Source organism: Natrinema limicola JCM 13563, assembly GCF_000337475.1.
GTDB lineage: Archaea > Halobacteriota > Halobacteria > Halobacteriales > Natrialbaceae > Natrinema > Natrinema limicola.
On the sequence record NZ_AOIT01000031.1, the window covers coordinates 1 to 47,430 of the forward strand.

Annotated in this window: 46 protein-coding genes and 1 tRNA gene; 30 read left to right on the plus strand and 17 right to left on the minus strand. The window is 63.3% G+C overall.

Features of this window, described 5'->3' with window-relative positions; all coding sequences use genetic code 11:
• On the plus strand, positions 1–768 hold a 768-nt coding region (locus tag C476_RS07640; protein WP_008011559.1), incomplete at its 5' end, for an IS200/IS605 family accessory protein TnpB-related protein.
• A gap of 205 nt (positions 769–973) precedes the next feature.
• Here C476_RS07640 and C476_RS07645 read toward each other — a convergent pair.
• Positions 974–1,240: a HalOD1 output domain-containing protein gene (locus C476_RS07645; RefSeq protein WP_008011561.1), complete on the minus strand. Its 267-nt coding sequence runs from the start codon at positions 1,238–1,240 to the stop codon at positions 974–976.
• 336 nt (positions 1,241–1,576) lie between these two features.
• On the opposite strand from C476_RS07645, the gene C476_RS07650 reads away from it, so the two are divergent.
• Positions 1,577–4,411, plus strand: a complete 2,835-nt coding sequence (locus C476_RS07650; protein ID WP_008011563.1) for an ATP-dependent helicase — start codon at positions 1,577–1,579, stop codon at positions 4,409–4,411.
• A gap of 83 nt (positions 4,412–4,494) precedes the next feature.
• Complete coding sequence (locus C476_RS07655) at positions 4,495–5,019, plus strand: Lrp/AsnC family transcriptional regulator (RefSeq protein WP_008011565.1); 525 nt, start codon at positions 4,495–4,497, stop codon at positions 5,017–5,019.
• A gap of 89 nt (positions 5,020–5,108) precedes the next feature.
• On the opposite strand, the gene C476_RS07660 is transcribed toward C476_RS07655, so the two are convergent.
• Entirely contained in the window at positions 5,109–5,771 is a 663-nt protein-coding gene (locus C476_RS07660) for an AIM24 family protein (RefSeq protein WP_008011567.1), read from the minus strand.
• Positions 5,772–6,095: 324 nt separating this feature from the next.
• Between C476_RS07660 and C476_RS07665 the strand changes: the two genes are divergently transcribed.
• The gene (locus C476_RS07665) at positions 6,096–7,097 is read left to right on the plus strand and encodes a TIGR04024 family LLM class F420-dependent oxidoreductase (RefSeq protein WP_049911655.1); all 1,002 of its coding nucleotides are present in this window, start codon (positions 6,096–6,098) and stop codon (positions 7,095–7,097) included.
• A gap of 142 nt (positions 7,098–7,239) precedes the next feature.
• Entirely contained in the window at positions 7,240–8,241 is a 1,002-nt protein-coding gene (locus C476_RS07670; RefSeq protein WP_008011571.1) for an AIR synthase family protein, read from the plus strand.
• Positions 8,242–8,304: 63 nt separating this feature from the next.
• Here C476_RS07670 and C476_RS07675 read toward each other — a convergent pair whose 3' ends face one another.
• The 3 genes from C476_RS07675 to C476_RS07685 all read right to left on the minus strand — a co-directional run bounded on the left by C476_RS07675 (position 8,305) and on the right by C476_RS07685 (position 12,369).
• Positions 8,305–8,619 (minus strand): YbjQ family protein, encoded by a 315-nt coding sequence (locus tag C476_RS07675; RefSeq protein WP_008011573.1) that lies wholly within the window; start codon positions 8,617–8,619, stop codon positions 8,305–8,307.
• Between the two features lie 111 nt (positions 8,620–8,730).
• A complete protein-coding gene (locus C476_RS07680; RefSeq protein WP_008011575.1) occupies positions 8,731–9,570 on the minus strand; it encodes a phosphatase PAP2 family protein in 840 nt (279 codons plus the stop codon).
• Between the two features lie 60 nt (positions 9,571–9,630).
• Positions 9,631–12,369, minus strand: a complete 2,739-nt coding sequence (locus C476_RS07685; RefSeq protein ID WP_008011578.1) for an AAA domain-containing protein — start codon at positions 12,367–12,369, stop codon at positions 9,631–9,633.
• Between the two features lie 216 nt (positions 12,370–12,585).
• On the opposite strand from C476_RS07685, the gene C476_RS07690 reads away from it, so the two are divergent.
• On the plus strand, positions 12,586–13,143 hold the full coding sequence (locus tag C476_RS07690; protein WP_008011580.1) for an SPW repeat domain-containing protein: 558 nt from the start codon (positions 12,586–12,588) through the stop codon (positions 13,141–13,143).
• Here the strand turns inward: C476_RS07690 and C476_RS07695 are convergent.
• Positions 13,140–13,394, minus strand: coding sequence for a hypothetical protein (locus C476_RS07695; RefSeq protein WP_008011582.1), 255 nt, complete (start codon positions 13,392–13,394; stop codon positions 13,140–13,142). The two genes, C476_RS07690 and C476_RS07695, sit on opposite strands and share 4 nt — an antisense overlap.
• Before the next feature lie 174 nt (positions 13,395–13,568).
• Here C476_RS07695 and C476_RS07700 point away from each other — a divergent pair, with 174 nt between their 5' ends.
• The 3 genes from C476_RS07700 (at position 13,569) to C476_RS07710 (ending at position 14,812) form a co-directional block, all read left to right on the plus strand.
• Positions 13,569–14,120: a hypothetical protein gene (locus C476_RS07700; RefSeq protein WP_008011584.1), complete on the plus strand. Its 552-nt coding sequence runs from the start codon at positions 13,569–13,571 to the stop codon at positions 14,118–14,120.
• A 72-nt stretch (positions 14,121–14,192) separates the two neighbouring features.
• Positions 14,193–14,591 (plus strand): nuclear transport factor 2 family protein, encoded by a 399-nt coding sequence (locus tag C476_RS07705; RefSeq protein WP_008011585.1) that lies wholly within the window; start codon positions 14,193–14,195, stop codon positions 14,589–14,591.
• Entirely contained in the window at positions 14,588–14,812 is a 225-nt protein-coding gene (locus C476_RS07710; protein ID WP_008011587.1) for a hypothetical protein, read from the plus strand. Before C476_RS07705 ends, C476_RS07710 begins: the two co-directional genes overlap by 4 nt.
• A gap of 27 nt (positions 14,813–14,839) precedes the next feature.
• Here C476_RS07710 and C476_RS07715 read toward each other — a convergent pair whose 3' ends face one another.
• Positions 14,840–15,796, minus strand: coding sequence for a zinc-dependent metalloprotease (locus tag C476_RS07715; protein WP_008011589.1), 957 nt, complete (start codon positions 15,794–15,796; stop codon positions 14,840–14,842).
• A gap of 97 nt (positions 15,797–15,893) precedes the next feature.
• The gene (locus C476_RS07720) at positions 15,894–16,211 is read right to left on the minus strand and encodes a hypothetical protein (RefSeq protein WP_008011590.1); all 318 of its coding nucleotides are present in this window, start codon (positions 16,209–16,211) and stop codon (positions 15,894–15,896) included.
• A gap of 128 nt (positions 16,212–16,339) precedes the next feature.
• Here C476_RS07720 and C476_RS07725 point away from each other — a divergent pair, with 128 nt between their 5' ends.
• The 6 genes from C476_RS07725 to C476_RS07745 all read left to right on the plus strand — a co-directional run bounded on the left by C476_RS07725 (position 16,340) and on the right by C476_RS07745 (position 20,277).
• Positions 16,340–16,567: an LSM domain-containing protein gene (locus C476_RS07725; protein ID WP_008011591.1), complete on the plus strand. Its 228-nt coding sequence runs from the start codon at positions 16,340–16,342 to the stop codon at positions 16,565–16,567.
• Positions 16,564–16,740: a 50S ribosomal protein L37e gene (locus tag C476_RS07730; protein WP_008011592.1), complete on the plus strand. Its 177-nt coding sequence runs from the start codon at positions 16,564–16,566 to the stop codon at positions 16,738–16,740. The genes C476_RS07725 and C476_RS07730 overlap by 4 nt, the downstream gene beginning before the upstream one ends.
• Before the next feature lie 131 nt (positions 16,741–16,871).
• The gene (locus C476_RS07735; protein WP_008011593.1) at positions 16,872–18,065 is read left to right on the plus strand and encodes a threonine synthase; all 1,194 of its coding nucleotides are present in this window, start codon (positions 16,872–16,874) and stop codon (positions 18,063–18,065) included.
• A gap of 149 nt (positions 18,066–18,214) precedes the next feature.
• Positions 18,215–18,388, plus strand: a complete 174-nt coding sequence (locus tag C476_RS18915; RefSeq protein WP_008011596.1) for a hypothetical protein — start codon at positions 18,215–18,217, stop codon at positions 18,386–18,388.
• A gap of 157 nt (positions 18,389–18,545) precedes the next feature.
• Positions 18,546–19,247 carry a phosphoglycerol geranylgeranyltransferase gene (locus C476_RS07740; protein WP_008011598.1) on the plus strand — a complete coding sequence of 234 codons (702 nt, stop codon included), beginning with the start codon at positions 18,546–18,548 and terminating at the stop codon, positions 19,245–19,247.
• Positions 19,248–19,620: 373 nt separating this feature from the next.
• Positions 19,621–20,277 carry a trimeric intracellular cation channel family protein gene (locus tag C476_RS07745; RefSeq protein ID WP_008011599.1) on the plus strand — a complete coding sequence of 219 codons (657 nt, stop codon included), beginning with the start codon at positions 19,621–19,623 and terminating at the stop codon, positions 20,275–20,277.
• A 62-nt stretch (positions 20,278–20,339) separates the two neighbouring features.
• Here C476_RS07745 and C476_RS07750 read toward each other — a convergent pair whose 3' ends face one another.
• Both C476_RS07750 and C476_RS07755 read right to left on the minus strand, forming a co-directional pair.
• On the minus strand, positions 20,340–21,125 hold the full coding sequence (locus C476_RS07750) for an SIR2 family NAD-dependent protein deacylase (protein ID WP_008011602.1): 786 nt from the start codon (positions 21,123–21,125) through the stop codon (positions 20,340–20,342).
• A gap of 51 nt (positions 21,126–21,176) precedes the next feature.
• Complete coding sequence (locus tag C476_RS07755) at positions 21,177–21,845, minus strand: helix-turn-helix domain-containing protein (protein WP_049911652.1); 669 nt, start codon at positions 21,843–21,845, stop codon at positions 21,177–21,179.
• 152 nt (positions 21,846–21,997) lie between these two features.
• Between C476_RS07755 and C476_RS07760 the strand changes: the two genes are divergently transcribed.
• Complete coding sequence (locus tag C476_RS07760; RefSeq protein ID WP_008011606.1) at positions 21,998–23,344, plus strand: cytochrome P450; 1,347 nt, start codon at positions 21,998–22,000, stop codon at positions 23,342–23,344.
• 94 nt (positions 23,345–23,438) lie between these two features.
• Complete coding sequence (aspS, locus tag C476_RS07765; RefSeq protein WP_008011608.1) at positions 23,439–24,743, plus strand: aspartate--tRNA(Asn) ligase; 1,305 nt, start codon at positions 23,439–23,441, stop codon at positions 24,741–24,743.
• A 346-nt stretch (positions 24,744–25,089) separates the two neighbouring features.
• Here aspS and C476_RS07770 read toward each other — a convergent pair whose 3' ends face one another.
• Complete coding sequence (locus C476_RS07770; protein WP_049911657.1) at positions 25,090–25,893, minus strand: ZIP family metal transporter; 804 nt, start codon at positions 25,891–25,893, stop codon at positions 25,090–25,092.
• A 319-nt stretch (positions 25,894–26,212) separates the two neighbouring features.
• On the opposite strand from C476_RS07770, the gene C476_RS07775 reads away from it, so the two are divergent.
• The 5 genes from C476_RS07775 to C476_RS07795 all read left to right on the plus strand — a co-directional run bounded on the left by C476_RS07775 (position 26,213) and on the right by C476_RS07795 (position 32,047).
• The gene (locus C476_RS07775) at positions 26,213–27,040 is read left to right on the plus strand and encodes a pantoate kinase (RefSeq protein ID WP_008011612.1); all 828 of its coding nucleotides are present in this window, start codon (positions 26,213–26,215) and stop codon (positions 27,038–27,040) included.
• Positions 27,041–27,178: 138 nt separating this feature from the next.
• Positions 27,179–28,657, plus strand: a complete 1,479-nt coding sequence (locus C476_RS07780; protein ID WP_008011614.1) for an HTTM domain-containing protein — start codon at positions 27,179–27,181, stop codon at positions 28,655–28,657.
• Between the two features lie 46 nt (positions 28,658–28,703).
• Positions 28,704–29,483 (plus strand): 4-phosphopantoate--beta-alanine ligase, encoded by a 780-nt coding sequence (locus C476_RS07785; RefSeq protein WP_049911658.1) that lies wholly within the window; start codon positions 28,704–28,706, stop codon positions 29,481–29,483.
• Between the two features lie 540 nt (positions 29,484–30,023).
• Positions 30,024–31,004 (plus strand): tyrosine--tRNA ligase, encoded by a 981-nt coding sequence (locus C476_RS07790; protein ID WP_008011617.1) that lies wholly within the window; start codon positions 30,024–30,026, stop codon positions 31,002–31,004.
• A 104-nt stretch (positions 31,005–31,108) separates the two neighbouring features.
• Positions 31,109–32,047: a biotin--[acetyl-CoA-carboxylase] ligase gene (locus tag C476_RS07795; protein WP_008011619.1), complete on the plus strand. Its 939-nt coding sequence runs from the start codon at positions 31,109–31,111 to the stop codon at positions 32,045–32,047.
• Positions 32,048–32,170: 123 nt separating this feature from the next.
• On the opposite strand, the gene C476_RS07800 is transcribed toward C476_RS07795, so the two are convergent.
• Positions 32,171–32,653 carry a universal stress protein gene (locus tag C476_RS07800; RefSeq protein ID WP_008011620.1) on the minus strand — a complete coding sequence of 161 codons (483 nt, stop codon included), beginning with the start codon at positions 32,651–32,653 and terminating at the stop codon, positions 32,171–32,173.
• 138 nt (positions 32,654–32,791) lie between these two features.
• Here C476_RS07800 and C476_RS07805 point away from each other — a divergent pair, with 138 nt between their 5' ends.
• A complete protein-coding gene (locus C476_RS07805) occupies positions 32,792–33,259 on the plus strand; it encodes a DUF5799 family protein (RefSeq protein ID WP_008011623.1) in 468 nt (155 codons plus the stop codon).
• A 12-nt stretch (positions 33,260–33,271) separates the two neighbouring features.
• Here C476_RS07805 and C476_RS18920 read toward each other — a convergent pair whose 3' ends face one another.
• A complete protein-coding gene (locus tag C476_RS18920; protein ID WP_008011626.1) occupies positions 33,272–33,415 on the minus strand; it encodes a DUF7557 family protein in 144 nt (47 codons plus the stop codon).
• Between the two features lie 121 nt (positions 33,416–33,536).
• Between C476_RS18920 and C476_RS07810 the strand changes: the two genes are divergently transcribed.
• Positions 33,537–33,827 (plus strand): DUF7545 family protein, encoded by a 291-nt coding sequence (locus tag C476_RS07810; RefSeq protein WP_008011628.1) that lies wholly within the window; start codon positions 33,537–33,539, stop codon positions 33,825–33,827.
• A 35-nt stretch (positions 33,828–33,862) separates the two neighbouring features.
• On the opposite strand, the gene C476_RS07815 is transcribed toward C476_RS07810, so the two are convergent.
• The gene (locus C476_RS07815; protein ID WP_008011630.1) at positions 33,863–38,638 is read right to left on the minus strand and encodes a DUF7282 domain-containing protein; all 4,776 of its coding nucleotides are present in this window, start codon (positions 38,636–38,638) and stop codon (positions 33,863–33,865) included.
• Between the two features lie 411 nt (positions 38,639–39,049).
• On the opposite strand from C476_RS07815, the gene C476_RS07820 reads away from it, so the two are divergent.
• The 6 genes from C476_RS07820 (at position 39,050) to C476_RS07840 (ending at position 43,563) form a co-directional block, all read left to right on the plus strand.
• Positions 39,050–39,631, plus strand: a complete 582-nt coding sequence (locus C476_RS07820; protein WP_008011632.1) for a biotin transporter BioY — start codon at positions 39,050–39,052, stop codon at positions 39,629–39,631.
• Positions 39,632–39,656: 25 nt separating this feature from the next.
• Positions 39,657–40,370 (plus strand): energy-coupling factor ABC transporter ATP-binding protein, encoded by a 714-nt coding sequence (locus C476_RS07825; protein ID WP_008011634.1) that lies wholly within the window; start codon positions 39,657–39,659, stop codon positions 40,368–40,370.
• Positions 40,364–41,068: an energy-coupling factor transporter transmembrane component T family protein gene (locus C476_RS07830; protein WP_008011636.1), complete on the plus strand. Its 705-nt coding sequence runs from the start codon at positions 40,364–40,366 to the stop codon at positions 41,066–41,068. The genes C476_RS07825 and C476_RS07830 overlap by 7 nt, the downstream gene beginning before the upstream one ends.
• Before the next feature lie 157 nt (positions 41,069–41,225).
• A complete protein-coding gene (locus C476_RS18925) occupies positions 41,226–41,372 on the plus strand; it encodes a hypothetical protein (RefSeq protein ID WP_008011637.1) in 147 nt (48 codons plus the stop codon).
• The gene (locus tag C476_RS07835) at positions 41,362–43,050 is read left to right on the plus strand and encodes a sodium/proline symporter (protein ID WP_008011639.1); all 1,689 of its coding nucleotides are present in this window, start codon (positions 41,362–41,364) and stop codon (positions 43,048–43,050) included. Before C476_RS18925 ends, C476_RS07835 begins: the two co-directional genes overlap by 11 nt.
• Positions 43,051–43,563: a hypothetical protein gene (locus C476_RS07840; RefSeq protein ID WP_008011641.1), complete on the plus strand. Its 513-nt coding sequence runs from the start codon at positions 43,051–43,053 to the stop codon at positions 43,561–43,563. It begins immediately after the preceding gene.
• A 668-nt stretch (positions 43,564–44,231) separates the two neighbouring features.
• Here C476_RS07840 and C476_RS07845 read toward each other — a convergent pair.
• The 3 genes from C476_RS07845 to C476_RS07855 form a co-directional block, all read right to left on the minus strand.
• A tRNA-Thr gene (locus C476_RS07845) sits at positions 44,232–44,305 on the minus strand.
• A 92-nt stretch (positions 44,306–44,397) separates the two neighbouring features.
• A complete protein-coding gene (locus C476_RS07850; protein ID WP_008011644.1) occupies positions 44,398–45,387 on the minus strand; it encodes a class I SAM-dependent methyltransferase in 990 nt (329 codons plus the stop codon).
• A gap of 385 nt (positions 45,388–45,772) precedes the next feature.
• Positions 45,773–47,383, minus strand: a complete 1,611-nt coding sequence (locus tag C476_RS07855) for a transposase (RefSeq protein ID WP_083857037.1) — start codon at positions 47,381–47,383, stop codon at positions 45,773–45,775.
• Between the last annotated feature and the right edge of the window lie 47 nt (positions 47,384–47,430).

Consider the following 47,430-nt stretch of genomic DNA (forward strand, 5'->3'; position numbering starts at 1 on the left):
GGCAACGCCTTCTGGATTCCACTTCGAATCAACCCCGAACAGGAATCGCTCTGGTTCGACCTGCTCGACGAGGATGTGACGGTTGGGGAGTTTCGACTCCAACAGCACCGCACGAATTGGGTGCTGCACGTCACCGTCGAGTACGAGGTCGCCGACCCAGAGATCCCGGACGACCCGACTCGAATTGGTTTCGATATCGGTGAGTCCAAGCTTCTGACGGGCTGTGCCTGTCAGAACGATACTCCGATCCAACCGTACATCTACAATGGTGGTCGTGCTCGAGCACTCCGCAAGGAGATGTACACAACGTTGAAACGCCTCCAAGAGCGTGACACCGAGCAGTGGCGCGTGGACGAACGCTTCGACCACTATCAGAACGCCCTGACGGACATCGTCGAGAAGGCGTCTCGGGAAGCCGTCGAGTACGCCGAGTCCTTTGACGATCCAGTGATCGTGCTCGAGGACCTGTCGTACATCCGCGAGAATCTGGATTACGGGAAGTACATGAACCGACGTTTGCACTCGTGGGCGTNATACGTGAACCCGCGTTACACGAGTCAGACGTGTCACGCTTGCGGTCACATCGGTCGTCGTGGGTCACAAGCTGAGTTCTCGTGTACGAACCCGGAGTGTTGGGTGACGGAGTATCAGGCAGATATCAACGCAGCAGCGAACATCGCTGGTCGCGTTGACCCGTGGGGAGAGAGCGTTCCTTGGAAACCGGAACGCGATGACTCGCCACGGGANCTTGCGCTCTTTGAGTCCTGAAATCTCCCTCGACGCGAGGCTTCCCTTGTAGGAAGCCCCGTCCTTTAGGACGGGCGAGGATGTCACACTGATTTCCGCATCATGCAGCACTAAGCGGCTGCAACTTCTTGTTGACGCAAGCGGCGACGCTCGAAGTGGACACTAAGAGTATTGCTTACGACCGACGAATAAGAGATCAATCGAGTGTTGGGAACTCCGAATCGGTTCACACTACCGTTTTGTCCGCCTCTGTGACTGACGTGTGATCTACCACGTTCACGTCTCCCGTCTCGTCGATCGAGACCATGTAATCGTTGTACGTGAATTTGACTGTGGACGGAACCCGCTCGCCATCGACCGACTGGAAGAGTGAGTCGAGCGCGTCCGTGTCAATGACGTAGTGAAGCGGTGGCCGAAGTTCTTCCGGTGAAACTCCTTCTTGTTTGGCGATTTCTTCGACAACCGTGAGGCTGATTGAGTGAGTGCTTTGCACAATCACCGCTGCCAGATACCGATATATAAAATCGACCGTTCCTCTAATGACGTGCGTCAGACAACCTACTGTGAATAATTTTTCAGAGGTTGTTTCCTAATTTGGGATCGTATGACTGTTAGTAATCACTTTACGGTAATCAGAGATTGAAAGTGAGGATTCAGTGATAAATACGCATCGATCCCCCGTTCTTGAGCTGACTCGAGGACTGCGAGTCCGACGAGTCGGCGACCAACGATTGAAGGCCCTGACCGACAGTTGAGACCGTCGAACCGAGGGTTCACTTTCACTTTGGTGCCCAAACGCTCTTACACGCCGCCCCCGGAGACGACGGTAATGGACGGGGACGAGCGCCTCGAGCTGCCGGTTGCCGACGATTCGCTGCCGTTCGATCCGGCCGCTGTCACGATCAAGGATGGCGATGTCTTCGACTCCCTCGAGCCGGTAGTCCAGGAGTGGTGGCTCGAGGCGTTCGGCGAGTTCGTTCCCGAGAACGAGGGCTTTTTTACACCGCCACAGCGGGGTGCGATCCCGAAGATCGACGCAGGGACGAACACGTTGGTCTGTGCGCCGACGGGGAGCGGCAAGACGATGTCGTCGTTTCTCTCGATCATCAACTCGCTGTACCGGCGGGAACGAGATGCCGACGACGTCGACGGGCAGCGCCCGTCTGCTCGGGAGACGGAGTCTCCCGCTGGCCTCGAGAACTCGGTGTACTGTCTCTACATTTCGCCGCTGAAATCCCTCGCGAACGATATTCACCGCAATCTCGAGGTGCCACTCGAAGGTATCGAGGAGATCGCGTCCGAGCGCGAGGACGCGTCGATCGGTGAGATTCGCCACGCGATCCGTCACGGCGACACCGACTCCAGCGACCGCCAGCGGATGCTCGAGGAGACACCCCACATCCTCAATACGACGCCGGAAACGCTCGCGATCTTGCTCAACTCGCCGAAGTTCCGCGAGAAACTCCGTACCGTCGAGTACGTCATCGTCGACGAGATCCACTCGCTGGCGGCGAGCAAGCGGGGGACACACCTCGCGGTGAGCCTCGAGCGACTCGAGGCGATTGCCAACGGCGAGATTACGCGAATCGGCTGCTCAGCGACGATCGAACCCCTTTCTCGGGTCGCGGAGTTTCTGGTGGGCCGTGATGAACCGCGTGGAGCGCCGCGGGACTACGAGATCGTCGACGCCCGGTTTGCCCGTGAGTTCGACCTGCAACTCGAGTGTCCGACCGCCGATCTGATCAATACGTCCCGTGAGGTAGTTCAGGAGCGGTTCTACCAGCAACTCCACGACCACGTCCAAGCGCACACGAACACGCTCGTATTCACCAACACGCGCTCGGGGGCCGAACGCGTTCTCCACAACCTTCGGGAGCGCTTCGGCGCCTACGACGAGGCCAACTCGGCCTGTCACCACGGCAGCCTCTCGAAAGAGGTTCGCCAGGACGTCGAGGGACGATTGAAGGCTGGCGACCTCGAGGTGGTTACGTCTTCGACGAGCCTCGAGCTTGGCATTGACATGCCCCATATCGACCTCGTGGTGCAGGTCGGCTCGCCCAAAAGCGTCGCTGCCCTCCTCCAGCGGGTCGGGCGGGCGGGCCACCGCGTCGGCCAAACTGTGACAGGACGGGTGATCGCGCTCGACCGGGACGAACTCCTCGAGTGTGCGGTCATGCTCAAGACGGCCACGGAGGGGTTCGTCGATTCGGTGTCGATCCCCGAGAACGCTCAGGACGTGGCCGCCCAGCACGTCTACGGGATGGCGATCGCCGAGATCCGACCCGAATCCGAACTGAAAGGGATCCTCCGGCGGGCGTATCCCTACCGGAACTATACGAACGATGAATACGAGTCGCTCATGCGATATCTCACCGCCGAGTACGCCGGTCTCGAGGACAAGAACGTCTATGCGAAGGTCTGGCGGGACGAAAACGATCCGCCGGACGGCGAGCACCACCACGAAGCGTACCCGGTCGGCGAGTCGCTGATCGGCAAACGCGGCCGACTCGCGCGGGTCATCTACATGACCAACATCGGGACGATTCCCGACTCGTTTACCTGCGATGTCCACACGCGGGCGAGCGACGAGTGGGTCGGCCAGCTGGACGAACAGTATCTCGATACCTTGGAGAAAGGGGATGTCTTCGTCCTCGGTGGCGATCACTTCGAGTATCGCTATCGGCGCGGCTCGAAGGTCTACGTCGACCGCACGAGCGCCCGCCCGACCGTTCCCTCGTGGTACTCCGAGCGGCTGCCGTTGTCGTACGATCTGGGCCGTGAGATCCTCGCGTTTCAGCGTGACCTCCTCGAGCGCTACGACGCTGGCGGGCCGCCGCGGGTTCGCGCGTGGCTCCGGGAGTTTCCACTTGACGACGACAGCGTCCGCGCGATCGCTCGGCTGTTCGATCATCACGTGCAGTACGCTGGCATAGAGAGCGTGAGCACGCCTGACCGGCTCGCGATCGAGGTCGTCCGCGACCGCGAGGAGTACGAACGCCATTACTACGTTCGCTCGAACTACGGCCGAAAGGTCAACGATGGCCTTTCCCGCCTGCTCGCCTATCGCTGTGCCCAGGAAGCGACGGCGAACGTCCGCGTCGCAGTCGCGGATAACGGGTTTGTCCTCTCGATGCCGCTCAACCGGAAAGTCGATCTCGAGGGCATTGTCGCCGACCTCGAGGCCGACGATGTCCGTACGGATCTCCGGGCGGCGCTGTCCGGAACCGACCTGCTCCAGCGCTATTTCCGGATCAACGCGACCCGCTCGCTCATGATCCTCAAACGCTACAAGGGCTACGAGAAGTCCGCCAGCGAACAGCAGGTCTCGAGCGAGATGCTGCTGGGCTTTGCCGAAGATCTCGAGGACTTCGCCGTGATCGAGGAAACGTATCGCGAAATCTTGGAGGACAAACTCAACGTCGCCGAGATCGAGGCCATCGTCGACGCGATCGACGCGGGCGAGCTTGATCTCTCGCGGCAACTCCTCGATTCGCCGACGCCGCGGGCGTTCGGGCTCGCGACGCTGTCGGCCAGCGACGTCGTTCTCGCAGAGGATGAAAGCGCCGCCCTCCAGTCGTTTCACGAGCACGTCCTCGAGGAGATCGGCGAGGAGTCGCTGGCGGGCCTCTCGACGACTCGAGACACCGATTCGCAAAACCGGTAACGTCACTGCATGCGAACGCACGACGGCCGTCCGATCGATCTAATATCAATCTATATCAAGGCCGCCACGACAGTTGCACTAGCATGAGCAGCGATCCACCGAACTGGGATTTTAAAGATCGGGATATCGCGATTCTCACCGAACTCGCCGACGATCCACAGCTCTCCTCGAGAGAGCTCACCACGGTCCTCGAGGACAAGTACGACATCGATGTCTCCCACGTCACCGTCAGCGAGTCGATTCGACGGATGCGCGACGAGGGGGTTTTCCGCGAGGCGATCATCCCCAACGAGGAATATTATATCTTTGCGCTGTTCGAGTTCAAGTTCAATACTGAACACTTCGCCGATCACTGGCGTGCCGCGATGGAGGACATCCGAGCGGACAAACACACGCTGTTTTTCTTCCTCGCCGATGGGGAGTACCAGTGGAAGACGATCATGATGTTTCGCGACCGGCAGGAAGTTCCCAAGTGGATCCACGACTGCTACTCGAAACACGGCAAAGTCATCGAGAACGTTCGGAACTCCGCGGTCCACAACGTCCTCAAGTTCCAGACCGATCCCCAGATCTACGAGGACCTTGGCAAGGACCGCAGCGAGCGATGACGCCTCCCGGCGCGGCTTCGACAGTCAGTGTTCTCTTCGCTCTCCGCTCATCATAGCAGTAGATCCGGTTGCCACACTGCGCGTTCGGCCTAGGGCTGGGCTCCTCCTTCTTCGTACGGCTGGATGACGACGAATCCCTCCGAACCCGTAAATTCCATCTGGATGTTCTCCCCAGAGGTTTGCCCGATCTCGATCGTTTTGTTTGTCGCAAACGACGGCGAGAGGTTGGTACTCCAGGCGACAGTCGCATCCGGATCGGTGGTGACTGGCGGTGTCACCACCAGCGGATCCCCATGGGTGGTGATCGCAACTTCGCCCGGGCCAGTGAGGTACACGTTCGTCAGGCCTCCCGCGGCGACTTCCGAGAGGCTGCCGATGGTATTGATTTCGTAGTCGACTGTCGACTCGAAGGCGAGGACGTCGTTCCCGTTGACCGAGATCGACTGTCCCTCATCGAGCTCGAGTATCTGGACTTTCTTTCCCTGATCGGCGACATAGAGGTGGCCACTCCCTTCGGCTTCCATCACTGGTGTTCCCTCGCTCGACACTGCCTCCTTGACGAACCCTGTGAGTCCACCCTCGGCAGACGACTTTCCGGTGAACGTCAGCTCCCCAGTGTATCCGATCATTGAGCCGGCTTTGACCATCACCATTCCGTCGACGGGAATGTCGAGAAGCCGCTTGTTTTCCCTTTGAAATCCGCTGTTTCCGTCTTTCGGCGCGTTCGATTGTGTAAATTCTTCTACATCCATGGTGACACTCGAATTACTTGTTGGAGAACCATAAACACTTTTACGCAAAAATATCGATGTCGAACGGATCGACAGCAAACGACTGACTGCCGGTCACAACCCGCCACCCGACGGTCGCTCGAGCGTGTCGACAGTGTCGAGTCAGGCTGACTCGAGCCACTGTTCGTGAGCGTGCTTGGGTCGCCGATGTGAGCGGAGGCTGTCTCCGAGTCAGAGCTGACGGTGCGACCTGTTCCAGGCAGACGCTGACCCCGAAATAAACGGTCCACCACCCGTTTTCGGTTCCCATACACCCAAAAGGCCGGGTTCCATGTGTGTATGACGATGGTTGACAGAGATATCCACCTTCCCGTCGCCGCACAGCCGACGATCGACTCGATCGTCGACTACACACGGGCGGCCGAGACGGCCGGCTACGACTGTGTGTGGCTCCCCGAGACGTGGGGTCGCGACGCCGTCACCGTCCTCTCGGCGATGGCCGAGCGAACGGAGTCGATCGACATCGGCTCGAGCATCCTCAACACCTACTCGCGGTCGCCGGCGCTGCTGGGCCAGACGGCGGCAACGCTTCAGGAACTCGCCGCGGGCCGCTTTCGGCTGGGACTCGGACCGAGCGGCCCGGCCGTGATCGAAAACTGGCACGGGATGACGTACGGCAACCCGCTCAAACGGACCCGTGAGACGGTCGAAATCGTTCGGCAAGTCCTCTCCGGCGAGCCCGTCGACTACGACGGCGACGAGTTCGAACTGTCGGGCTTTCGGCTGCGCTGTGCCCCGCCGGAAACGACCCCGCCGATCGAAGTCACTGGCATGGGTCCCAAGGCGGTCGAACTAGCGGGCCGATTCGCCGACGGCTGGCACGGTATCATGCTCACGCCCGAGGGGATCGATACGCGACTCGAGGATATCGAGCGTGGTGCCGACCTCGGCGATCGCGATCCCGACGACGTTCACGTCACTGCCGGCGTTACCTGCTGCGTACTGGACGATCCCCAGGAAGCCCGGGCGCTCGCCCGCCAGCACGTCGCCTTCTATATCGGCGGGATGGGGACGTTCTACCGGGACTCCCTCGAGCGCCAGGGTTACGACGAGGCCGCCGATATCTACGATGCTTGGCAGGCTGGCGAGCGCGAGCGCGCGCTCGAACTCGTCGACGAAGACATCCTCGACGACCTCTGTGCGGTCGGCGATCCGGAGACGGCTCGTGAGCAACTCGCACGCTACGAGGCGATCGACGGGCTCGACGCCATCGCGGTCAGTTTCCCGCGCGGTGCCGACGAGGAGGGGATTCGCCGGACGATGGACGCGGTCGCGCCTGACGCCTGATACGGTCTGCTGTACCGATTTGCCGGTGCAACCGCAGTGCGGGTTGCGGTTGCACCGGAAATGACTTACAGTAGTCCGTCTGAGGGAATCGAGAAGCGAGTTCTTCGACAGCTACAAGCCGCGCATCGACCCAGTTCGTGGTATGCCCGGCAAGGTGAGTCCGGACGATCTGCTCACGCACGTCTTCCAGCGAACGGGGGCGGCCGAGACCGACGAGACGGTATTACAGGGCCCGGCAGAGGGCGAAGACGCCGCCGCGATCGACTGGCCCGACGGCGAGGGAACGCTCGTGGTCAGCTCTGATCCGATTTCGCTGGCCGCCTCGCAGGTCGGCCAGCTCGGTATCGCCGTTGCCACCAACGACATCGCCGTCTCGGGGGCCGACCCGCGATGGCTGACCGCCGTCGTGTTGCTTCCAACTGGCGTCGACACGGACGTCCTCGAGGAAATCTCTCGTGACCTCGACGCCGCAGCGCGCGACCTCGGCGCGTCGATCGTCGGCGGCCACTCGGAGTACGTCGACCAGCTCGAGCGGCCGCTGCTCTCGCTGACGGCGATGGGAGCGACCGAGCGGTACGTTCCGACCGGCGGAGCTGAGCCAGGAGACATCGTCATCCTCACCAAGGCGGCAGGTATCGAGGGGTCGGCTATCCTCGCGGCGGATTTTGGCGATGACCTCGATGTCGCTCCCGAAATCCGTGAGCGCGCTGCGGGCTATCTCGAGGAGATCAGCGTCGTTCCCGAAGCTCAAATCGTCCGCAAGTACGCGACGGCGATGCACGACCCCACAGAAGGCGGCGTCACGTCGGGCTTGCTCGAGGTGGCCCGCGCCTCGGACGTCCGGCTCGAAATAGACCGTGACGCCGTCCCGGTTCGCGAGGCCACAGCGACGCTGTGTGCTGCCGCTGGCGTCGATCCGCTGCGAATCTTTGGCTCCGGCGCATTGCTTGCGACCGTCCCCGAGGACGCGCTCGAGGCGTGTCTCGCCGATCTCGAGGGTGCAGGACTCGAAGCCGCGGCGATCGGCTCCGTCGGCGCGCTCGAGGGTGACAAACCGGAACTCATCCTCGACGGTGTGTCGATTACCGAGCCGATCGAGGACGATCTCTATCCGCTCTGGGAGCAGGCCGATCGCGAGGAGTGATCGGCTCGAGCAAGCGAGTTCCGAGCGTGTTGACGACAATCAGACGTATGAGAGGGGTCCGTCTCAGTCGAGTCGGACGGCTGTGCCGTACGCGATGACTTCCGAGCCGCCGTTTGCGATCTCGGAACTCTCGAGTCGGACGTTGACGACGGCGTCGGCACCCATCGACTCGGCGTCCGCGACCATGCGTGACATCGCCTCGTCGCGCGCGTCGGTCAACAGTTCCGAGTAGGCTTTGAGCTCACCGCCGGTGATATTACGGATCGACTGTGTGATATCGCGGCCGACGTTTCGCGCTTTGACCGTATTGCCGCGTGCGATGCCAAGCGATTCTTGAACCTCGCGGCCGGGGACCGTTTCAGTGGTGACGAGTTCCATACACCATCATATAGGGCTGCTAACAATAAGTATTGTTTCGATAGCGTGAGAGTCTGCGTGATATTGGATACCAGCGAATCGACGGCGCTACCACTGACCGTCGGACGACGCTCACCGTGACTCGAGTACGTCGACCTCGAGGCGACCGACGGCGGCCGGCGCGAGGAGGATGCTGGCAACGAGGATCGCATAGAGCACGACTAGTAGTGGTTCGACCGCTTCGACGGCCGATTCAGCGGCTTGGACGACGGCCACGAATCCCCCACCGACGACGAAAAGGACGAGTCCCTCGAGCCGGGAGCGCAGTTCTGGCAGGGCCGAAAGCCGTCGCGAGCCCAGCAGGCCGCCGATCGAGCCGCCAAGGCCAAGCAACGAGTCGGTCGTCCCGCTGGCGATGACGACCGCGGGAACCGAGAAGACGAACGCGACCGCGAAGCCGATCGTCGGATCGCCACCCGTGAGCCGGTCCATGGCGACGACGAACGCGACCCCGAGGACCGAACCAACGATCACGTCGCCGAGGTAGTGGACACCGAGAACGACCCGCGAAAGCGAGACGAGGACGACGAGCGTCCCGGCAGCAAGCAGCGCCCGTCGGTCCCGTGTTCGGTCGTACGCAGAGACGAGACCGCCGTAGACGACGGCTGCGGCGAAAGCATGTCCGCTCGGGAAGCCATAGCCGGTGCGTTCGTCCTCGAGTGCGACGAGCATGGCATCTGCTGGCGGCCGCGGCAGCGCAAACAGCGTCTTGAGCGAGAGCATGAGCGCCAGTCCGGCGACCGCGTAACTGATCACGAGCGCGCTCCGGCGACGACTCGACCACCAGAATAGCACCGAAAGGAGGAGCATAAGCGCTGTCGTTCCACCAAGTTCGGTCACGAAGACGATGAGATCCGCGTACTCTGCGGAGACGGCATTTCGAACGAGCGCACTCTGCTCCTCGAGTCGCATGTCATCGGTCGTTACGCTCAGCGGAAGATAAATGTCGGAGTTTCATGCCGTCCAGACACGTTACCGTCGTGCCCATGCGAGCATGCGCTCGTAGACCGGATCGGACGCAAGTGCCTGCGCGTCGCCGACCAGCACGAGCGCGCGTTTGGGCCGGGTCAACGCGACGTTGATCCGGCGATAATCCTCGAAGATCGGCCCCTCGAGCGTGCCGGTCGCGGTAAAGGAGACGATGATGACCTCTTGACTCGAGCCCTGGAAGCGGTCGACGGTGTCGACGGCGACGTCGTCGGGGACGTGGTTCGAGATTTCCGAGACCTGCGCACGGAAGGGGGCGATGACGCCGATTTCGGAGCGCTCGAGGCCGGCAGCCTCGTACGACTCGATCAGGTCGGCGATCCGGGCGGCTTCCTCGCTGTCGGTGTACTGGCTTCGATCACCCTCGATGTTGACGAACGAGACCGGATCCTGCAGGCGTTCGGGCAAGGCGTCCCGAGAGACACCCTCGAGATCGTCGAGCGTCCGACTCGCGACCGGCGATGTCGCGGGCCGAAGCTGGCCGTCGTAGAATTCGGTGGAGGCAAATGCCTGAATGCGCTGGTTCATCCGGTATTGGCGGTCGAGCATGACGCCGGCGTCGGGATACAGGTCGACGAGTCGTTCAAATAGCGACTCGGAGAGTTCGTTCTCGGCTCGCACGACGGGTGGCAACTGCTCGTGGTCGCCGACGAGGACGAACCGCTCGGCCAGGTTGATCGCTGCACAGGTCCCCGGTTCAGTGAGCTGGGCAGCCTCGTCGACCAGCGCCACGTCGAAGGTCTGTTCTTTCATCACCCGCGAGCCACAGGTTGCGGTCGTCGCCGCCACGACCTGTGCGTTTTGCAGTTTCGCGACGCGATCGTCGGGATCGCCCGCGCGCTCGAGCCGATAGGGCGCCATATCCTCACGAACGCCACTTTCGGAGCCGATGCGGACGACCTGGTCGTCGTCAATCACGGCGGTCAATTGCTCGAGGGTGGCCTCGAGTGCGTTGTCGACGGCCCGATTCGTAAAGGCCGACAGCAGGACGCGCTCGCCGCGCTCGACCATCGCACGGATGGCCTGGGCGATGGTGTAGGTCTTCCCGGTGCCCGGCGGGCCGTGGATCAGCGCGCAATCTTTCGCGCCGACGGCCTTCGTTACGGCCTCGTTTTGGTTCCTGTTATTGCCGATAAACTCCTCGTCGATCGCTTCGAACTCGGGCTCTGTGCGCCCGAACAGGATATCCTTGCGTCGCGCGTCGCCTTTCAGCAGTGCGTCGTGCATCGCGACGAGCAGCCGGTCGGTCGTCAGTTCGGAGGGATAGACGTCGAGGCGTGTGACTTCGACCGGCTCGTCTGCTGTGAGGACGATCTCGTCGTCTAACCGCTCGATCCGCGCCAACTCGGAGTCGCCCCGAACCGGGTGGCCGTCACTCGCAAGGACGAGGTCGCCCTCGCGGAGCTTCGACGTTGCACCACCTTCGCGGCGCGCTCTGAGTTCCCAGCGGCCGCCCTCGAGCGACCGTTTTTCGACGAACTCGAGGTCGATCAGCGCGCGGTCGTCGTCGGCCCGTTCCTCGGCGCTCTGTTCCCAGAGTTTGGCGTACTCGCGGTGGACCTCGCGGCGTTCCTCCTCGATCGCCCGGTAAAAGCGCTCGAAGTACTCGCGTTCCGCCTCGGGCAATGGCTGACCGATCTGGCCAGCCTTGGAGTCCTGATCGAGGCGGCCGGAGACGACCATGCAGGTGTCCTGCTCGAAACAGTATTCACACTTCGCGTCGGCCTCGTAGCCGGTCGGCACCCCATTGCTGACTTCCATCGCCGCGATCTCGTTGCGCAGGCGGACGACGTATTTCAGGAGCCCATCACCCATCGAGAAGTCCTTTGCAGGGGTGAGATCGCCGGTCTCCTCGTTGCGATCAAGCGCCGAGTTCTTCGTATAGAGTAAGGTTCCGGTGTCGACGTCGCCGCCGTGTTCCTCGAGCAACAGCGCGTAACAGGCGGCCTGGACCTTGTCCTTGAATCGGGGTTCTTTTTTCAGGTTCTTCCCCGTCTTGAGTTCGACCGGCGCGCCCCGCCTGATGGCGTCGGCTCGCCCGCGGATGCCGAAGGTTTCGCTGATGAGCAACTGCTCGGAACGCCAGTTGTCGTCCTCGGTGAGCCGGCCCTGCTCGAGCCATCCCTCAATTGCTTTGGCGTTCTCGCGAACGTCTTCGACGACGGCTTCAGGCGTCTCGCCCAGCAGGCCGAGTTGGAGACCGCGTTCCTCGATGCGGGCGTCGATCGACTCCTCGAGGTCCCGGCCCCGCAAGAGGTCGCCGAAGACCTCGTGGACGAGGGTCCCCTTGACGACGGGATAGTTCAGCGGGACGCCCGAGAGCTTGTTCAGGTAGTACAGCCGGGGACACTCGACCCAGTTGCGGATCGACGTGACGCTGACCAGAAAGGAGGGTTCGACGACGACGTAGGAGTCGCCCGTCGTCGCATACTGCGTCTCACCTCGGAACTCCTCTTCTTTCGCGTTCGTCACGAGCAGTTCCATCCCCGGCTCGAGCAACGCCGCAGACTCGGTCCACTTGTTCCAGAGCGTCACCGTCGTCGTCTCGTCGCCGTCCGTGACGGCCGCCGTTCCGCCGTCGCTGAGCGCCGGCGTGGCGTTGCCGGGCGGTTCGATCCCGTCGTCAGCCAGTCGAAGCGGCACCTCGGCGAGTTCGCTTTCGCCGTAGCTCGTCGACACCGACCGCACGTCGACCTCGTCAGCGACGGTTCCGCGTACGTACACAGCCTACTGTCACGGTCGAGTGATCAAAAACGCTATCGGTCGCTTGGCCATGGCCAGCGAGCGAGACGCGCTGAGGGACAGTCGCGTTCACCCGCCGATAAGACGCGTTTACTGTCCGTTTCAGTGAGATGCGGAACCGTCTCTATTATCAATCGAACCGTGATGAGAAGAACGGACGCGGACGCTTTTGCGGGCGAGCGCCAACCGCTGTCTGCTATGAGCGACCCTAACAGCGACGACCGTCGGTCGGGTGGCCCGCCCGAGGACGGCACTGACGACGGGCCACCCAGCCGCACCGAACCGGCAGCGGCCGACATCGATTCGGGCACCGGCGTCGGCGATCGAACGGATACGGGCCGTGACCCACGTGACGAGTCTACCCAAGTCGCAACCGGGGAACGCCGGCGAGACACGTCGGTCCTCAGCCTGCTCGTCGCCGTCATCGGGGTGTGGGTCGCGCTGTCGACAGTCGTCTTCGGGACGACTGCGGCTCCGCTCTGGAACAACGTCCTCGCCGGCCTCGTCATCGGCGTCGCCGCAGGCTACAACTACTACCGACTGACGAACGACATCCCGCTTAGTACCGCCATCGCGTCACTGGTCGCCATTCTTGGTATCTGGCTCATCGTCTCGGCTGCGCTGCTCGAGATGACTGGCGGCCCGTTCTGGAACACGATCGCGTCCGGGCTGTTGGTCGCCGGACTTGCGGGATACAACGCCTACGAGGCCCGCGACGCACGGACGGTCGCGACCGAACCCGAGACGGGAACTTAGATCCGGTCCGGCCCGTAGTCGGCCTCGAGGCGACGGATACGGTGTTCGGCAGCGTGGTGGCTCATTGCGACGGCGGCAAATACCAGCATTACGGCGGCAAAGCCGATCGAGACAGCCGGCGAGACGCCGTTGACGTAGCTATTACCGAGTTGTCCAAGCGCCAGTGCAAGCGGAGCAAGCGTCAGCAGCGAACTTTTCACCGGCGTGGCACGAAACAGTTCGACAAACGAGAGTGAGTGACGGCCGGACATAGGGAAAGCGTCGGTTACGTTCCCTGTGATGGGAGCCATCGTATCCCTTTTGATTCCGTCTCACATCCCCGCGCCGCGTGGCTCGAATCGGTCATTGTCTCGCGTAACAGTCGTTTCGGGGCGTCTGTCGAGGTAATCGATACGTTCTTTCTGCCGGCAATCTAACCGGCGCGTATGCGGATACGCGAGTGGCAGGACATACTCGAGGACGTCACGGAGCGAGATGTCGATCCGGAGGACTGGCGTGCCGTCGCCGGTGACCGCGCCGGTGGCGTCGGCGAAGACATGTACCTCGCGCATCCCCGGGCCGGCGTCTTCTTCCTGAAAACGTACGCGAAAAACCCATTTGAGGTGCGTGGCGTCGGGACGCGGGTCGCCCGCAATCTCGATGACGAGATCGGCTCGTTCATGCCCGAACGCGACGCAGGTGGCCGCTTTGCGGTCCAATCACCGCCCGAAGACGAAGCTCAGGCCGAGACTGTCGGGAAGCGCCTCGAGACCATCCTCGAGACGCACGCGGACGCGCCGACCCGCCCGCAGGACCTGTTCGACGACGTGATGGAGGCCATCGAGAGCCCCGCGTTCGGGCCGATGGCGTACGATCAGTACGACCGCCCCGACGAACTCAAGGGCCTCGCCGAGCGCTTCGAGGAGGCCGACGAGCTACTGAACAGCGAACTCGACGACCTGATCGAGACGGATGAAGTCGATCGGGGCTTCATGTGAGACTCGGTCGAGGCGCAGTAACCTGCGTTCGCGTCCGGTGGCTCTTTGGGAGCGCACTTCGAGCATAGTGTTATGTCACCGAGTGCCGAGTCGATCGTCCGCGACTACTACGACGCACTCCGCAACGGCGAGCCCCTCGTGCCCTACTTCCGTGACGACGCGTCGACCGTCAAATTCGGCATCAGCGAGTCCCTGTTCGGGAGCGACGAAATCGCGCGGGCGCTCGCAGAACAGACCGAAACGACCGACAACTGGACGGTTAGCAGTCGGCATCTCGTCGTCGACGAGCACGACGAGTTCGCGACGATGGCCGACGACGTCACGATGGCCTGGACGGACACGACAAGCGGCGATCGACATCGCTTCGACAGTCGCTGGAGCGCCACGCTCGTAAAACGGGCATCGGCCAGCGACGGTGCGCGCGACTGGCGATTTGCAATGATGCACGTCAGCGCGCCACACGATCTATGAGCCGGGGTCGCGGCCCACAACGCGGCCCGTCGCGCTCGAGGACACAGCCGAACGCGGCAGATCAGCTCAAAATCGTGTTCGTGTTGCTGGTCGGGCTTTCAGGCGGCCTGATTGCCTTCCAGAGTGACGCGTCACTGGTGGTAATCGGCGGCGCGATGCTTGGCGGTATCGTCGCCGGTGGCGCGTTGCTGTGGTACCTCCTCTGGATTCTGACCGACTAGGGGTCGCAGAATCGACCTCGAGCGCGGTTAGCGATCGATGCGTCGAATCCACAGGTCCGGCGCGTCGAGTTCGTCGTGGGTCGGCAGGTTCTCCGGGTGGTCCCAGACGAGTCCCGCCGTCTCGAGGTCGCGGACGGCGACGACGTGTTCGAAGAAGTTCTTGCCGCGCTCGTACTGGCGCTGCTTGAGTCCGAGGCCGAGTAGGCGACGGAGCAGCCGTTGGAGGGGACCGCGGCCCTGTCGGCGCTCGTCGAGTTTCCGCCGCAGGTCCTCGTACTCGTCGTCGAAGGCGTGATCCATCAGAAGTTCGGCATAACCTTCGACGACGGTCATCGCGGCATCGAGGTCGCGGAACGCCTCGCGGTTGAACGACCCTTCCGAGAGGGTGGCGATTCCGTCTTCCATGCGGGTTTCGAGGTGGTCTGAGAGCCACGGTGCGGCCCCGAACTCTGCGGCGTGGGTCACTTCGTGGAAGGCGATCCAGCGACGGAACCGGTCGGCGTCCACGTCGAGCGTGTCGGCTGCGTTGCGGATGTTCGGCCGAACGAAATACAGCGCGTGGTCGTCATCGGGCATATCGGCCAGCAAGAGTGGGTCATACTGCCCCAGGACGTTCCGTCCGAGGAAGGAAAGGAGAACGGTCATCGTCCCCGTGTTGATCGTCCGGGCGACGCCGGGGAACGCGCCGGTGTGGGTCTCGAGGGCGCTCATGACCCGCTCGAAGGTGGCGACGTTGGCGTCGATCCAGTGGTGGCGGTTCTGGATCTCGATGGTTTCGGGTACGTCGAACTCGACGCCGGAGACCGCTCGTACGGCTGCCCGCGCGTCCCGAACGTCGCGGGCGTAACCATCGCGCTCGCCGGGCTCGAGCTCGAGCGTACCGGGATCGGTCGCCGCCTTGGCGGCGTCGGCGGCCGATCGCCAGTCGATCGCATCGGAACCGGACGCCCCGGCGACGGCCCGGGCGCTACGATAGAGATTCACGACGGAGACTAGGTGAAGGAAGCGCAAAAGCGTTCGGCTCAGTCGTGTGCCACGACCTGATACTATCGCTCAGGCACTGCCGATCGCCGGCCGACGATTACGTAACGATGACGTCGGGTTCCTCTTCGGACTCGAGTTCGTCTTCCTCGTCGTCGCCACCACGGAACTTCTTGGCGGCGACGGCGATGCCGACGAGGACGGCGAGTGCGACCAGCGCGCCGACGGCGCTTTTGCCTTTGCCACCGGAGTCGTCGGCTGCAGCCATCCCCTCCTCAGATTCGGTCTCAGTTTCTGAGTCCGTCTCCGCTGTCGATTCCGTGCTGCCGATCGGGAGCGCCTCGCCGATCGTTCCCAGTCCGAACTGTGTGTCGCCGTCGAAGTGCAATTCGATGAGAGTGAACTTCTTGTCGCCCATGCGTAGCCGGTCCACGAGCGGACACTTAGCCGTTTGGTTAGGTCCAACTGGTTGACTCGTGGCTGAAATATGACTGTACTGGACTCCGGACCGGTACGATTAAGTGCTCATCTCCTGCGGTGTTGCGTATGAGTGGACGACCGCTGGACGTCCTCGAGGCGTCGCTCGGTGACCGCGTCACGGTACGACTCAAGAGTGGCGACGAACACGTCGGCGAACTCGCCGGCTACGATCAACACATGAATCTGGTGCTCGAGGACGTAACGATTCCCGTCGAGGGTAGCGTCGAAGAGGATGCCCCGGTCGAAGACACAACCATTATACGCGGCGACAACGTCGTCTCGATCACTCCATGACTGGTGCAGGAACCCCGAGCCAAGGAAAGAAGAACAAGACGACCCACACCAAGTGTCGTCGCTGCGGAGAGAAGTCCTACCACACGAAGAAGAAGGTCTGCTCGTCGTGCGGCTTCGGCAAATCGGCCAAACGCCGCGGCTACGAGTGGCAGTCGAAAGCCGGCGACAACTGATCTTTCGGGTTTCTCTTTCCATTCCATCGGCTCCGTGACACAGCGGTGCCGCCGTCGCGTCCGCTGTTGCACACTGTCGGAACTGAACCGCCGATGGACAACCCTTAGTTCGGAGCCACGAAGGCTTCCGTATGGAACCCACAGACGCCTTTACCGGTCTCGAGTGTGTCGACTGCGGGGCCACCATCGACGCCGCCGCCGAGTCGCATCGCTGCCCGGACTGTGGCGGCACGCTCGACCCGACCTATGCGTACGACGCGATCGACCTCGATCGCGAGACGCTCGCCGCTCGACCGTTCGACTCCCAGTGGCGCTACGCGGAGTTGCTCCCGTTTTCGCATGAGTCTGCAGTAACAACAGGGGAGGGCGCAACTGCACTGGTCGACTGCCCCGATCTGGCCGACGAACTCGGCGTCGAGCGTGTGCTTATCAAAGACGAGGGCCGGAATCCGACGGGCTCGAGGACGGACCGTGGCGCGTCGGTCGCCGTCACGGCGGCTACCCAGCACGGTGCGACCGACGTCGCCCTGCCCTCGACGGGGAACAGCGGGCAGGCTGTCGCGGCCTATGCGGCCCGTGCGGGACTCGAGGCACACGCGTATCTCCCCTCGCGGTCGGGCTTTACGAACAAGGCAATGGTCAACGTCCATGGCGGCGACATGAACGTCGTCGGCGGCCGCTTTGGCGACGCCGTCGGAGCCTTCGAGGAGGGACTGGGCGAACACGACGACTGGTACTCCCTCCGATCGTTCGAGACTCCCTATCGCCACGAGGGCGCGAAGACGCTGTTCTACGAACTCGTCGAACAGCTCGAGTGGGCGGTCCCCGACGTGATCTGTTACCCCACCGGGGACGGCGTCGGCCTCGTCGGCGCGGCCAAGGCCGCAGCCGAGTACCGCGAACTCGGTCTGACAGACGAGACGCCCGCGCTGTATGCGACACAGGCAGCGGGCTGTGCGCCGATCGTCGAGGCGTTCGACGACGACCGCGACGAGCACGAGCCGGTCGAGCACCCGGACACGATCTGTGGCGAACTCGAGATTCCCGATCCGGTGGGGAGTTCGCGGGTGCTCGAGGCCATCCGCGAGACCGATGGCGGCGCGATCGCGACCGACGATCCGGACATCCTCGAGGCCGCCGTGCGAGTCGCGCAGGCGACCGGGCTCGAGCCGATCCCGAGCGCTGCGGCAGCCGCAAGCGGGGCGTGGGAACTCGCCGAGCGTGGTGCGTTCGACGGCGACGAGACGGTTGTCATCGTCAACACCGGTGCGGGGAACAAGGAAGCCGACGTGTTGCGCAGCCACCTGATGAGTCAGGGAATCTGAACGGCACCCGTTCCGCCACTCAGTACTCGGTGATATCGTCGCGGAAACCCGTTCAAAACCGATAGCAGCCGTGTTGATCGGTGTCTGAAGGGAGAACCCGTTCACCGACAATGTCTTGACTCCGAGACGAGTAGACGAAACGAGTACCAATGTGTGAACATTCACCAGAGTGTTCGAACGGGGACACGTGCCAGCTCGTCCTCAAGAACGGACAGACTGGCCTCGAGACCGCTGAATACTACTGCAAGGCTCACCTCGTGCTGCGGATCTGGGAGGTCGAAAACGACAGCACGCTACAGGCTGTCAGTGCCGAGCAATTGTAATTCAAGGTGCACACGAGCACTCGCGCGCCGGAATGGGGTTGGGGTCGTCAGGACTCGAGCGCGGGACTGACAACGGCAGTCTCGCCGGGTGACACGCGGACGCTCGAGACGGGGGCGTTCCGTAGCGCTTTTGCTGGTTGTCTGGCAACGGGGCGGTATGACTACCCCCTGGGACGACTGGAATCACGTTCTCAAGATCGATCCGGACAAGGAGTTACCCGAGGGTGTGACCTACGGCGATCTCTGTGCGACTGGTACTGACGCGATCGAAGTCGGCGGGACGATGGGCATCACCGAGGAAAACATGAGTGCCGTCATCGAGGCCTGTGCCGAACACGACGTCCCGCTCTATCAGGAACCCTCGAACCCACAGGTCGTCCTCGAAGACGACGCGCTCGACGGCTATCTCATCCCGACAGTGTTCAACGCCGGCTCACCGTTCTGGATCACCGAGGCCCACAAGGAATGGGTCCGACTCGACGACGACCTCGACTGGGAGCGGACGACGACGGAGGCCTACATCGTCATGAACCCTGAGGCCGACGTGGCGACGCTGACGGAGGCCAACTGCGACCTCGAGGCCGACGACGTCGCCGCCTACGCGACGGTCGCCGAGCGGATGTTCGGCCAGGAGATCGTCTACGTCGAATATTCGGGCATGCTCGGTAACGAAGGTGTCGTCGATGCGGCAGCAAACGCAGTCGACGACGCGACGCTGTTCTACGGTGGGGGGATCCACGATTACGACTCCGCGTACTCGATGGCCCAGTACGCCGACGTCATCGTCGTCGGCGACCTCGCACACGACGAGGGTATCGAAGCGGTCCAGGAAACGGTCGAAGCAGCAAACGACGTTTAGACGCACCTGTCGTCCGGCTGATCAGGTGGCGACACTGTTCTGGGGCTCTGTGTGCTGTTTTGACTGATACGGTCTGCTGTACCGATGTACCGGTGCAACCCCAGGACGGGTCGCGGGCCCACCGGCACTGACTGACAGCAGACCGTATGAGGGCATCGTAGCAGCTTCTCACACCACTGATGTGGACACCCTGATCTGGTACGTTCAGCATCTTTCGAGGCGGAGCCGCCGGCCTCAACAAGTGAGGGCATCACCCCGAGCGAAGGAGGGCGGGGTCGGTTACGTCGTACAGTTACCGCACATGCGGACTCACTCGATCTGGAGAAACGTCGTCTCGGAGCACTCAAGGGACTCGTTCTCGTAGGAGCGCCTAATGGGTCAGGAGCTCCTTGACGTATTGTTTGGCGATCCATTTGCGGTGATGAACACGGTCGGGTTGATCGCGTTCGCCCTCGTCGGATCGTCGAAAGCGATCCGTGAGGAATTCGACTTACTCGGCATTACGATCGTTGGGTTGGCAATGGCATTCGGCGGTGGGGCAACACGCGATATTCTCGTGAGGCGGGTTCCATTAGCACTGCAGTCCCCGATCGAAATCAGTCTAGGACTGCTTGGAGTCGGGTTAGCGATCGCACTGACCGTCGTCCTCTCCTCTCCAGAGACGCATCCAATAACGCTTGTCTCGGATGCGATCGGGCTCGCTGCCTTTACAACAGCTGGTGCAATCGTCGCAACCGAGGCGGGTGTGTCAGTATTTGGTGTCGTTACGATCGCAACGATCAACGCCGTCGGTGGTGGTGCGTTCGCAGATATCCTTCTCGACCGCTCCCCGTTCATCCTCTTCGAAGATTTCTATGCCAGTTGTGCAGTCCTCGGCGGGAGTGCATACTGGCTCGTGGGAACGGTCGGCGCAACTGGGAGTACGGCCGCTGTGATGTGTGCGGTCGTGACCGTCGTGACTCGGCTAGCTGCAGTTACGTACAACTGGGATCTCCCAACAGTGCAGAATTTAGACCTCCTCCGGAATTGATCGACACAACAGTCGGGCAACGTGGCCCACAGCGCTGTTGCCGAACTTGCTACTGCCGCCCGTTACTCGGCGACGAGCTCTCGCAGCCGCGGCAGGACAGTCGTCACGTCCTCGCGATAGACGACATCGGCGAGACTGTCATACGGCGTCGAGTCGAGGTTGACGATCCCGACCGTCGCGTCGGTTTCCGCGGCAAGCTGCGGGAGCGAGGCGGCGGGCTGGACGCGCAGCGAGGAGCCGATCGCGAGGAAGACGTCGCTCTCGCGAGCGAGCGATCGCGCGCGTTGGATCGCCGCACCCGGCAACTGTTCGCCGAAGAGGACGACGTCGGGCTTGAAGACGCCGCCACAGTCACAGGTCGGCGGCAGGTCGCCAGCGGCTGCACGCTCGAGGATCGGCTCGCTGTCACGGCGGCTTCCACAGTCCTGACAGCGAACCCGCTGGGCGTTTCCGTGGAGTTCGAGGATCGTCGTGGTGGCTGTGGCCGATTCGGCGGCTTCAGCTGTGACCGTGTCGGCCGCCACACCGTGTAAGCCGTCCGTATTCTGGGTGCAGATCGCCTCGAGGGCACCCGCATGTCCCATCGCGGCCAGCGCCTCGTGGGCCGCGTTCGGGTCGGGGTCGTCACCGAACAGCTCCTGCTGGAGGTCGACGCGGTCAGCCCAGAACCCCGCGGGATCGCGTTGGAACCGCCCATAGGCAAACTGTCCCTCGTCGAACCGATCCCAGACGCCATCGTCGCCGCGGAACGTCGGGACGCCCGATGGGGCTGAGATACCCGCACCAGTCAGGGCAACGACTGTCTCTGCACGCCGGATGTCGTCGGCGAGTCGCTCGAGGTCATCCATATCGAGAGAGCGACGGTCGATCGATAAAAGCGAGGTGGATCGGTCGCTCGATTATCGCATTGCCGACGTGTACCTGGCGGCCAGCGTCGCTTCGATCCGCTGGAGGTGTTCGCTGACAGTCCCCGTCGCGAGATCGAGTTTCGCGGCCAGCTCCCGGTGGGTCGTCTCGCGTGGCACCTCGTAGTACCCCTCGCTGACGGCGAGTTCGAACAGTTCCCGCTGGCGGGCGGTCAGCGTCGGCGAGGACTGGCCACCGCCGGGATCGTACTCGCCCAGCCGCTGGAGATCGAGGTCGATCCCGTCTGGAAGCGCCGCGGCGGCGTGCTGGATCGCCCGGCTCGTCCCGAGCGCCGTCACCTCGAGTCCGCGAGCCGCCTCGGTGTCGACGTAGGTCATCGGCCAGTCGAGGACGATTTCGTGCTCGCGGAGGATCGACAGCAACTCGTCGACGGGTTCGACGACCTGACACTGTACGTAGGCGACGCCACGGTCGTCCGCCCCAGCGACGTCGTACTCGAGTGCCTCCTGACTGTCGGCAAGCAACGCGCGGGCCTGCTCGAGATCGCCACGAAGCTCGAGGAGTTCGACGTATCGCTGTTCGTGGACCGGGTTCAAGTAGCGGATCGCCTCGATCGAGACTGCGTCGCTGCGGCCGAAGCGGTCGTCGATCGCGTTGAGCCGACCGTCGGCCCACGTCAGCACCATCGTGGCGTATCTCATCGCTGATCACCGTCAGCGGCGTCGTCAGTCGGCGCGTTTGTGATCGGAGCGACGGACGAACTCATAGTGGTCCGTATCGCTCCACGAATTAAAAGCACCTAGCATGCTCGGCTATACAGCAAGGTGGCCGCAGGTTCTTTATCCGGCTACGAATGCGCTCCGATACGGCTGCGACCGCTGACCGCTATCCGCCAGGCCCGGACGGGCTCCCACTGCTCGGCAACCAGGTTGCGTTCCTTCGCGACCCCTACGGCTTCATGACGCGAACAGCCCGCGAGTACGGTGATATCGCCTCTTGGAAGGATCCCGAGGGCCGGGTCTATCAGTTGAACCATCCCGATTATATCGAACACGTCCTCGTCCAGCACAACGAGAACTACGTCAAAGGCGAACGGTTTCAGAGCGTCCTCGGGCCGCTTACCGGTAACGGGATTCTCAACAGCGAAGGCGCGGTCTGGCGGCGCAATCGCCACCTGATCCAGCCCGCGTTCCATCCCGACCGGATTCAGGAGTACGCGACGATGATGACCGAGTTCACTGAAGCGGCCCTCGAGTCGTGGGACGACGGTCAAACGCGGCTCGTCCACGAGGATATGATGGAAGTGACGCTGAAGATCGTCGCCCGGGCGCTGTTCGGGGTCGACGTCGACGAGCACGTCGACACTATCGGCTCGGCGCTCGAGCAGTTCATGGAAGCCTCCGAGAGCCTCTCGAACTACGTCCTGCCACCGAACGTCCCGACGCCAGCCAGACGGCAGATCCAGCGCGCTCGTGCGGACCTCGACGAGGTCGTCTACCGGCTGATCGAGCAACGGCGAACCAACCCGACGGATCACGATGTCATCTCGAAACTGCTCGAGGCGACCGACGATCGCGGTACCGGGATGTCGGACGACCAGATCCGGGACGAAGTGGTCACGCTGTTGCTGGCCGGCCACGAGACGACGGCGCTGTCGCTGACACTGACCATGTATCTCCTCTCTCGGAACCCGCAGGTCGAGCAACGGCTCGTCGCGGAACTCGAGGACGTCCTCGGTGACCGGGCGCCGACGATGGACGACCTTTCGGACCTGACGTACACCGAACGCGTCGTCAAAGAATCGATGCGACTCTACCCACCTGTGCCGGGGATCGTCCGCGAGCCGGTCAAACCCGACGTCATCGACGGCTACGAGATCGAACCGGGATCGACCGTCCGGATGCACCAGTGGGTCGTCCACCGCGATCCCCGGTGGTACGACGACCCACTCGCGTTCCGGCCGGAGCGCTGGACCGACGACTTCGAGAGCGAGCTTCCGAAACTGGCGTACTTCCCGTTTGCGGCAGGTCCCCGTCGCTGTATCGGCGACCGCTTTGCGATGCTCGAGGCCCGGCTCATCCTCGCGACGGTTTATCGCGACTACCACCTCGAACTGGTCCCCGGGACTGACCTGGACCTGATGGCGACGGTGACCGCGCGGCCGAAACACGAGATTCCGATGACCGTCCACGAGCGCTGATCGGGGTCGTCACTCGAGACCTCATACCGCAAACAGCGCCGACCGACGGGACCGAACGGCTGCGTTTAAGTTCCGCCTGCGTGAATCAGGTGGTATGCAGAACAGAACCTACACTGCCGACGCCGAGCCGGGCGACGACGTCACCGTCGCCGGCTGGGTCCACGAGATCCGCGATCTCGGTGGCATCGCCTTCCTGATTCTCCGAGACACATCGGGTAAGATCCAGATCAAGTTCGAGAAAGACGAGATGGACGAGGAGCTCGTCGAGACGGGGCTGGGCGTCTCCCGCGAGAGCGTCGTCAAAGTCTCCGGCGCGGTCGAAGAAGAGCCGCGCGCGCCGACGGGCGTCGAAGTCACGCCCGAGTCCGTCGAGGTCGTCGCCCCTGCCGACCCCGAACTGCCGCTTGACCCCTCTGGCAAGGTCGACGCCGACCTCTCGACGCGACTGGACAACCGCACCCTCGACCTGCGCAAGGACGAGGTGCAGGCCATCTTCGAGATCCGCTCGGAGATCCTGCGCGCAGTGCGCGAGCAGTTCCGCGAGTTCCGCTGTACGGAGATCACCACGCCAAAGATCGTCGCGACCGGGACCGAAGGCGGCACCGAACTCTTCCCGATCACCTACTTCGGGGAGGAAGCGTTCATGAACCAGTCGCCACAGCTGTTCAAACAGCTGATCGCTGGCTCGAACGTCGAGCGCGTCTTCGAGATCGGCCCGATCTTCCGCGCTGAGGAACACAACACACCCCGTCACCTGAACGAGGCCACCTCGATCGACTTCGAGGGCGCGTTCTGCGACCACAACGACGCCATGGACGTCGTCGAAGGCGTCGTCAAAGCGGCCTACGAGGCCATCGACGAGAACTGCGCCGACGAACTCGAGGCGCTCGGCCTCGAGGACGAGTTTGAGGCCCCCGACGGAGACTTCCCACGCATCAGCTACGAGGACGCCATCGAGCGCATCAACGCGACGGGCGAACTCGACGAACAACTCGTCTGGGGCGACGACCTCTCGACGGAAGCCGAGAAAGCACTCGGCGACGACGTCGGCGGCCACTATTTCATCACTGACTGGCCAAGCGAGATCAAGCCGTTCTACATCAAGGACCACGACGACGACCCAGAGCTCTCGACCGGCTTCGACCTGATGCACCCGCGCATGGAACTGGTCTCGGGTGGCCAGCGCGAACACCGCCACGAGAAGCTCATCGAAGGCTTCGAACAGCAGGGCCTCGACCCTGACCAGTTCGAGTACTACACGAAGATGTTCAAGTACGGCATGCCGCCTCACGCCGGCTTCGGCCTCGGTGGCGAGCGCTTGATCATGACGATCCTCGGGCTGGACAACATCCGAGAGGCTGTGTTGTTCCCACGCGACCGTCAGCGGCTGTCGCCCTGACGTTCGTGTGGGTGCTCGCGGAATCTCTGATTCCGCGTTGTTCCCGAGAGACCGACAGCGACTCTCGCCGTAGGCGAGGTCGCTGTTCGTCGATCGGGAACAGGGAGGAGCTTTGCTCCGACCATGTTCCCGCGAGATCGTCAACGTCTGAGCCCGTAGGGCAAAGACGTTGTGAGCCAGCGGAACGAACGGAGTGAGTCTCGCCGGACCGGCAGCGCCTGTCGCCGTAGGCGACGGCGCAACTCCGAAACGCGCTTTTTTGAGTGAACGCTCGAGGGAGACAGCTCCCTGCCCCGAAAGCAGGGGAGCGCTGTCAGAGCAGCAGAAAACGGATCGAGCGGCAGGATCAGACGACGAACGCCCACGCGAGTGCGACTGCCGTTCCGCCGAGGGTCGCGCTCAGTGCGGCGTGAGTGCGGAGCCGATCCCGGTGGAGGTGACTGTCGCCGTCGGCGGGGCACGTTTCACTGCCAGTGGTACACTCCGGGAGCAGGTCGACGGCGACGTGGAGGAACACGCCGGCCGCGATACCGAAGAGCAGTCCCCGCAGCGTACTCGCCGGTGCGAATCCAACGATGCCGACCGGGAGGGCAACGAGCCCGACAGCCGCCGCTGGTAACAGCAGCGGCACCACGGACCGCCCCTGTGCGGCGAGTCGTCGCGCTGCCGCGTATCCAGCGGGAGCCTTGTGCGAGATCAGTGCGACGCCGAGAATCGACGACAGTGACGGCATCGCGGTGTAGATCGCACCGATGATGGCACCCGCAGAGAGCGCGTGGACGGTCAACTCGGCTGCGGTGCTGTCGATCGGCAGATTCAGGTGCGTAAACCGGTGGCCGACCGTGTGCCCGACGTACCCACCGAGGAATCCAACAGCGATCCCAAGACTCCCGAGACGGCCGTGCTGGCCCAGCGCCTGCGGAACGAGAAAGAGCGCAGCGCTCGTGACCATCGCACCGCTTGCGAGTCCGTACCCCCAGATCGGCTCGAGCGGATGCTCGGACTGTACTGCACGCGCCCCGAGCGGTGCGCCGATCGCCATTGCCGCAAACGCCGTCCAGGAGATCGCGACGAGTTTCCAGTTGACGCCAGCGAGTGTTGCGACTCCCGAGAGGACGATCAGTGCGAGCAGTCCCCCACCCCCGACGATCCGATCGGAGTCGGAACGGATGCGATGCCAGCTCTCCGTGACGGATTGTAGCTTGCTTGTTTGCACTATTGTCTATTAATAACTATACTCTATAGCTTATTAACTCTTGTGGTGGCACACATACTGTCTCTCTCCACGGGCCGACTACGTCGATGCCGACATCCCCGACCGCGATCCTTCCGCCCTCTGTGGCCGCTGCGTCTGCTATCGATCGGTCCAGTTCCCTCGTGTCGACTCGAGAGTCCGGATCAGCCCCCAGACGGGCAGGGAAGCGCGGAATCTTCAACGTTATATCGCTCCGGTCGAAAGCGGAGGCGTGATGCGCGAGGAGGCGACGGCGTTCGTTCCCGGCCACGTTACGGGCTTTTTCAGCGCCCATCCCGACGAGGACCCGACGAAAGCCGGCTCACGGGGTGCGGGACTGACGCTGACCGACGGTGTCGAGGTAACGGTCGAACCGGCGACGGAGACGACCGTCGTGCTCGACGGCGACGAACTCGAGATCGATCCAGTGACGACCGTCCTCGAGACGCTCGACGTGACCGCCCGCGTCGAAGCCGACGCCGACCTGCCACTCGGTGCCGGATTCGGTGTCTCAGGTGCGATGGCCCTCGGGACGGTGCTTGCGGCAAACCGCGTGTTCGCGTGCAAACTCTCGATGAACGAACTCGTCACGATCGCCCACGGGGCCGAGGTTCAGGCCGGAACCGGTCTGGGCGACGTGGTCGCCCAGGCTCGTGGCGGCGTCCCGATCCGTCTCGAGCCCGGCGGGCCACAGGAGAACGTCCTCGATACGATTCCCGCTCGAGCCCGCGTCGAGTACGTCTCCTTTGGCGAACTCTCGACGGCCGACGTGCTCTCGGGCGATACCGAGATGCTGACCGCTGCCGGACAGGATGCACTCTCTCGCGTCGTCGAGGAGCCGACGCTACTGTCGTTTATGTACGCCTCGCGGCGATTCGCACGCGACGCAGAATTACTGACAGCACAAGTGCGAGAGGCGATCGCCGATGTCTCAGCGGTCGACGGACAGGCCTCGATGGCCATGCTCGGTAACACCGTCTTTGCGCTCGGGACGGGCCTGTCCGATGCGGGCTACGAGCCGTCGGTCTGTGCCACCCATCCAGCCGGTGCCATGTTGCGGTGATGGCAGGCAGACCGCGTCCGTGACAGCCCTTGCTCGGGACACGTGTGACTCAGTCGGGCGTGCACTTCTGAGTGCTATCCTAAGAAGAAAATACTTATAGGATGAGTTAGAAGTCGGCGATCAGCGTCGCTGAGCACCATGCCTGCTGCCCACGCCCCATCGACGACTACGACTGACGGTGATATAGCGACGGCCGCGTCGCTTCGAGGGCGCATCCAGTCACATCTCGGAATCGACCCGCGAGCGCTGGGTGCGTTTCGGATCGGGATCGGTCTCGTCATCATTGCCGATCTCCTCGTCCTTCGGGCCCCACAACTGGCGATGTTCTACACGGATGACGGGGTCTTCCCTCGAGCGACACTCGCTGAGGTGGCCCCGACGCTCGCGCGGTGGTCGCTGTACGCGATTTCCGGCTCCCTGTGGGTGCAAGCCCTATGGCTTGGCCTCACAGTCGTCCTCGCCGCGTGCCTGCTCGTCGGCTACCTCCCCCGATTCGCAGCAGTTGGAACTGCAGTGTTGCTTGCGTCACTGCACGCTCGCAACCCATACTTGGTCAACGGTGGTGATACGATCCTCATCTCGGTACTGTTTCTCGCGGCGTTTCTGCCACTCGACGCGCAGTGGTCGCTGCGCCGCCGTCCTCGACCGGACGACGACCGGATCCTCTCAATTGCGACTGCCACGATACTCCTTCACGTCGTCGTGATCTATGCGATCAACGCCGTTCTCAAGTTCCAAAGCGAGGCCTGGACGAGCGGTGTAGCCGTCCAGCGGATCTTCCAACTCGAGGACTTCGTGTACCTGCTGGGGCCGACCCTCGCGGAGTATCCCGCCGTCCTCACCGGGATCAACTGGCTCTGGACCGCCGTGTTGTCCGCATCGGTGCTGCTCGTGGCCGCAACCGGATGGCTCCGAATCGCGACCGTCGTCGCGTTCATCGGCGCACACCTCTCGATGGCCGCGACGATGCGTCTCGGGGCCTTTCCGTTCGTCATGTGTGCCGTCTTGGTGCTGTTTCTCCCGCCGCGGCTCTGGGACGCCATCGATCAGGTCGTCACGAAACGCGACATCCCGTCCCGTCTCGAGCCCATCCGCCGAGAGATCGGTGACTCGACGCCGTCGGGAACGAGACTGCTTGTTCGGCGTGGACTGCGAGTGACTGCGACGGGCCTTCTGGTCTGTCTGTTCATCGTGCTGGTTGGCTGGCAACTCGTCGCGGCAGACCTCGTCGAGACGCCCTCGTCTGGAGCCGGTAGCACGCTCGAGAGTGCGAGTTGGGCGTTTTTCGCGCCAAACCCGCCGGATTCGTACAGCTGGTACGTCGTCGAAGCCGAGTACGAGTCCGGGACGGTAATCGACCTCGTCGACGGGGAGACCGTGGATTTCGATCGTCCACCCAACGCCATGGAACGGTATCCGACGACGCTCTGGAAACGATACGGGACGAAATCGCAGGGCGTCGACGGCGCTGCCCAGCCAGTCGCGGCGAACGGCTGTGAACGGACGTCTGCCGACGTCGAGTCGGTGACGATCTATCGCGTCGAACAACCCGTCGATGCGGACGGACCGGTCGGCGAGCCGATTCCACACCAGCAAGCCACGGTCGCCTGCGGCTGAGACGGGTATCAGTCGACTTTTTATCGATCGGTGCGAGTCCTCGCTCGTGAGCGACTACGACAGCGTCTCCGCCGACGTCGAACACGAGGAGGAGATTCCGGAGGACCACCCCAGATATCAGGACCTGCTGACCCGCCACCGGATCGAGGCGGGTGTCGAGAAGGGGATCACACACCTCCAGGGGATGCACGCTGAGGGACGAGGCAGCGCGTTCGATTACCTGCTGGGCGAGGAGACGATTCCGAGCGCTGACGACGCCGAACGGGCGGCTGCGGCCCACCTGCTGCTGGCCGAGCACCCGGTACTTTCGATCAACGGCAACGTCGCGGCGTTGGTTCCCGGCGAGATGGTCGCCCTCGCCGAGGCCGTCGACGCCGACCTCGAGGTCAACCTCTTTAATCGCACGCCGGAACGGATCGACGCCATCGCCGACCACCTGCGAGAACACGGCGCGGGCGACGTCAAGGGACTCGAGGCTGACGCCCGCATTCCGAATCTCGAGCACAAGCGGGCGAAAGTCGACGCCGACGGGATCTACGACGCGGACGTCGTGCTCGTGCCCCTCGAGGACGGCGACCGCGCCGAGGCCTTAGACGAGATGGGCAAGACCGAGATCGTGATCGACCTCAACCCGCTATCACGCTCGCCGCAGGTGGCTGACGTGCCGATCGTGGATAACATCATCCGCGCGGTGCCGAACATGACCGAGCACGCGCGGGCGTTGGCGGACTCAGACGAGGCCGAACTGGAGGCAATTATCGAGGACTTCGACCGGGAGCGGGCGCTCGAGAACGCAGAGGAGCGTATCCGCTCGGGCGATCTCTGAAGCCGTTCTTTCTGGCTGCGTCCGATTGGCGGCTCGCTCGAGTTCTGGCGAGATCCTTTCATACGGACTACTGCCAGTCATTTCTGGCGCACCCGCGACCCGTCCTGCGGGTGCGCCGGTAAATCGTTACAGCAGTCCGTATCAGGAGGTGTGACATCCTCCCGCGTCTAAAGGCGCAGGCCTCCCGAACCGCACAAGTGGCGGTTCCCGTCAATTCGGAAGGGTGGGAGTCTCAGGTTTGCGACCGACGGCACTGGCTTTGCCACGAAGCCGTTACCCCTACCGCGTTAACGGCTTGGGGGTATCTTGTTTTGTGTCGGTTGGCGCGGTCGGCTTACTGTTTTGGGTTCGGCTCTCGCCGTGGCAAACACCGAGTCAACTGCCAGTTTTCCGCGCACAGTTCCGCTGACACTGCGTAGGTGTGTATATCTTCCGACAGGGACGATTGCGAGACGGTGACGGCGAGTCAGTCACGCGGTAAACGGCGTGGTATTCTCGCCTTCAATACCTATAAATTCCTCCTCCGGTTTTTCTCCACACATGGACACCTACGAGTTAGTCACGCGCAACGCCGAGGAGGTCGTTACCGACGAGGAGGTCCGCGACCTCGCCGATGACCCGGCGGGGAAACGCGCCTACGTCGGCTACGAGCCCTCCGGCGTGCTCCACCTCGGTCATCTCCTGACTGCGAACAAACTCATCGATCTGCAAGAAGCGGGGATGGAGGTCGTCGTCCTGTTGGCGGACGTCCACGCCTACCTCAACGAGAAGGGCACGCTCGAGGAGATCCGCGAGACGGCCGAGCAGATGAAAGCCCAGTTCCTCGCCTACGGGCTCGACGAGGACAAGACCGAGTTCGTCTACGGCTCGACGTTCCAACTCGACGACGACTACGCGCTCGATCTTCACTACCTCGAACAGGCGACGACGATGAACCGCGCCCAGCGTGCGATGGCCGAACTGCAGGGTGACGAGACGGCCAAGGTAAGCCACCTCGTCTACCCGCTGATGCAGACCTTAGACATCGAGTATCTCGATCTCGATCTCGCTGTCGGCGGACTCGATCAGCGCAAGGTCCACATGCTCGCCCGCGAGAAACTGCCCGAACTCGACTACGAGGTTCGACCTGCCCTCCACACGCCGATCGTCGCCGACCTCACCAGCGGCGAGGGGAAGATGTCCTCGAGCGAGGGGATTACGATTTCGATGGAAGACTCGACCGAAGCGCTCGAGGAGAAGGTTAACTCGGCGTTCTGTCCACCGACGCGCGATCCAGAGGGCGATCTCGAGAACCCGGTCCTCGAACTCTTCGAGTACCACGTCTTCCCGCGATTTGATGACGTCGTCGTCGAGCGCCCCGAGAAGTACGGCGGCGATCTGACCTACGATGACTACGAATCCCTCGCTGCAGACCTCGAGTCGGGCGAACTCCCCCCCGCCGACGCGAAAGGGACGCTTGCGACCTACCTCGACGAACTGATCGCGCCGGGCCGCGAGAAGCTGCGCGAACTGCGGGCGTAGGCACGCGACGGCGGACGACGCTGTCTCTTCTCACTGCTGTCCGCGTCGACCGACGACCGGACGAATCCAGCCGATTCAAGTACGAGCGGCCCCCTTTCGAGGCCATGAACGAGACGCGACGAGCGGTCCTCGAGGCGCTCGCCGACGGGCCGGTATCGGGACCGGAACTGGCCGAGTCGCTCGACATCTCACGGGCGGCGGTCTGGAAACACATCGAGGCGTTACGTGACGCCGACTTCGACATCGAGAGTGGGTCGAACGGCTACGAACTCGGCGAGGTGACGGCGTACAACGCGCCGGCAGTCGAGTTCGGGCTCGAGGCTCCGTTTTCGGTCGAGTATCACGACGCCGTGGGGAGCACGAACGATCGGGCCCGCGAACTCGCCGCCGACGGCACAGCGGACGTGGCCGTCCTCGCGGACGAACAGGTCGGCAGCCGCGGCCGCCTCGAGCGCGAATGGACCGCACCGTCGGGTGGTGTCTGGGTAAGCGTCATCTCTCGGCCCGAGATCACGCCCGCACAGGCACCGCTCTATACGCTCGCGTCGGCGGTCGCGGCGGCGACGGCGGCTCGAGAGGCGGGCGTCGACGCCCAGATCAAGTGGCCAAACGACGTGGTCGTCCCGGTTGGCGACGAGGGCGACTACCGGAAGCTCACGGGGATTCTCACGGAGATGGAAGGCGAGATGGATCGCGTCGAGTGGATCATCGTCGGCGTCGGCGTCAACGCGAATATCGACGCCGACACGCTCCCGGAAGGTGCAACCAGCATCCGCGACGAGGCCGGCGATGTCGATCGGCGGCGTTTCGTCCAGCGGTTCTTAGAGGAGTTCGACCGCTACCGCAACGACCTCGAGGCCATTGTCCCGGCGTGGCGCGACCTGTCGCATACGCTCGGACAGCGCGTCCGGGTCGATCGCCCGTCGGGTGAAGTAGTCGGGGACGCAGTCGACGTGACGGAATCGGGTGCGCTCGTGGTCGAGACCGACGAGGGCCGGGAGACGGTCTCGGCAGGTGACTGTGAGCATCTGCGTCCAGTCTGATCGGCGACGAACGGTCTCCTGTCGGGTAGCCCAGTACTGAGCGTTGTCCCGCTTCGGTTATCCGATCCGATCGGCGTTCCCCGCCGTAAGTGAGTGAGTGAGTTGCCACGAGTCGCTCTCATGTCACTGGAGCGCGATCCGCGACCGTTCGGATGCGTCCTCGGCACCGTTCTGTTCGACCTGCACTGTCAGGACAGGGACCGGCGACCGACGGACGACCCGTTCGGTGACGCTGCCGAGCAGCAGTCGATCGATCCCGCCGCGGCCGTGTGTCCCCATCACCACCAGATCACACGCCACTGTGTCAGCCTCATCGACGATGACCTGACTCGGTGCCCCCTTGCGGACTGTTGTTTCGACCGTGACGTTCGCCGGCGCGAGTTGCTCGACGCGATTGACTGCAGCCTCACCTTCGCCGTGTAAGGCGGTGGCAATTCCCTCGAGCGCGGCTTCCATCTGCAGTCCGCCATAGCCGGCTGCATTGATGACGTACAACGCGTGGATCGTCGCGTTGTGCGTGGCTGCGAGGTCGAACGCGTGCTCGAGTGCCTGCTCGACTTCTCGAGAGCCATCTGTCGGAACGAGAATGCTGTCGTATAGTGTCATATGCTATCATACAACGGTCGCATATATTAACGTTATTCTGACATGAACGACGGTCAGTTCGGATGACGGCTTTTTGGCGTCTCGATAGCCACATGCGGGAGGGAAACGCTGATACAGCCACCAGCCCAATCGAGGGCCATGAGCGACACCCCGTGGACGGATCGGATCGTCGGCGAGCGGATGGCCGTCGATCAGACGTTTGCCGAGCGGATCCAGCAGTCGCAGTTCTCCAACCAGCAGTGGAGTCTGATTATGACCGCCACGGAGTTCGAGATCGAACATCCCGACGATCCCGAACAGGCACGGATCGTCGCCAACACGGACAAACTCGACGGGATTCTCCCCGAACTCGAGAACATTCAGTCAGGAATGGGCGCGATGGGCGGCCCGAGTGCCGATCAGGGCGGCTCGAACGCCTCGGGCGGCGGGCTCCTCGACTCGATCATGGGTGCACTCGGGATGGGTGACGCCGGGAGCGACGACCACCGAGAACAACGGGAGGCGGCCGAACGGCTCACTCAAGAGTACGCCGCGGAACTGCAGTCACACCTCGAGTCGAAGGGACGATGGGAGACGGTTCGGGACGCTGCTGTCGACGGCCAGTAACGGGTCTACCGGTCAGTCGCCAGCGTGGAACATCGTGTACTCACTTGATTCGTAAATGTTGACGAGCTCCATGATGAGCTCGTCGTCGGATTCGTCCTCGACGCGCAGTCCATCGAGGCGCTCGATCGTCTCCTCGTCGAGCTCGACGGATGGCATAGTCGATCGTTCATTGCTGATCGGCAAAACCACCACCGCGGTATGGGCCACGCCGTTCGGACGCAGGCAGATCCCGATGCAAGCCACAGCATCTTTAGGCACGCTTCCCGACCGTAGGGGTATGACAGACGAAGTTCAGACGACGACCTTCTCGATCAGTTCCGACGACGGCGAAACCGACGAGGTCACGGTTCCATCCGGCCTCGTCGACCTCGTCGCCGAGGGCGACCAGACCGACGCCGAAACGGTTGGCGATCTCGTCCTCCTCTCGTTTGCCAGCCGCGCCCACCACATCGTTCACCACGGCCACGAGGCAGACGAAGACCTTGAGGCCCAGGAAGCCGAAGTGATGGATCTGTTCGAGGAACGCTTCGGTGTTACGTTCGGCGAAGCGACCGGCCACCAGCACTAATCGGCTGCCGACTCGCGATCGCGTGCTGGCGCTGACTAGCCAGTACCGTTCGTCTCGTTTTCGCTGCCAGCCGTCCCGTCAGCGGTGGCTCCGGCCGTGTCGCCGTCGGCTGCCCCGGTCCCTTGTCCAGCAGTCGTGTCACCTGTCTCACCGTCGGTGGCCTCGGCTGTGCCGCCATCGACCGGCGCGGCTGGCTCTGTCTCTGGCTGTGGTTCTGCGGATGGTTGCGGTGGTTCTGGTGGTTCGGGTGGTTGTTCTGGTGGCTGCGGTGGTCCGGGCTCCGGTGGTTGGGGCGCTTCGGGCGGCTGGGGTGGCCCCGGTTCTGTCGGGGGTTCGGGAGGTGTCTCGGGTCCGCCGTCCGGCCCCGTCTCACCGTTTCCGTTCGCGTCCCCACCGTCTGCCGGAACCGCTTCGATCGTCACTGATGCCTGATCGTCGTCGGTCGCGATCGTATGCGTCGACGTTCCCGGCGGCAACTGAGACGTAAACGAGATAGTCGTCGTCTCCCCAGCCGCAAGCGTCACGGACGACTCATCGATGACCTGCTCGTCGATCGCGTAGATCACCGTCTGGGTTCCCTCGCGGTCGCCGGTGTTTTCGATCGTCGCGCTTACTGTCACCTCGTCGCCAGGCTGGCCGGTTTCGGGCGCTGTCACATTGGCGATGGTGAACGTCGCCGGCTGCTCGACAGTCACTGTCGTCTCCGCCGTCTCGTTTGCAGTCGACACGGTAAGCGGGTACTCGCCAGGCTCGAGATCCGCCGTCTCATAATTCAGCGTGATCGTCCGCGACTCATCCGGGCCGAGCGTTACTGACGTCGTTTCGCCGGCGGTACCGCCGACGGCAATCTCGATGTCCTGTGTCCCCGCGCGGTCGCCGACGTTCTCGAGGGTGGCTTCAACTGCGAGCGGTTCACCCGGGATGACCGGGCTGTTCGTCCCGTCGATCGAGACGCCGAAAGTTGCGGGCTCACCGGGCTCCGTGACAGTGATTGTGGCCTCTGCCGTCTCGTTTTCAGTCGCCACCGAAATTGGGTACTCACCCGGCTCGAGGTCAGCGGTGTCCGCAGTGAACGAGACCGTCCGGTTCTCGCCGGGCTCGAGCGAGACGTCTGTCTCGTTGACGACCGTCTCGTCGATCGCAAGCGAGACGGTTTGAGTTCCGTCTTCGCCGCCGACGTTCTCGATTTCGGCGTCGACCTCGAGCGGGTCGCCCTGCACGACTGGGCTGTTCGTTTCCAGGCTCGAGACGTTGAAGCTCGCGGGTTCGGACGGCTCGATATCGCCGGCGGGCGGCGTCGCGGCGGTGAGCGGCTCCTCGTACCCGAACAGCGAGAAGTCGGCCTCCCAGACGAGCCGTTCGTCGTCGCTCTCGGGCGTCCATTCGACGGTGAACGTATGCTGGCCCGGCTCGAACCCGGACGGCGGTTCGTCGATCGTGGTCCCCTCGACGAACCGGCTGTATGCTCCCAGCGGGGCGTCGTTCGGGTTCTCGTAGCTGAACGTTACGTCGATGCCGTCCTCGGTGGGTGTCGTCTCTTCGACGGCGATCGACGGCAACTCGGGTCGGGCCTCCTCATCGCACCGCTCTAACGGATTCGGATAGTCAATACTGCCAACCTCGGCCGCTTCGGGAGAACTGATCCCGGAGATGTACGTGCCGAAGATGCCGTAATCCGGGACCTCGACGATCACTCGATCGCCTTCCATCGTGACGCGACGTTCGTCGCCGATTTCGAAGACGATCGTGCCGTTGTACGGTGCCGGAATCTCATCACCGGCGGTGACGATATCTTCCACAATGGTATCTCCGGCACCGCCGGAGGTGTAGAACCACGTACTGGCTGCGACCCGATCGCCCTCTGCGAGCGATGCAGTGACGACCGCGCGCTGACAGTTCGTAAACTCGACGTCGAATCCCGGCGGCGGGCCGTCGACCGTGTACTCGACGCTCGCCGTCTCGATGGGCGTCCCGTCGTCGGCTGTGACGACTGCCACCTCGAGCGTCGCGTTCGTCTCGAGCGGCGGCTCGAGCGTGAACTCCTCGGGACCGATCGTCTCGTTTGCATTGAAGGTCTCGCTCGTTGCGAGCTGCGTCCCGTCCTCGTCGGTGATGGTGATGGCGTACGCGACGGACGCATTCGCCTGCGTGACGGTCAGCGTCTCGCCATCACTGACCTGATCGGCTACCGTAAGATTCGCCGTCGGTTCCCCAGGTTCCGGCTCCTCGACCGCGTACTCGATGGAGTCGTTTGCCAGCACTGCGTCGTCGGCCGCAGCGCGCACGGAGACGTCGACGGTGGTGTTCTCCTCGAGCGGCGGCTCGAGTGCGAGGGGTTCGTCTGCCACCGTCGCGTTCGCCTCGATCGTGTCGCTCGTGACACGCTCTCCGTTATACTCTGCCGCGAGAACGTACGGAACCGACGCACTCGCCGCGTCGATCGTCAGCGTTTCGCCATCACCGGTCTGGTTGTCGACCGACAGCGACGCTTCGGGGCTGTCGTCGGCAGTGTCGTTTTCGACCGTGTACTCGATCGTCTCGTTTGCAAGCGACGCGCCGTCGTCAGCTGCGACGACCGCGACCTCGAGGGCGGCGTCGGCCTCGAGCGGTGGTTCTAACTCGACCGTCTCGTTCGTGATCGGTTCGTCGGCGGCGAACGTGTCGCTTTCGGCGCGCAACTCTCCGTCTTCGTCGGTGACGGTGATCGCGTACTCGACGGCAGCGTTTGCCTCGTCGACGGTGAGCGTCGAGCCGTTGCCCGCCTGATCGGCCACGGACAGTGTCGCGTTGGCTTCGTCCCTCTCGGTGTCGTTCGTGACTGTCACGAACGCGCCGTCGATCACCGGCGCGCCAGCACCGGTGACGTACGGGACGTCCTCCTCGCCCTCGGAGTCGACGTACTGGAACGTTTCGTCGTCGTTCGTGTCGTGGTGTGGGACTGCCACGAGCGCGCCGCTGGCTGCAAGCGGCTCGTCGAGGTCGATCGTGACGTTCTGGTGGTCACCGGGCTCGAGATACTCCGAGACGCCGACGACGCCGTCCGGATCTGCGTCGACGGCGAGCCCGTCGTAGACCGCGACGAACCCGCCCTCCGAGAGCGAGACGTTCGCGATAGTAACCTGCTCACCGGTCGACTCCTGGTCAGGGAAATCGATCGATGCCGTCCCCTCGAGCCGGTCGATCGTCTCGATCCGCTGTTCGATGACGACCGTGACGCGCTGGGTGATTTGGGTTACATCGTCGGTGTCCTCGCTCACTGCGTAGGCGGTCGCCTCGGCTGCAGCTTCCTCGGTCAGCGTCTGTAGCTGCGTGATGCTGATCCGCTGAGACTGGACCAGCCGTGCCGTCTCCTGACTGGCGGTTCGCGCCGCGGTCTGGATCTGCGTGACCGTGGCCGACTGTGACTGGACGAGGGCCCCGCTCGCACTGCCCTGTGCGAGTCGCTGGACCTGCGTCACTTCGACGAGTTGCGTCTGGGTCACTGCACCTTCGCCGGCACCGAACGCGGCCGCCTGGATCTGCTCGATCGACACCTCCTGTTGCTGAATCGCAGACGTGACTGCTCCCTCGGCGGCCCCGACCGCGGCGGATTGGATCTGCGTGACCGACACCTCCTGGCGCTGGACGAGTACGCCACCTGCGCTCCCGGCGGCAGCGGCCTGAATCTGCTCGACAGTTGCTTCCTGGCTCTGTGAGATCGCGCCCTTCGCTGCGCCGACGGCGGCTTCCTGCACCTGCGTGATCGACACCCGCTGGCGCTGCTCGAGACTGATGCGCTGGACCTGTGTCAGCGCGCCGTGTCCGGCCCCGCGGGCGGCGGCCTGAGTCTGCTCGACCGAGACTGACTGCTCCTGGACGAGCGCGCCTTTCGCCGCCCCCGCTGCGGCCTTCTGGACCTGCTTGATCGTCACCTGTTGGCGCTGCTCGACGTCGACGCGCTGTTCCTGCTCGAGCACTGCGCGCGTACTCCCTGCGAGCGCGCCAGCTGCACCCCCAGCGGCCGCGTGCTGGACGTGCTCGAGTGTCACCTGCTGGCGCTGCTCGGCCGTGACCGATTGGTACTGCGTCAGCGCGCCGTAGGCCGCGCCCTGGGCGGCCTCCTGCACGTGCGGTGCCTTGCCGATGTCTTTCGTGCCCGCCTCGTGTGCGGCACCCGCTGCCGCGCCCCGACTCGCGACCTGAATCTGTTCGGCGCTGACGCGCTGGCTCTGGGCGAGCGCGCCGTGTGCCGCGCCCCACGTTGCGCTCTGGAGTTGGGTTACGTTCGCGGTCTGAGACTGTGAAAGTCCACCGTCAGTCGCCCCGCTGACCGCAGACTGGATTTGGGTCACGTTGACCGACTGGGACTGGATCAGCGAACCGTGGACGGCTCCCGCCGTCGCTGCCTGGACCTGCTCGGCCTCGACGGTTTGATACTGCTGAACTGACGATCGAGCGCCCTCGAGCGCCGCCGTTCGCTGTTCCTGTGTCACCTCGATACCCTGGGACTGGGCGAGTTCGACCCCCTCCTCGACACCGGCTTCGACGGCTTCAGTGGTCTCCTGATCGGTCGCCTGCGCGGTTCCACCGCCGGCCGCCGTCTCGCGATCGAAGGTCACCAACTCGGACTCGGCAGTGGGCTGTGAGTCGTTTTGGGTGACGGCTTGCTCGAGTATGGCCGGTGACTCGTCGGCCGCCGCGGTGGCTGCCTCATTACCGACGGCGGCCTGCCCGCCGGTTCCGCCCAGCAGCGGCAGCGCAACGGCGCTGCCGACCAGCGCGGCCGCAAGCAGTACGACGATGGCGGTCGCGGTCGTCTCAGATCGTCTCATGTGTGGGCACCTCCCGCAACGCGTCTGCGAACGCCTGCTCGCTCCCTTTCGGAGTGGCCCCGATTTCGCCACGTCTCGGCCCTGAACGTAGACGACTCATTTTCCCACCACCGGGCCGAACGATCGCATAAGGCCGCCGGTCGTTTCGGTTAGCGAACCGAGACAACCAGCTATTACTGCGGCCTGTTACGCGTTCGACGGTTGTAGACGGCCGATTGACGCCCGAATCCGCCGTTGCTGACGTGTCGCAGATCGATCGAAACCGTCAGTGAAGCTGAGAGGAAGCATCCTGTTTCGCGCCGGTTTCTGGATACTGACAGAGCCGGCGGCCGCCTGCAAGCACATCTCGCTTCGATCACACCCCGTCTCGGAAACCGAAGTTTTCATCCCGGTTTACGAGAGAGCGGAGGTATGGCAACGGATCAGCATTCAGTCGAACTCGTCGACGACGACGTCGTCAAGCCCTTCGCGCGGGCGGCCGTCCTCGCAGCGCTGATGGCGGCGACCGTCTTTGTCGGATCGATCCCGATCCCGTTCTCGCCGATATCCATATCCCTTGGAGTGATCGTCGTCTATCTCGCAGGGCTCTACCTCGGCCCGTACTGGGGTGCGTTCTCGCTCCTGCTGTACCTGACCGCCGGCGCGGTCGGACTCCCCGTCTTCGCCGAACGTGCCGCCGGACTCGGGGTCCTCGTCGGCGATAGCGCCGGCTATCTCTGGTCGTATCCGATTGCGGCCCTGTTGATTGGAGCCGTCGTCCACTGGCGAAGCGAGACCGGCGATCCCGCCGACCTGTCGCGGCCGGCCCTCGTCGTGACGCTGCTCACGGCGCTGACCGTTATCTACTTGCTCGGGGCGGCCTGGCTCGGATACGTTCTCGAGCTCAGTACGGTCAAAGCACTCGAACTCGGCGTCGTGCCGTTTATTCCGGGCGACCTCATCAAGATCGCGGCCGTGGTCGCTATCGTCGAGGCCGGACGCATCACCACATGAGCGGTCCCCAGCCCACACAGCACCAATGATCGAGTTTCGGTCTGTCTCCCACGCGTTCGACGATGTCCCCGTCCTCGAGGACGTTTCGCTGTCGATCGACGCCGGCGAGTTCGTCCTGTTGGCGGGAGCCAACGGCAGCGGGAAGACGACACTGTTGCGCCACTCCAATGGCCTCCTCGAGCCAGACGCTGGCGAGGTGCTCGTCGACGGCACGCCGGTCGCCGAGGACCTGATCGCCGCCCGCTCGAGCGTCGGTATGGTCTTCCAGCACCCCCGCGACCAGTTCGTCGCCGCGACCGTCGGCGCTGACGTCGCCTTCGGCCCCGAAAACCTCGGGCTCGACCGCGCGGAGATCGACCGCCGCGTCGCGGCCGCGCTCGAGGCGGTGAACATGGCCGGCCACGAAGACGAGCGCATCGACGCCCTCTCGGGCGGTGAGCAGTCACGCGTGGCGATTGCGGGTGCGCTCGCGATGGAGCCGACCCACCTCGTCCTCGACGAACCCTTTACTGGACTGGACGAGCCTGCGCGCCGCTCGGTCCTCGAGCGCCTCGCGTCGCTGTCGGCCGACGGAACCGGCGTCCTGCTCGCCACCCACGATCTTCGGGACGTGTGCGAACTCGCCGACCGGGTGATCGCCATGCACGACGGCCGCGTCGCCGTCGATGGCCCGCCTGCGGATGCACTGGACGAACTCGACGGGCTCGAGGTACGCGTGCCGGATACCACACGATGCTGACCTACGAACCAGACGAGAGCCTTGCACATCGGCTCGATCCGCGAGCCAAGCTGGCGGTCCAGATCGGATTCGCCGCTACCGCACTGGCGCATACGACGCCGCGTGCGCTCATCGCCTTCTCAGTCCTGACGGCGGTCGCGATGGCCACAGCGCGGCTGTCGCTTCGCCGGACCCTCGTCTCCTACCGGCTCGCGCTGGTCGTCCTCGCGCTCGCGCCGCTGCTTGCGGGCGTCACCGTCGGTCCACCCTGGTTCGACCGGTTGGCCGCCGTCGCGTCGGGGCTGGCAAGCTACCGGGTGCTGCTTATCCTGCTCGTCAGTGCCGCCTACGTCCGATCGACGCCGGTGCGGCACTCTCGAGCGGCGATCCAGCGGACGATCCCCGGGAAGCCGGGCCAGCTCCTCGGCGTCGGCGTCGCGCTCGTCTTCCGGTTTCTCCCCGTTCTTCGTGGCGATCTGCGGACGATCCGCGAGGCGATGGCCGCCCGACTGGGAACCGAACGAAGCGTTGTCGACCGCGCTAGCACGGTCGGCATGCTCGGCGTCACGCGCGCATTCGATCGGGCCGACCGACTCTCGCTCGCGCTGCGGGCGCGGTGTTTCGCGTGGAACCCCACGCTCCCGGCGCTTGCGTTCTCGCGAGTCGACTATCCCGTCCTTGGGCTGGCCGTCGTCCTCGCCGTATCCGCGTTCTATTAGCGATCGAGGGGCTGATACGGTCTGCTGTCTCGAGTGGCCGGCGTGCCCGCAGGACAGGTCGCGGGTGCGCCGGCACTGACTGACAGGAGTCCGTCTAACAGTTCGACCGCGTCCTCCCTCGACGCGCTTATATCCGGGAGGTGTCGACACGACGGTAATGCCTGCGAATAGTTCGGTCGATCTCGTGTGGCTGTTCGGCCCCTTCGTCGTGTATCTGGTGATGCTCGGCGTGTACTACGTTTGGGAAGGACGGCGCGAAAAACGACTGCGAGAGCAATACGAGGAGCGCGAGTATGCCCAGTAGCGGACTCGCCGGCTCGGCCGGCGCGTGGGTCCTCGGAACGTTCGCGGCGTATCTCCTCGTCCTGCTCGGGATCGGGCTCTACTCCTCTCGGCTTATGGACACCGTCGACGACTACGTCATCGGCGGCCGAAGCGTCGGCCCGGTCGTCACGGGCTTTTCCGAACGGGCCTCCGAGATGAGCGGCTGGCTCACGCTCGGTGTCCCGAGCGACGCCTTCGGGACGGGCGTGATGGCCTTTTACAACGGGCTCGGGATGATTCCCGCCGACCTGTTTGCCTGGGCCGGACTCGCAAAACGCCTTCGGAAATACACCGAGATCGTGAAAGCGGTCACGCTACCGACGTTCTTCGAGACGCGCCTGCAGGACGACACCGGACTCGTCAAGGGCGTCTCGGCGGTTGTCCTGATGATCTTCGAGGGCGGCTACGTGGGCGCACAGATCGTCGCCGCTGGGACGCTACTCGAGGTGCTCACCGGCGTCGAACCGCTGGTTGGCATCCTCGGCGGCGGCGTCATCGTCGTCGGCTACACCATGCTCGGCGGCTACTTCGCCGTCGCGTGGTCCGATTACTTCCAGGGCGCGATCATCCTGCTCGCCTTTATCGTCCTGCCGATCCTGGCGTTTACCAACTACGGGCTGCCGTTCAACGATCTCGCGTCGGTCGGGAGTTCATATACGAGCGTCACGGCCGGAATGACTGGTTGGGCGGCGATTTTCGGTATCATCAGCTACGCCGCGATCGGGCTCGGCATTCCCGGCAACCCACACGTCATGGTGCGCTTCATGGGGATCGACGAGGTCAAGAACATCCGGCTGGCGGCGCTGGTCGCTCAGCTGTTCATGTTCGTCGCCTACATCGGGGCCGGCTTCGTCGGGCTGTACGCGCTGGTCGCGTTCGGCCAGGGCGGCATCGAGGATCCGAACAACGTCATGCCGATGCTCACGCTCGAGTTCTTCCCCGGCGCGATCGCGGGAATCATCCTGGCGGCGGCCCTCGCCGCGATGATGTCGAGCGCCGACTCGCAGCTGCTCGTCGCGACCAGCGCCATCGTCGAAGACGTCTACCACGGCTACGTCAACCCGAACGCGAGCCAGGCGAAACTCGTGCGCTACTCACAGGTCGTCACGCTCGTACTCGGGGCGGCGAGTATCGCCTTCGCCTACATCGCGAAAGACACTCCCATCTACACGCTCGTCCTCGACTACGCCTGGGGCGGCCTCGGTGCGGCCATCGGCCCGACGCTGATCGCGTCGCTGTGGTGGAAACGCGTCACCGCCAAAGGATCGGTCGCGAGCATGATCGTCGGCACGGCGACGATGTTCCTGTGGACGCAACTGTCGGCACTCCTTGGCGTGCTCGGGCTCCAGAGTGCAGTCGACGCGTCCCCATTCCTTACCGGGCTGGTGGGCGTTTACGGGCTCTTCCCTGCCTTTATTCTCTCGACGACGACACTCATCGTCGTCTCGCTCGTTACGCGCCCGCCCGAGGGTGTCGACGACCACTTCAACGTGTTCGACAAACCCCTCTCGGCGCTCTCGAGTGGCGAGAGTCCGACCGGCGCGCCCGACTACGTCACCGACGGTGGTCGCGACGTCTCACCGAAGGCTGTCACGGAGACCGACACCATCCGCGCCCACGTCGACGCGACCGACTACTGGGACGAGGAGGACGACTAAATGAGCACGCCACGTCGCCCGCCGAAACCACCGGACGATGCCACAGGGGATCGCCACGAGCGTACCGAGCTGCCGGTCATCACACCGTCGGTCGCGCGTGAGGACGTCGACTCGAGCGGCCGCGTCGGTGCTGTCGCATATCCATACCGCGTCTACGACGCGGTCGCAACGATCGAACGGCCAGTGATCACGGACCGCGACATCGATTACGTCGTCACCGTCGATCGCGCACGTCGGCTGGCTGTGCGGGCCGACACGTTCCCGGAGACGCAGACGCGAGCGGTCGACGACGTGCTCGTGATCCCCTCGGAACTCTCCGACGCACAGACCCACCGGAAGGCCGAAGACGCCGTGTTCAAATGGACGCTCCGGAAGGTCGCCGTCGGCTCCGAACCGGACGTGACCTTCGAGCGGTCGGTCGACGCCTACAAACTCTTCTGGCTCGCCTCCCGGCCCGACGGCGACGTCATCGTCGACAGCGTCCGCGGGACCGAATCGCCGCTAGCGGACTGACTGGGCCGCGTTCGCCGCGAGCCTTTTCGGTTGTCTTCGTCGACAGTCTCTGGTCTCGAGTGTTCGTAACTGATTTGCGACGGCATAGCTTCGCTCCGCTTCGATAAACGAGCAACTACAATCCGTGGTTCAGCGTCCGGTCGTCCGCTGGTGATCGAAGGCGAGTTCCTGCTTCCCGGTCGCTGATCACTGCGGTGACCTTGGTGAGCGCTCTTGAGCCTGCTGTCGCTCGACTCCATTGGCCACACTGATACAGCCAACCGATTTCATATCGCTATTTGTGGTTTATCATCTCGTCTTGATACCGTCGTGATTCAATTCTAATCCATTAGCTCGTCAAAAACAAGCGTGTAGCTGGATACAGCGGCCGATTCGTCGCGGATACCTCAAACGAGTCCGTATACCCTACGTTCCGTCTGGGTGGTGTCCGAGTCGCCCTCTGCAGGATCGTCGACCAGCACTACAAGATCCTCGAGAACGACAGCAGTCGCTGAATCCACGGAGTAAGTCAGGGAAGGACGAGGATCCCGTCAGGCACGAGAAGGCCAGTATCGATCGTATAGAAGGAAGCCGGTGGAGGAATGGGAACCACGGTCGGAGCGAAGCTCCTCTCTGATTCAAATTCCTCTGGCATACTTCCGGCTCACGAGATTGTTCGCTGGAAAATAAGCCGGTGGAGGGATTTGAACCCTCGACCTAATCCTTACGAAGGATTCGCTCTGCCAGTCTGAGCTACACCGGCGCGATTGCATTCATTCGTAGGGTCGATACCAGGCATAAGGGTTGCGAATCGATCCAGTCGTGTGAACGAGTTCCGAGCCACCGGCTAACAGATCAGCGCTCGAGGCGCACGTCCAGACACACGTTCAGCTCGTGGGGGGCGTACGACCGGACAGTGTGGCGCGTCTCGACGGTCACGTCATACTCGGGCTCGGCGGCCGCACGGATCGCGCGTTCGCCCGGTCCGAACGGATCGTCTTCGTGCTGGATATCGTAGTAGTGGAGGACACAATCGTCGCCGGCGAGCGTCACGGCCGCCTCGAGGAATTCGTCGGCGCTGTGGGGGAGATTCATCACGATGTGGTCAGCCCAGTCCTCGTAGTCAGTGGCGACGTCGCGAACGTCGTCGTTGATCGCCGTTACACGGTCTTCGACCCCGTTTCGGCGGGCGTTCTCGCGCAGGTAGTCGATCGCGTCGTCGTTGATGTCCACGCCGACACACTCCGCACCGCGGTTCGCGAACGGGATGGCGAACGGGCCGACGCCGGCGAACATATCGAAGGCGTGCTCGCCCGTTTCGACTTGCTCGGCGACCCGGTGGCGCTCGGTCGCGAGCCGCGGCGAAAAGTAGACTTCCGCCAAGTCCAGCAGAAACTCACAGCCATACTCGCGGTGGACGACCTCCGTGTCCTCGCCTGCGAGCAGTTCCCAGTCACGGACGCGCGTCTCGCCTTTGACCTTCGAAGCCTTGTTCAGCACCGTCCCGACGGGGAGATCGGACTCGAGGATGGCATCTGCGATTTCGCGTGCGCGCTCGGAATCGTCTTCGTCGATGAGCGCGGCCCTGCCGAGTCGTTCGTAGGATGGCTCGAACGCGAGGAGATCGGCAGGCGTCGTCTGCGTGTCGCGTTCGTCGACCGTTCGGGGGACGATCTCGCCGTCCTCGAGCACCGCCTGAACGGGGTCGGGATCGGTTACCGGAATGTAGAGCCAGCCGTCTTCGACGGCGATTTCGTAGTCGTCGTCGATCAGATCCGCGTCGGCGAGCGTCGTACGCGTCGCTTCGCCGGCTTCACGCGCGACACGGACGCACGGAACTTCCATACTCGGACTGGCCGGCGAGCCGCTGTAACGCTGACGTTTTGGCCCACTGCTCCCCTGCAGCACGGTGGATGAATTAATATTCGCTATATCGAATGCGCCTGGTGGTGCTGCGAATACCCCAAAATCCGTGCACGAGATTCGCGTCTGTCGGTTGGAATCGGTCCAGAATACAGGCCGATCAAGGAATCACNGTGGTGCTGCGAATACCCCAAAATCCGTGCACGAGATTCGCGTCTGTCGGTTGGAATCGGTCCAGAATACAGGCCGATCAAGGAATCACGATCGCCACTCACGGGTGGTGAGTGGCGGTCTGGTGGGCGAGAACGGTATAATCAGTCGATTTAGACAATGATGTCTCTCGGGAAGGGCAAGCACAGAGCGGGATCTACAGCAATGCGCTCACCTCCCTCTGGAGGAACGCACGAAACCGCGGGGCGGTCACCCGCGGTTTCGTGCGAAACTCGATGACGTCAATCAACGTCTGGACGAGGAAGTCCACGAGCAGCCACAGATCGTACAGCAGGACTGCAAAGCCGAAGTGGAATAACCGGACAGAAAAGTTCGTCGACGTCGTCCACGGTGCGAACTCCTTGACCTTGCTATAAGCCGTTTCAATCCCGCCTCGGCGTCTGTAGCGATTGATCTGCTTTTTCGTCAAGCGACGGTCAAGACCAATCTCGTCGTTTACGTCGAGATTGGTCGCAAATACCTGCACCTCGTCGCGGTCCTCGTCTGGCGGGAGTCCGACGAGCGTTGTCTCGGCTCTGGTGTTGGTGTCACCGTGTTTTACCGGCCCATACACCGCGTGCTCGGATTTGACTGTCACTTGCTTTTGTCCCTCTACATCCTCGTCCATGCGCGCGATGAACCGCTTGACGCGGTCATCGCGCGGTGCCGGGATCACGTAGAAAAGGTCTCGCTGTTCAAGCACCGAAAATACGTCCGTGGCGTAGAATTCCCGATCAGCGTAGAGGCGCCGCGTATGAACCCGACAGACGTCGCTGACGTGGTCGACGAGTCGGCGAACAACGTCGCCGACTCGGTAACTCTTGTCCTCGCCAGGATAGCTCTCTGGATCGTGATAATCGGCGTGCCCAACTGGAAGCATCGCAGCTGCGAAGTGAACGTTGTCTCCAACAACGTTCGCGGTTGCGAACTTGTAGCACCAGTCGTAGGACTTGTCCTTTGGCGCACCCTGGACACGTACGAGTTCCTCACGCTCCCCGTAGAAAGCGACGTAGGTTATGTCGATCGACAGCATGACAGGCGTCTCGAACTCCAAGCGAGGCTTGGCCCGCGTCAAGACGCGGGCCGCGCCTCGATTGACCATCTCCGCGATTTGTGTCGGTGAAAGGTCCTTGATCGCCTCCAGAAGCGTCTCTCCACTCGGTCCATCCTCGTAGAAGGGATCGTCGAGATCCGGGTCAGGATTGACGAAATCGCCGTAGGTTTCGGCACCGCCGTTAGCGGCGGTGCCTGTCACCCCGAGACAGGCCTCCAGCATCAGGAGTTCCTCGTCGTCGTAAACCGGGTCATCAGGCCGATCAAACTCGAAGGCAGGCAACACGACTGTCCGGAGTTCGTCGAGGAGGTCACGTGTTTTCCCCCGAATGAGACGGTTGACTGTGCGCTTCGAGGAGCCTGTCGGCTCCTCCGAAGCGCTGTCTTCGTACGGTGTCCCGATGGGACTGCCGCGTTCAGCGGCCAACGCTTGGATCTGACGAGTAGCGGTCTCGATCGTCGATTGGAGGTCCGCAAACCGGTTAGTCTGTGCCCGAGAGATCGTGCTTCGTGAGGGTGTGTCGTTGGGATTGAAGCCAAGAGCGTCAGCAAGTTGAGGGTCACTGTCGAGCGTCCGATGGAGCCAGCCATCGGACGCGTCTTCGAGTTCCTTCAGGAGGATCGCCCGGAGCATCGGTTCGAACGGTTTAGAGTCGTGCCAATGGGGAATGGGATCAGCACGGCAGTATTGGCTGACGTCGAGGTGAGTGACCAACTCGGCCGCAGAGGTCGTCTTGTCGACGACCTCGGCGGCTTGCTTGG

Coding starts and splice junctions, on each gene's coding strand:
- C476_RS07650 (WP_008011563.1), top strand. CDS start 1,577: ATGGACGGGGACGAGCGCCTCGAGCTGCCGGTTGCCGACGATTCGCTG.
- C476_RS07655 (WP_008011565.1), top strand. CDS start 4,495: ATGAGCAGCGATCCACCGAACTGGGATTTTAAAGATCGGGATATCGCG.
- C476_RS07660 (WP_008011567.1), bottom strand. CDS start 5,771: ATGGATGTAGAAGAATTTACACAATCGAACGCGCCGAAAGACGGAAAC.
- C476_RS07665 (WP_049911655.1), top strand. CDS start 6,096: ATGGTTGACAGAGATATCCACCTTCCCGTCGCCGCACAGCCGACGATC.
- C476_RS07670 (WP_008011571.1), top strand. CDS start 7,240: ATGCCCGGCAAGGTGAGTCCGGACGATCTGCTCACGCACGTCTTCCAG.
- C476_RS07675 (WP_008011573.1), bottom strand. CDS start 8,619: ATGGAACTCGTCACCACTGAAACGGTCCCCGGCCGCGAGGTTCAAGAA.
- C476_RS07680 (WP_008011575.1), bottom strand. CDS start 9,570: ATGCGACTCGAGGAGCAGAGTGCGCTCGTTCGAAATGCCGTCTCCGCA.
- C476_RS07690 (WP_008011580.1), top strand. CDS start 12,586: ATGAGCGACCCTAACAGCGACGACCGTCGGTCGGGTGGCCCGCCCGAG.
- C476_RS07695 (WP_008011582.1), bottom strand. CDS start 13,394: ATGTCCGGCCGTCACTCACTCTCGTTTGTCGAACTGTTTCGTGCCACG.
- C476_RS07700 (WP_008011584.1), top strand. CDS start 13,569: ATGCGGATACGCGAGTGGCAGGACATACTCGAGGACGTCACGGAGCGA.
- C476_RS07705 (WP_008011585.1), top strand. CDS start 14,193: ATGTCACCGAGTGCCGAGTCGATCGTCCGCGACTACTACGACGCACTC.
- C476_RS07710 (WP_008011587.1), top strand. CDS start 14,588: ATGAGCCGGGGTCGCGGCCCACAACGCGGCCCGTCGCGCTCGAGGACA.
- C476_RS07720 (WP_008011590.1), bottom strand. CDS start 16,211: ATGGGCGACAAGAAGTTCACTCTCATCGAATTGCACTTCGACGGCGAC.
- C476_RS07725 (WP_008011591.1), top strand. CDS start 16,340: ATGAGTGGACGACCGCTGGACGTCCTCGAGGCGTCGCTCGGTGACCGC.
- C476_RS07730 (WP_008011592.1), top strand. CDS start 16,564: ATGACTGGTGCAGGAACCCCGAGCCAAGGAAAGAAGAACAAGACGACC.
- C476_RS07735 (WP_008011593.1), top strand. CDS start 16,872: ATGGAACCCACAGACGCCTTTACCGGTCTCGAGTGTGTCGACTGCGGG.
- C476_RS18915 (WP_008011596.1), top strand. CDS start 18,215: ATGTGTGAACATTCACCAGAGTGTTCGAACGGGGACACGTGCCAGCTC.
- C476_RS07740 (WP_008011598.1), top strand. CDS start 18,546: ATGACTACCCCCTGGGACGACTGGAATCACGTTCTCAAGATCGATCCG.
- C476_RS07745 (WP_008011599.1), top strand. CDS start 19,621: ATGGGTCAGGAGCTCCTTGACGTATTGTTTGGCGATCCATTTGCGGTG.
- C476_RS07750 (WP_008011602.1), bottom strand. CDS start 21,125: ATGGATGACCTCGAGCGACTCGCCGACGACATCCGGCGTGCAGAGACA.
- C476_RS07755 (WP_049911652.1), bottom strand. CDS start 21,845: ATGAGATACGCCACGATGGTGCTGACGTGGGCCGACGGTCGGCTCAAC.
- C476_RS07760 (WP_008011606.1), top strand. CDS start 21,998: ATGCGCTCCGATACGGCTGCGACCGCTGACCGCTATCCGCCAGGCCCG.
- aspS (WP_008011608.1), top strand. CDS start 23,439: ATGCAGAACAGAACCTACACTGCCGACGCCGAGCCGGGCGACGACGTC.
- C476_RS07775 (WP_008011612.1), top strand. CDS start 26,213: ATGCGCGAGGAGGCGACGGCGTTCGTTCCCGGCCACGTTACGGGCTTT.
- C476_RS07780 (WP_008011614.1), top strand. CDS start 27,179: ATGCCTGCTGCCCACGCCCCATCGACGACTACGACTGACGGTGATATA.
- C476_RS07790 (WP_008011617.1), top strand. CDS start 30,024: ATGGACACCTACGAGTTAGTCACGCGCAACGCCGAGGAGGTCGTTACC.
- C476_RS07795 (WP_008011619.1), top strand. CDS start 31,109: ATGAACGAGACGCGACGAGCGGTCCTCGAGGCGCTCGCCGACGGGCCG.
- C476_RS07800 (WP_008011620.1), bottom strand. CDS start 32,653: ATGACACTATACGACAGCATTCTCGTTCCGACAGATGGCTCTCGAGAA.
- C476_RS07805 (WP_008011623.1), top strand. CDS start 32,792: ATGAGCGACACCCCGTGGACGGATCGGATCGTCGGCGAGCGGATGGCC.
- C476_RS18920 (WP_008011626.1), bottom strand. CDS start 33,415: ATGCCATCCGTCGAGCTCGACGAGGAGACGATCGAGCGCCTCGATGGA.
- C476_RS07810 (WP_008011628.1), top strand. CDS start 33,537: ATGACAGACGAAGTTCAGACGACGACCTTCTCGATCAGTTCCGACGAC.
- C476_RS07815 (WP_008011630.1), bottom strand. CDS start 38,638: ATGAGACGATCTGAGACGACCGCGACCGCCATCGTCGTACTGCTTGCG.
- C476_RS07820 (WP_008011632.1), top strand. CDS start 39,050: ATGGCAACGGATCAGCATTCAGTCGAACTCGTCGACGACGACGTCGTC.
- C476_RS07825 (WP_008011634.1), top strand. CDS start 39,657: ATGATCGAGTTTCGGTCTGTCTCCCACGCGTTCGACGATGTCCCCGTC.
- C476_RS07830 (WP_008011636.1), top strand. CDS start 40,364: ATGCTGACCTACGAACCAGACGAGAGCCTTGCACATCGGCTCGATCCG.
- C476_RS18925 (WP_008011637.1), top strand. CDS start 41,226: ATGCCTGCGAATAGTTCGGTCGATCTCGTGTGGCTGTTCGGCCCCTTC.
- C476_RS07835 (WP_008011639.1), top strand. CDS start 41,362: ATGCCCAGTAGCGGACTCGCCGGCTCGGCCGGCGCGTGGGTCCTCGGA.
- C476_RS07840 (WP_008011641.1), top strand. CDS start 43,051: ATGAGCACGCCACGTCGCCCGCCGAAACCACCGGACGATGCCACAGGG.
- C476_RS07850 (WP_008011644.1), bottom strand. CDS start 45,387: ATGGAAGTTCCGTGCGTCCGTGTCGCGCGTGAAGCCGGCGAAGCGACG.